The 57,671-nt window shown below is 37.2% G+C and carries 57 protein-coding genes, 8 tRNA genes and 1 rRNA gene (1 of these 66 running past the window's edge); 15 read left to right on the forward strand and 51 right to left on the reverse strand.

Annotation, left to right across the window (positions count from 1 at the left end; translation table 11 throughout):
* The 21 genes from ACVWXS_RS01335 to acpS form a co-directional block, all read right to left on the reverse strand.
* Positions 1-94: ribosomal RNA gene (locus tag ACVWXS_RS01335) — 16S ribosomal RNA — on the reverse strand; the annotation flags it as partial.
* A gap of 214 nt (positions 95-308) precedes the next feature.
* A tRNA-Gly gene (locus ACVWXS_RS01340) sits at positions 309-382 on the reverse strand.
* A gap of 21 nt (positions 383-403) precedes the next feature.
* A tRNA-Arg gene (locus tag ACVWXS_RS01345) sits at positions 404-480 on the reverse strand.
* Positions 481-499: 19 nt separating this feature from the next.
* Positions 500-585, reverse strand: a tRNA-Leu gene (locus ACVWXS_RS01350).
* Positions 586-654: 69 nt separating this feature from the next.
* Positions 655-727: transfer RNA gene (locus tag ACVWXS_RS01355), tRNA-Lys, on the reverse strand.
* 15 nt (positions 728-742) lie between these two features.
* Positions 743-817: transfer RNA gene (locus tag ACVWXS_RS01360), tRNA-Gln, on the reverse strand.
* A 5-nt stretch (positions 818-822) separates the two neighbouring features.
* Positions 823-898: transfer RNA gene (locus ACVWXS_RS01365), tRNA-Asp, on the reverse strand.
* Between the two features lie 35 nt (positions 899-933).
* Positions 934-1,005 (reverse strand) — tRNA-Glu (locus ACVWXS_RS01370).
* A 1-nt stretch (position 1,006) separates the two neighbouring features.
* Positions 1,007-1,083 (reverse strand) — tRNA-Asn (locus tag ACVWXS_RS01375).
* 91 nt (positions 1,084-1,174) lie between these two features.
* A complete protein-coding gene (locus tag ACVWXS_RS01380; protein WP_368637624.1) occupies positions 1,175-1,636 on the reverse strand; it encodes a SprT family protein in 462 nt (153 codons plus the stop codon).
* Between the two features lie 65 nt (positions 1,637-1,701).
* On the reverse strand, positions 1,702-3,876 hold the full coding sequence (locus tag ACVWXS_RS01385) for a Tex family protein (RefSeq protein ID WP_456955512.1): 2,175 nt from the start codon (positions 3,874-3,876) through the stop codon (positions 1,702-1,704).
* 388 nt (positions 3,877-4,264) lie between these two features.
* Positions 4,265-5,050, reverse strand: a complete 786-nt coding sequence (gene sigB / locus ACVWXS_RS01390) for an RNA polymerase sigma factor SigB (RefSeq protein ID WP_368637622.1) — start codon at positions 5,048-5,050, stop codon at positions 4,265-4,267.
* Positions 5,028-5,498, reverse strand: a complete 471-nt coding sequence (rsbW, locus tag ACVWXS_RS01395) for an anti-sigma B factor RsbW (protein WP_368637621.1) — start codon at positions 5,496-5,498, stop codon at positions 5,028-5,030. Before rsbW ends, sigB begins: the two co-directional genes overlap by 23 nt.
* Positions 5,495-5,830 (reverse strand): STAS domain-containing protein, encoded by a 336-nt coding sequence (locus ACVWXS_RS01400; RefSeq protein ID WP_368637620.1) that lies wholly within the window; start codon positions 5,828-5,830, stop codon positions 5,495-5,497. Before ACVWXS_RS01400 ends, rsbW begins: the two co-directional genes overlap by 4 nt.
* A 73-nt stretch (positions 5,831-5,903) precedes the next feature.
* Positions 5,904-6,899, reverse strand: coding sequence for a PP2C family protein-serine/threonine phosphatase (locus tag ACVWXS_RS01405; protein ID WP_402987500.1), 996 nt, complete (start codon positions 6,897-6,899; stop codon positions 5,904-5,906).
* Positions 6,900-6,911: 12 nt separating this feature from the next.
* Positions 6,912-7,313 (reverse strand): anti-sigma regulatory factor, encoded by a 402-nt coding sequence (locus ACVWXS_RS01410; RefSeq protein WP_368637618.1) that lies wholly within the window; start codon positions 7,311-7,313, stop codon positions 6,912-6,914.
* A gap of 402 nt (positions 7,314-7,715) precedes the next feature.
* Entirely contained in the window at positions 7,716-8,066 is a 351-nt protein-coding gene (locus tag ACVWXS_RS01415; protein ID WP_008177055.1) for a type II toxin-antitoxin system PemK/MazF family toxin, read from the reverse strand.
* Between the two features lie 4 nt (positions 8,067-8,070).
* Entirely contained in the window at positions 8,071-8,358 is a 288-nt protein-coding gene (locus ACVWXS_RS01420; RefSeq protein WP_368637629.1) for a hypothetical protein, read from the reverse strand.
* 336 nt (positions 8,359-8,694) lie between these two features.
* Complete coding sequence (gene alr / locus ACVWXS_RS01425) at positions 8,695-9,816, reverse strand: alanine racemase (protein WP_368637617.1); 1,122 nt, start codon at positions 9,814-9,816, stop codon at positions 8,695-8,697.
* Between the two features lie 215 nt (positions 9,817-10,031).
* Positions 10,032-11,135 carry a LolA family protein gene (locus ACVWXS_RS01430; RefSeq protein WP_368637616.1) on the reverse strand — a complete coding sequence of 368 codons (1,104 nt, stop codon included), beginning with the start codon at positions 11,133-11,135 and terminating at the stop codon, positions 10,032-10,034.
* A 256-nt stretch (positions 11,136-11,391) separates the two neighbouring features.
* Positions 11,392-11,745 carry a holo-ACP synthase gene (gene acpS / locus ACVWXS_RS01435; RefSeq protein WP_068986755.1) on the reverse strand — a complete coding sequence of 118 codons (354 nt, stop codon included), beginning with the start codon at positions 11,743-11,745 and terminating at the stop codon, positions 11,392-11,394.
* Positions 11,746-11,809: 64 nt separating this feature from the next.
* Here acpS and ACVWXS_RS01440 point away from each other — a divergent pair, with 64 nt between their 5' ends.
* A complete protein-coding gene (locus ACVWXS_RS01440; protein WP_456955518.1) occupies positions 11,810-12,427 on the forward strand; it encodes a rhomboid family intramembrane serine protease in 618 nt (205 codons plus the stop codon).
* A 408-nt stretch (positions 12,428-12,835) separates the two neighbouring features.
* Here ACVWXS_RS01440 and ACVWXS_RS01445 read toward each other — a convergent pair whose 3' ends face one another.
* The 7 genes from ACVWXS_RS01445 to ACVWXS_RS01475 form a co-directional block, all read right to left on the reverse strand.
* The gene (locus ACVWXS_RS01445) at positions 12,836-14,308 is read right to left on the reverse strand and encodes a PH domain-containing protein (RefSeq protein ID WP_456955520.1); all 1,473 of its coding nucleotides are present in this window, start codon (positions 14,306-14,308) and stop codon (positions 12,836-12,838) included.
* Positions 14,301-14,780, reverse strand: a complete 480-nt coding sequence (locus tag ACVWXS_RS01450; protein WP_368637614.1) for a PH domain-containing protein — start codon at positions 14,778-14,780, stop codon at positions 14,301-14,303. The genes ACVWXS_RS01445 and ACVWXS_RS01450 overlap by 8 nt, the downstream gene beginning before the upstream one ends.
* Before the next feature lie 459 nt (positions 14,781-15,239).
* Positions 15,240-16,769 (reverse strand): DEAD/DEAH box helicase, encoded by a 1,530-nt coding sequence (locus ACVWXS_RS01455; protein WP_402987516.1) that lies wholly within the window; start codon positions 16,767-16,769, stop codon positions 15,240-15,242.
* 346 nt (positions 16,770-17,115) lie between these two features.
* A complete protein-coding gene (locus ACVWXS_RS01460) occupies positions 17,116-17,814 on the reverse strand; it encodes an alpha/beta hydrolase (protein ID WP_368637612.1) in 699 nt (232 codons plus the stop codon).
* A gap of 115 nt (positions 17,815-17,929) precedes the next feature.
* Positions 17,930-19,297: a UDP-N-acetylmuramoyl-tripeptide--D-alanyl-D-alanine ligase gene (locus ACVWXS_RS01465; RefSeq protein ID WP_456955523.1), complete on the reverse strand. Its 1,368-nt coding sequence runs from the start codon at positions 19,295-19,297 to the stop codon at positions 17,930-17,932.
* Positions 19,298-19,308: 11 nt separating this feature from the next.
* Positions 19,309-20,388, reverse strand: coding sequence for a D-alanine--D-alanine ligase (locus tag ACVWXS_RS01470; protein WP_374964979.1), 1,080 nt, complete (start codon positions 20,386-20,388; stop codon positions 19,309-19,311).
* A gap of 215 nt (positions 20,389-20,603) precedes the next feature.
* Positions 20,604-21,356, reverse strand: a complete 753-nt coding sequence (locus tag ACVWXS_RS01475; RefSeq protein WP_068986747.1) for a hypothetical protein — start codon at positions 21,354-21,356, stop codon at positions 20,604-20,606.
* A gap of 486 nt (positions 21,357-21,842) precedes the next feature.
* Here ACVWXS_RS01475 and ACVWXS_RS01480 point away from each other — a divergent pair, with 486 nt between their 5' ends.
* On the forward strand, positions 21,843-23,030 hold the full coding sequence (locus ACVWXS_RS01480; protein WP_068986746.1) for an FtsW/RodA/SpoVE family cell cycle protein: 1,188 nt from the start codon (positions 21,843-21,845) through the stop codon (positions 23,028-23,030).
* 81 nt (positions 23,031-23,111) lie between these two features.
* On the opposite strand, the gene ACVWXS_RS01485 is transcribed toward ACVWXS_RS01480, so the two are convergent.
* Positions 23,112-23,249, reverse strand: a complete 138-nt coding sequence (locus tag ACVWXS_RS01485; RefSeq protein WP_004232019.1) for an Lmo0850 family protein — start codon at positions 23,247-23,249, stop codon at positions 23,112-23,114.
* Positions 23,250-24,071: 822 nt separating this feature from the next.
* Between ACVWXS_RS01485 and ACVWXS_RS01490 the strand changes: the two genes are divergently transcribed.
* The 3 genes from ACVWXS_RS01490 to cls all read left to right on the forward strand — a co-directional run bounded on the left by ACVWXS_RS01490 (position 24,072) and on the right by cls (position 27,709).
* On the forward strand, positions 24,072-25,232 hold the full coding sequence (locus ACVWXS_RS01490; RefSeq protein ID WP_402987528.1) for an MFS transporter: 1,161 nt from the start codon (positions 24,072-24,074) through the stop codon (positions 25,230-25,232).
* A 97-nt stretch (positions 25,233-25,329) separates the two neighbouring features.
* Positions 25,330-26,121 carry a YwqG family protein gene (locus ACVWXS_RS01495; protein ID WP_456955526.1) on the forward strand — a complete coding sequence of 264 codons (792 nt, stop codon included), beginning with the start codon at positions 25,330-25,332 and terminating at the stop codon, positions 26,119-26,121.
* 130 nt (positions 26,122-26,251) lie between these two features.
* Complete coding sequence (cls, locus tag ACVWXS_RS01500; protein WP_456955528.1) at positions 26,252-27,709, forward strand: cardiolipin synthase; 1,458 nt, start codon at positions 26,252-26,254, stop codon at positions 27,707-27,709.
* A gap of 64 nt (positions 27,710-27,773) precedes the next feature.
* Here cls and ACVWXS_RS01505 read toward each other — a convergent pair whose 3' ends face one another.
* From ACVWXS_RS01505 to ACVWXS_RS01520, 4 genes are all read right to left on the reverse strand, one after another.
* Positions 27,774-28,547, reverse strand: coding sequence for a M15 family metallopeptidase (locus ACVWXS_RS01505; RefSeq protein ID WP_456955530.1), 774 nt, complete (start codon positions 28,545-28,547; stop codon positions 27,774-27,776).
* Between the two features lie 180 nt (positions 28,548-28,727).
* Positions 28,728-28,976, reverse strand: a complete 249-nt coding sequence (locus ACVWXS_RS01510; RefSeq protein ID WP_456955532.1) for a hypothetical protein — start codon at positions 28,974-28,976, stop codon at positions 28,728-28,730.
* Positions 28,977-29,031: 55 nt separating this feature from the next.
* Complete coding sequence (gene yidC / locus ACVWXS_RS01515; RefSeq protein WP_374964969.1) at positions 29,032-29,793, reverse strand: membrane protein insertase YidC; 762 nt, start codon at positions 29,791-29,793, stop codon at positions 29,032-29,034.
* A gap of 212 nt (positions 29,794-30,005) precedes the next feature.
* A complete protein-coding gene (locus ACVWXS_RS01520) occupies positions 30,006-30,800 on the reverse strand; it encodes a helix-turn-helix transcriptional regulator (RefSeq protein WP_068986739.1) in 795 nt (264 codons plus the stop codon).
* A 503-nt stretch (positions 30,801-31,303) separates the two neighbouring features.
* Here ACVWXS_RS01520 and ACVWXS_RS01525 point away from each other — a divergent pair.
* The 4 genes from ACVWXS_RS01525 (at position 31,304) to ACVWXS_RS01540 (ending at position 35,442) form a co-directional block, all read left to right on the forward strand.
* A complete protein-coding gene (locus ACVWXS_RS01525; RefSeq protein WP_053593997.1) occupies positions 31,304-31,954 on the forward strand; it encodes a LytTR family DNA-binding domain-containing protein in 651 nt (216 codons plus the stop codon).
* Between the two features lie 223 nt (positions 31,955-32,177).
* Positions 32,178-32,375, forward strand: coding sequence for a hypothetical protein (locus tag ACVWXS_RS01530; protein WP_456955535.1), 198 nt, complete (start codon positions 32,178-32,180; stop codon positions 32,373-32,375).
* Between the two features lie 255 nt (positions 32,376-32,630).
* Entirely contained in the window at positions 32,631-34,151 is a 1,521-nt protein-coding gene (locus ACVWXS_RS01535; protein ID WP_374964965.1) for a succinate CoA transferase, read from the forward strand.
* A 148-nt stretch (positions 34,152-34,299) separates the two neighbouring features.
* On the forward strand, positions 34,300-35,442 hold the full coding sequence (locus ACVWXS_RS01540; protein WP_423490905.1) for an MFS transporter: 1,143 nt from the start codon (positions 34,300-34,302) through the stop codon (positions 35,440-35,442).
* 17 nt (positions 35,443-35,459) lie between these two features.
* On the opposite strand, the gene ACVWXS_RS01545 is transcribed toward ACVWXS_RS01540, so the two are convergent.
* The 6 genes from ACVWXS_RS01545 to ACVWXS_RS01570 form a co-directional block, all read right to left on the reverse strand.
* A complete protein-coding gene (locus ACVWXS_RS01545) occupies positions 35,460-35,771 on the reverse strand; it encodes a hypothetical protein (RefSeq protein ID WP_368637602.1) in 312 nt (103 codons plus the stop codon).
* Between the two features lie 497 nt (positions 35,772-36,268).
* Complete coding sequence (locus ACVWXS_RS01550) at positions 36,269-36,550, reverse strand: GNAT family N-acetyltransferase (protein WP_368637601.1); 282 nt, start codon at positions 36,548-36,550, stop codon at positions 36,269-36,271.
* A gap of 167 nt (positions 36,551-36,717) precedes the next feature.
* The gene (locus ACVWXS_RS01555) at positions 36,718-37,632 is read right to left on the reverse strand and encodes a DUF1002 domain-containing protein (RefSeq protein ID WP_368637600.1); all 915 of its coding nucleotides are present in this window, start codon (positions 37,630-37,632) and stop codon (positions 36,718-36,720) included.
* A gap of 174 nt (positions 37,633-37,806) precedes the next feature.
* Positions 37,807-38,664, reverse strand: a complete 858-nt coding sequence (locus ACVWXS_RS01560; protein WP_456955538.1) for a CvfB family protein — start codon at positions 38,662-38,664, stop codon at positions 37,807-37,809.
* Positions 38,665-38,706: 42 nt separating this feature from the next.
* Positions 38,707-39,126 (reverse strand): transcriptional regulator MntR, encoded by a 420-nt coding sequence (gene mntR, locus ACVWXS_RS01565; RefSeq protein WP_068984888.1) that lies wholly within the window; start codon positions 39,124-39,126, stop codon positions 38,707-38,709.
* A gap of 150 nt (positions 39,127-39,276) precedes the next feature.
* Positions 39,277-39,435 carry a hypothetical protein gene (locus ACVWXS_RS01570; protein ID WP_456955541.1) on the reverse strand — a complete coding sequence of 53 codons (159 nt, stop codon included), beginning with the start codon at positions 39,433-39,435 and terminating at the stop codon, positions 39,277-39,279.
* 135 nt (positions 39,436-39,570) lie between these two features.
* On the opposite strand from ACVWXS_RS01570, the gene ACVWXS_RS01575 reads away from it, so the two are divergent.
* Positions 39,571-39,834, forward strand: coding sequence for a hypothetical protein (locus tag ACVWXS_RS01575; RefSeq protein ID WP_456955543.1), 264 nt, complete (start codon positions 39,571-39,573; stop codon positions 39,832-39,834).
* Positions 39,835-39,879: 45 nt separating this feature from the next.
* Here ACVWXS_RS01575 and ACVWXS_RS01580 read toward each other — a convergent pair whose 3' ends face one another.
* From ACVWXS_RS01580 to ACVWXS_RS01605, 6 genes are all read right to left on the reverse strand, one after another.
* Positions 39,880-40,179: a late competence development ComFB family protein gene (locus ACVWXS_RS01580; protein WP_402987872.1), complete on the reverse strand. Its 300-nt coding sequence runs from the start codon at positions 40,177-40,179 to the stop codon at positions 39,880-39,882.
* A 160-nt stretch (positions 40,180-40,339) separates the two neighbouring features.
* Positions 40,340-42,463, reverse strand: a complete 2,124-nt coding sequence (locus ACVWXS_RS01585) for a heavy metal translocating P-type ATPase (RefSeq protein WP_456955545.1) — start codon at positions 42,461-42,463, stop codon at positions 40,340-40,342.
* Positions 42,444-42,815 (reverse strand): ArsR/SmtB family transcription factor, encoded by a 372-nt coding sequence (locus ACVWXS_RS01590; RefSeq protein ID WP_374964954.1) that lies wholly within the window; start codon positions 42,813-42,815, stop codon positions 42,444-42,446. Before ACVWXS_RS01590 ends, ACVWXS_RS01585 begins: the two co-directional genes overlap by 20 nt.
* A gap of 179 nt (positions 42,816-42,994) precedes the next feature.
* On the reverse strand, positions 42,995-43,750 hold the full coding sequence (locus tag ACVWXS_RS01595) for an exodeoxyribonuclease III (protein ID WP_456955547.1): 756 nt from the start codon (positions 43,748-43,750) through the stop codon (positions 42,995-42,997).
* Between the two features lie 55 nt (positions 43,751-43,805).
* The gene (gene murB / locus ACVWXS_RS01600; protein ID WP_374964950.1) at positions 43,806-44,720 is read right to left on the reverse strand and encodes a UDP-N-acetylmuramate dehydrogenase; all 915 of its coding nucleotides are present in this window, start codon (positions 44,718-44,720) and stop codon (positions 43,806-43,808) included.
* A 220-nt stretch (positions 44,721-44,940) separates the two neighbouring features.
* Positions 44,941-45,246, reverse strand: coding sequence for a winged helix-turn-helix transcriptional regulator (locus ACVWXS_RS01605; RefSeq protein ID WP_068984894.1), 306 nt, complete (start codon positions 45,244-45,246; stop codon positions 44,941-44,943).
* Between the two features lie 204 nt (positions 45,247-45,450).
* Between ACVWXS_RS01605 and ACVWXS_RS01610 the strand changes: the two genes are divergently transcribed.
* Complete coding sequence (locus ACVWXS_RS01610) at positions 45,451-45,693, forward strand: DUF2500 family protein (protein WP_456955550.1); 243 nt, start codon at positions 45,451-45,453, stop codon at positions 45,691-45,693.
* On the opposite strand, the gene ACVWXS_RS01615 is transcribed toward ACVWXS_RS01610, so the two are convergent.
* The 3 genes from ACVWXS_RS01615 to ACVWXS_RS01625 form a co-directional block, all read right to left on the reverse strand.
* On the reverse strand, positions 45,682-48,042 hold the full coding sequence (locus ACVWXS_RS01615; protein WP_456955552.1) for a bifunctional 2',3'-cyclic-nucleotide 2'-phosphodiesterase/3'-nucleotidase: 2,361 nt from the start codon (positions 48,040-48,042) through the stop codon (positions 45,682-45,684). The genes ACVWXS_RS01610 and ACVWXS_RS01615 overlap by 12 nt on opposite strands.
* Positions 48,043-48,347: 305 nt before the next feature.
* Positions 48,348-48,971 carry an FMN-dependent NADH-azoreductase gene (locus tag ACVWXS_RS01620; protein WP_456955554.1) on the reverse strand — a complete coding sequence of 208 codons (624 nt, stop codon included), beginning with the start codon at positions 48,969-48,971 and terminating at the stop codon, positions 48,348-48,350.
* Positions 48,972-49,178: 207 nt separating this feature from the next.
* The gene (locus tag ACVWXS_RS01625; RefSeq protein ID WP_456955556.1) at positions 49,179-49,886 is read right to left on the reverse strand and encodes a DsbA family oxidoreductase; all 708 of its coding nucleotides are present in this window, start codon (positions 49,884-49,886) and stop codon (positions 49,179-49,181) included.
* Between the two features lie 126 nt (positions 49,887-50,012).
* Between ACVWXS_RS01625 and ACVWXS_RS01630 the strand changes: the two genes are divergently transcribed.
* Positions 50,013-51,392, forward strand: coding sequence for an FAD-dependent oxidoreductase (locus ACVWXS_RS01630; protein WP_456955558.1), 1,380 nt, complete (start codon positions 50,013-50,015; stop codon positions 51,390-51,392).
* Between the two features lie 38 nt (positions 51,393-51,430).
* Here ACVWXS_RS01630 and ACVWXS_RS01635 read toward each other — a convergent pair whose 3' ends face one another.
* A complete protein-coding gene (locus ACVWXS_RS01635) occupies positions 51,431-52,357 on the reverse strand; it encodes a manganese-dependent inorganic pyrophosphatase (protein WP_368637588.1) in 927 nt (308 codons plus the stop codon).
* Positions 52,358-52,886: 529 nt separating this feature from the next.
* On the opposite strand from ACVWXS_RS01635, the gene ACVWXS_RS01640 reads away from it, so the two are divergent.
* Positions 52,887-53,684, forward strand: coding sequence for a GNAT family N-acetyltransferase (locus ACVWXS_RS01640; protein WP_368637587.1), 798 nt, complete (start codon positions 52,887-52,889; stop codon positions 53,682-53,684).
* A 115-nt stretch (positions 53,685-53,799) separates the two neighbouring features.
* Here ACVWXS_RS01640 and ACVWXS_RS01645 read toward each other — a convergent pair whose 3' ends face one another.
* Together ACVWXS_RS01645 and ACVWXS_RS01650 are read right to left on the reverse strand one after the other, a co-directional pair.
* Positions 53,800-54,687 (reverse strand): MurR/RpiR family transcriptional regulator, encoded by an 888-nt coding sequence (locus tag ACVWXS_RS01645; RefSeq protein ID WP_456955561.1) that lies wholly within the window; start codon positions 54,685-54,687, stop codon positions 53,800-53,802.
* A gap of 366 nt (positions 54,688-55,053) precedes the next feature.
* Entirely contained in the window at positions 55,054-56,283 is a 1,230-nt protein-coding gene (locus tag ACVWXS_RS01650) for an MFS transporter (protein ID WP_423490918.1), read from the reverse strand.
* Positions 56,284-56,489: 206 nt separating this feature from the next.
* Here ACVWXS_RS01650 and thrC point away from each other — a divergent pair, with 206 nt between their 5' ends.
* Positions 56,490-57,542, forward strand: a complete 1,053-nt coding sequence (gene thrC, locus ACVWXS_RS01655) for a threonine synthase (protein WP_456955563.1) — start codon at positions 56,490-56,492, stop codon at positions 57,540-57,542.
* Positions 57,539-57,671, forward strand: the beginning of a protein-coding gene (gene thrB, locus ACVWXS_RS01660) for a homoserine kinase (RefSeq protein ID WP_456955565.1). The gene runs 776 nt beyond the window's last position; 133 of the gene's 909 nt are visible here — the first part of the coding sequence; its start codon is at positions 57,539-57,541; the stop codon falls past the right edge of the window. Before thrC ends, thrB begins: the two co-directional genes overlap by 4 nt.

The raw sequence follows: 57,671 nt of genomic DNA on the forward strand, positions 1-57,671 counted from the left end.
TCAAAGGAGCAAGCTCCTTCTCTGTTCGCTCGACTTGCATGTATTAGGCACGCCGCCAGCGTTCGTCCTGAGCCAGGATCAAACTCTCCATAAAAAGAAATTTGATTAGCTCAAATTGTTTTGCTGGCATCATGTTTGATGTCCAAAATTTTGTTTCGTTCACTAACTCAAGGTTAGCTACTAAAAACTTTATTGATTACGTTTTGCTTGTTCAGTTTTCAAGGTTCATGTTGTTATCTCTTATCGACAACTTCTTATATCTTACGACATAAAGATTTGATTGTCAACAAGTTTTTAAAAAGTTTTTTTGGAGCGGGTGATGAGAATCGAACTCACGACATCAGCTTGGAAGGCTGAGGTTTTACCATTAAACTACACCCGCAAGAAATAATATTTATTTAAATGGCGCGCCCGACAGGAGTCGAACCCATAACCTTCTGATCCGTAGTCAGACGCTCTATCCAATTGAGCTACGGGCGCATGTATTGATAAATCGACTTGGTGCGGCCGAGAGGACTTGAACCTCCACGGGGTTGCCCCCACTAGGCCCTCAACCTAGCGCGTCTGCCATTCCGCCACGACCGCATTCAATTAGCGACTTTTTTTCATTATATTATAATAATCGTAAAAGTCAACCTTTCTTCTTAAAAGAGATGAGCCATGAAGGACTCGAACCTTCGACCCTCTGATTAAAAGTCAGATGCTCTACCAACTGAGCTAATGGCTCAAACTAAGAAATGAATGGCTGGGGTACTAGGATTCGAACCTAGGCATGACGGAATCAAAATCCGTTGCCTTACCGCTTGGCTATACCCCAATAAGTGGCGGTCCCGACCGGGATCGAACCGGCGATCTCCTGCGTGACAGGCAGGCATGTTAACCGCTACACCACGGGACCAATGTTTCTATATTTTTATAAATAAAACTATAAAATGACCCCTACGGGATTCGAACCCGTGTTACCGCCGTGAAAGGGCGGTGTCTTAACCACTTGACCAAGGGGCCATGGCTCCGAAGGCAGGACTCGAACCTGCGACAACCTGATTAACAGTCAGGTGCTACTACCAACTGAGCTACTTCGGAATAATCCATATGTTTTGTCGTCGTTATCTTGTCGACTTTTACTATTATAGGGATATATCAAGTAAACGTCAACCCTTTTTATTAAGTTTTTTTATTCCACTAGTTTTAAGCGACCTAAACACTTACTACAGCAGTATTTCTCTACATTCATTCTAATTTTCCTTACATATATTTGTTGGCATTTTACACATGTATATGTAAGGAGACGACGTTGCTTTTTCCGAGAAGTTTTTGGTGTTTGCAATGCTGAGCAAAATCGAGGTGCCCCTACTTTTTTTAATAGCTCTCGAAAATCTTTGTCTCGATGCTGATATCCCTTACCTTCTAAATGTAAATGATAATGACATAATTCGTGGCGAACTATACCCTCCACTTCGTTAATACCATATAGTTCATACGCTTTTGGATTAATTTCTATATTGTGTGATTGTAAAAGATAACGTCCACCCGTTGAACGTAATCTTGGATTAAAATATGCTTGATGCATAAATGGCTTCTGGAAACTTTCTAATGATATTCTACTGATAAGACTTTGTAGTTCCTCATTGTTCATAGCTAGTTCACCTCTAACAACAAGAATACCACACTGCGTAGTATAGACAGTGTGGTATTAATTTATTACACTTCGATCGTTTGAATTTTAGGAGGAAGCATCGTTAAAGCGATACGCCCTTTATTGACATCTATTTGTTCTACCCAAACCGTTACAATATCTCCTAGTGCAACAACTTCTAATGGATGTTTAATACGTCTTTTTTGCAATTTAGAAATATGCACAAGCCCGTCCTGCTTCACTCCAATATCTACAAATGCTCCGAAATCAACTACGTTTCTCACTGTACCTTGCAATTCCATCCCAACTTGTAAATCTTCCATTTTTAATACATCCGTTTTCAGTAGTGGTTGAGGGAATGCATCACGTGGATCGCGACTAGGTTTCATTAATGTATCTACAATATCTTGAATTGTGACTGCTCCAATACCTAAAATCTCGCTTAAATTTTGTACACCTAGGGATGCAATAGATTCCTCCGCCTTCTGCGTCCCAATCTCTTTTTTATCAATTTGCGCTACCTCTAAAATCCGCTCTGCTACACTATAGCTTTCAGGGTGAATACCCGTCGCGTCGAATGCATTTTTTGCTTCTGGAACACGTAAAAAACCAATTGCTTGTTCATACGTTTTGGCACCAAGTCGTGGAATTTTCTTTAGTTGAGCACGTGTCGTAAATTGTCCATTTTCTTCTCGTACCTTCACAATATTCTCCGCAACCGTTTTCGATAATCCGGAAACGTATTGTAGTAGTGAAGCTGAAGCTGTATTAACATCAACGCCAACTTGGTTAACCGCTGTTTCTACTATAAATGTTAAGGACTCCGTCAATTTCTTTTGAGAGACATCATGTTGATACTGACCTACTCCAACTGCTTTTGGCTCAATTTTCACTAACTCCGACAACGGATCTTGCAGGCGACGTGCAATAGAAACTGCACTACGTTGCTCTACTTGTAAATCCGGAAATTCTGTACGTGCAATTTCAGAGGCTGAATAAACAGATGCTCCCGCTTCATTGACAATAACATAGGCTACATCAGTTTCAAGCTCATTCAATACATCTGCAATAAATTGTTCTGTTTCGCGTGAGGCAGTACCATTACCGATAGCAATTATAGTAATTGGATATTTTGTCAAAATTCCTTTCACAATTGCTTTTGATTTTGCTACATTCGGTTTTGGAGGATGTGGATAAACGGCTGTAACCTCTAACATTTTCCCTGTTTCATCTACAACAGCTAATTTACAGCCTGTACGGTAGGCTGGATCAACACCCAATACATACTTCCCTTTCATCGGAGGCTGTAATAAAAGATTGCGTAAATTCTCAGAGAAAATATGGATAGCCTGCGCTTCTGCCTTCTCTGTAAGTTCATTTCGTAACTCTCTTTCAATAGAAGGCTGAATTAGACGCTTATACGAATCCTCAATTGCTAGCTTCACTTCAGCAATTGCTGGAGAGGAACCTGTAGCAGGAATCCATTCCTTCCACATAATCATCAATACTCGATCTACTGGTACATGAATTGCCACCTTTAATATTTCTTCTTTCTCACCACGATTAACAGCTAATATACGGTGTGGAACGATGCGATTTACAGGCTCTTCGTATTCGTAATACATTTCGAAAACGTTTTTTTCGTCTGCCTCTGCTTTTTTCACACTTGTTACGAGTACTCCATCTTTCCAGGAATACGAACGAATTTTTTCACGGATTGCTGCGTCATCAGCAAAACGCTCTGCTAAAATATCTCGTGCCCCAGCTAATGCATCCTCTACATTAGCAACTTTCTCTTCATCTACGAAAGCCATCGCTAATTGTTCTAATGCATCACTACGATACTCTAATAGAAGATCTGCAAGTGGTTCTAACCCTTTTTCTTTCGCTATTGTCGCCTTTGTTCGGCGTTTTTGTTTATAAGGTCTATATAAATCCTCTACACGCTGTAAAACAGTTGCTACTCGAATAGCTTGTTCTAATTCAGGAGTTAGTTTATTTTGTTCCTGGATTAATCGTATAACCTCTTCTTTACGTTGCTCAAGCTGCTGTATGTAGTGATAGCGATCCTCTACAGCTTTAATCTGTACCTCATCAAGGGACCCAGTAGCTTCTTTTCGATAACGTGCAATGAATGGCACGGTATTTCCTTCTTCTAATAATTTTATAACAGCCTCGACTTGACCTGGCTTGATAGCTACATCTTTTGCAATGAGCTGTAACATTTGCTTTTGTTCCACATCATCACTACCTTTTTTATTTTCATTTTACCATTACACTTTACTAAAAATGCAAAAAAATAGTCTACTCTGAAAGTAGAGCAAACTATTTTAACAGGTGTGTTGAATAACCATCTTTATCCTCCCTAATTAATTAGAAGGCTCTGGGTTCCGCTACGGACTACTCGCTTTCCTGCAGGAAGCTCTGCTCTACGACGAAAGCGAAGCGACAGAGCACTCGGGTAGCCCGTAGCTACAATCAGTTAAAAATGGAAATATATTAGCGAAATCACAACAAAAAAATCCATTTATCGCTCAATAAAAAACTATTATTTCTATTCTAATAAGTAAGAAGCGTTTATTACTTTAGGATATTTAACTTAATAGCACTCAACGCCTCATCAAAAATTTAGAGCGAAACGCCATCACTTGCTAGGATAGCCTCCTGTAATTTCTTTATTGCCTTCCTTTGTATTCTAGATACATGCATTTGAGAAATTCCTAATCGTTCTCCAACTTCTGTTTGAGTAAGTTGCTCTAAATATGTAAGCTGAATTATTTGTTTTTCTCTCTCACTTAAAACACTTATTGCATCAGAAATCACCATTCTTTTGTTAGTCATTTCATAGCCGTCATCTTCTTCACCCATAATATCAAATAACGTTACTGGGCTTCCGTCAGAATCTGATTCTATTGAATGATCCATAGAAAGAGCATGGTAACTACGGCTCATCTCCATAGCTTCTAATACTTCTTCCTCCTGCACCTCTAATTGATCCGCGATTTCCTTAATAGATGGAGAACGCTGCAACTCAATTGTCAACGTTTCCACTGTTGTTTTAATTCGCGGTCCTAATTCTTTTATTCGTCTTGGTACGTGAACATCCCATGTTTTATCGCGTAAAAAGCGCTTGATTTCTCCCACAATCGTTGGCACAGCAAATGCCTCAAAACTTCGACCAACATTAAGGTCAAAACGTTTTATTGCACCTAGCAACCCCAGCATACCTACTTGAGCAATATCATCACTATAAAATTTACTATTCGAATATTTGCGTGCAATCGACTCAACTAAATATTGATAATGAATCACTAAATTTGTTTGCGCTTCATCATCTTCTGTTGACTGGTACAATGCAATCCATTTCAATACATCTTCCCTGGATGAAGATTTATGTAACGATTCTTTCGACATTTTTTTCCACCTGCTCTCTAGCGACATACTTTGTCATGAAAACAGTTACGCCACCATCGTTATTTATCATCACCTCATCCATCAAAGTTTCCATTAAATACAGTCCTAAACCACCTTCACGTAGTCCCGCAATACTCTCTTCAGGGTGATACGGACCAATTTTCGACTTTATCTCCTCAAAATTAAAACTATTGCCATAATCTGCAATCATCATTTCTATTTTATTTTCATACAAAGCGCAACCAATAACGATTTCGCCTTCTTCATCATCCTTATAGGCATGATGTACAACGTTCGTTACTGCTTCACTTGCTGCAATTTTTAAGTCCTCGATATCATCATAATTAAATCCAATACGACTAGCTAAACCAGAAACTGTTAATCGAATCACGCTGACAAATTGCGGTTTTGCAGGAACCCTTATCTCAATATAATCAAATTCCTTCATTTTCGTAGTTCCACCTTTTTATCAGTCTCAATATCCATTAAGTCGCTTAAACCAGTAATTTCAAATAATCTTTGTAGTCTATTCGATAAACCAACAAGTTTAACTTTACCCTTTTCACGTAATGCTCTTTTATAAAAGGCGACAAATATCCCCAGACCTGTACTATCCATATAATTCACTTTTGATAAATTCAGCTCTATTTCTAATCCTTCCGTAATCTTCACTGCTTCTAATTCCTCTCTTAGCCTTGAAGCAGTAAAAGTATCTATTTCACCCTCAACAAATCCGTATAATTTATTATCCAGTTCTTTAAAATGTATCGCCATATCCATTACAACACACCTCCACCATATTTGTGAGACTATTCTTCTTTTCCCTTAATTACAAAAAAATAAACTTAAACATCTAATTTTTTATAATGACTACCGTAAAATCATCTGATAGTTTAAAATCCTGTATTTTTTCAATTTGCTTATAAAGCAGATTACATAGTTGCTGCGCTGATACATGCTTATTCTCCACTATCAATGATGTAATGATCTCACGTGAATTTAAATCATCCCTCGATCTGAACTCAGTAACACCATCTGTCATCATTATTACGATGTCTTTATCTTCTAAAAAAATTTCATTATACGAATATTTTGATTCAGACAACACACCTAATAATAGCCCTTTCGCTTCTAGAGAGAAAAATTCACCCTGTTTAGCGCTATAATGCAGCGCTGGCTCATGACCTGCAGAAGCATATGAAAAAATACTGTTTTGTATATCCAAGCAACCGTAAAACATGGAGACAAACATACTGTCATCTACACCTTTTTCAATTACTCGATTGATGACTTCTAATACATACGAAGGATCTTTATAAGCGTATTCTAACGTTTCAAGACCATACTTCACCATAGACATGCACAATGCAGCTGGAACACCTTTACCAACTACGTCAGTCACAGCTACACTTAAATAATCCTCTCGATCATGCAAAAAATGCACATAGTCTCCATTCATCTTACGGAACGGAATCGATATCATTCCTATATCAATACTCGATAGTTGTGGTACGACTGTTTTAAGTAATGTTTTTTGAATGTCTGTAGCAATTTTCATTTCCATTTCATACTCTGCTTGTATTTGTAGCAGGCTTTGATGCTCTCTATGCGCCATTCCGTAATGCACCATTACTTCGATAAGAAAATCATATGCGGGCTGATCTTCCCCCACTCTATCCGGAAAGATCTTTCCAACTGCATTTTTATGAATATTTACAACATCCTCAGGCGAAATATTCTTTTGAATTAATTGACGAGTGAAATTTTGAGCAATATACAAATTCTTTTCGGTTTGATCGGACATGTAATCCGACAAAATCTTCTCATATTGAGATTCTAATTGTTTCAATATTTTCACATCCTAACGCAACCGTTTTTCAGCCCTTATCGTCGTACCTTCTCCGACAACCGATTGTATAACCATACTGTCCATCAATCTATTAACGCCCGGTAAGCCTGCACCGAGCCCTCCTGAAGTGGAGTAGCCATCCCCCATCACTTTCCGAACATCTTTTATTCCTGGACCTTGATCAGTTGCAATAACAACTATTTTCTTCTCAACGTCCGTCTCAACTTTTTCAACTTCAATGACACCTACCCTTGCATATAAATATATATTTCGAGCTAACTCACTAATAGCTGTGGTGATTCGAGCCTGATCAACAATGCCAAATCCAAGTGCCTTTGCTTCGTCACGCCCCAGTTGTCTTGCTGCAACTATATCCCACTCAGTAATAATTTCAACCGAAGACTTAAATGTCACTGTTGCTCCCCCAATTCCTTTCGGAGTTTTACTCTTACACTTTCATTCGACCTGCTTGATTATTTTTTATTTCAGGCTCTTTACCAAAAAATGTACTTGAATAACACATTCCACTCTACGCTTTATGAGGGCGTACCTCCCTCGCTCCATGTGTTTTTATATCAGCTTACTTTTTAATCAAGAACAGGTTTTAGTATTAATCCATAAAATTCTATGTATTTTTCCTTAAACCTCTCGGAAAATTTTTCAAAAATCTATTCTAGATATAAATCTTTACTTCATCTTTAATCTATTAATACCATTTTTGAAAAGTAAATTCAATTTATGGTAAAGAACTATTTAAGCAACAAAAAAAGCATCGAGATGAAAAATCATCCCGATACCTCTATACACATATGTATATCAAAATTTAACAAGTCCTAAACTAATCATCAATGCACCATCAACTTTCTCCATCACAGCATGATCAAGTTGCGTAATACGATCAGTCAATCTTGACTTATCAATCGTTCGCACTTGCTCAAGCAGAATAACCGAATCACGTTCAAAACCATACTTTTCAGCATTGATTTCAACGTGCGTCGGTAACTTTGCTTTTTGAATCTGTGCAGTAATAGCTGCGATGATGACAGTCGGACTAAATCGATTGCCAATATCATTTTGAATAATTAGCACCGGTCTAGTGCCCCCTTGCTCGGACCCAACTACCGGCGATAAATCTGCAAAAAAAACGTCACCACGTTTTACATTCAAAGTGTCATCCCCCGCTAACGAGACGCTCCACTGTATGTTGTGCTTCATATTCTGCATGCAAGCATTCACTTGCAATCTTCAGATTAATATGAGACATTTCAACATATCCTTTCATCATAGCTTCCCGTATTTGATTTGGTTGCTCCTGCATTAAAACTACGCGCGACAAAGTACGCGCCAAAGATTCACTTTCAATTACTTCCTTTGTTTGTAGAAATAGTCTGTCTTGAACAGCAATTGTAGCTTCTCTTAACCTTTTCTCGTACACAGCAAGCACCTCCAACGGAACCATCCACTTTTTCATTACTACCCATTCTACCATTGAAAGATATTGTTGAAAAGACACGAAATGACACAATATCTTACAATTTAAAGTCCAAGTTGTAATAATATGTTGGTTGTCGAAGGTATATGCCGATACATTCACCTTGCAATAGATCACCAATTGTGAATTGCTCAGCTTTTTAGTATTAACATTTTCTCCAGTAGTAGTTCATTTACCAAGTTTTTTAAATAGCATTTGTATAGTATTCATTTGTCCAAAGTAAACGTTGACTTTACTTAAGACCACCTATACAAAATTCTTTTCCTCTACGGAGAAGAAACTTCTTCTCAGCTGAGGCTAAAGTCAAATGTATAATCTAGGAACTCTTGCTGTAATAATGCATGGTACTTCATAATTAATGGTTTCAAGCTTCCTTGCCCATTCATTCATTGAAATAACATCCTGCCCTTGACGACCAATGAGTGTTACTTTCTCACCTATAGCATATGCTTTTGGCAAGGCAACCATACATTGGTCCATACAAATTCGTCCAACAATCGGCATTCTTTGTCCATCAATTAATACTTCTTGTCCACCTAGTTTACGAATTACTCCATCAGCATAACCTACTGGTATTGTTCCTATCCACATATCAGAAGGGGCTACAAATGCAGCTCCGTAGCCAACTGATTCACCTGCTTGTAAATGTTTCACATGTACTAGCTCACTCTCGAGTGAAAACGCCGGCTGTAACGGAAATGGTAAAACACCTTCCACATAAGGAGATGGTGATAATCCATACATTGAAATACCATATCTAACAGCGTCAAATTGTAAATGCGCATTTTTCACTAAGGATGTAGCCGTGTTTGATGCATGAACAAGTCTAGGCTTTTCAGGCAATACAGTTACACATTTCTCAAAAAAATGTGCCTGGCTATCGAAGTATGATGTATCCTCTTCATCTGCTGTCGCAAAGTGTGTAAATATCCCATCAACTTCAGCATTCACCGTATTTTGTATTGTTCGATAAAGATCCAATAATTCATGCTCGGAACGAACACCAATTCTACCCATTCCGCTATCTACTTTTATATGTAGTCGTAAAGGATTTTCTTCATTAGCTATGAGCGGAGCAGCTTGTTGTACCCATTCATTTGCAAATGCCGTAAGAATTATGCGCTGCTTTGCAGCATATGGTACAAACGAAACAGGTGAGGCACCCAATATAAGTATGTCTGGTTCTTCAAAATGTGCTCGAATATGTAATGCTTCGTCAGGTGTTGCAACAGCAAGCATTGTTGCGCCGGCCTCAAGTGCCGCTTTTGCAACTGCTACATCTCCATGACCGTATGCATTTGCCTTTACTACAGCAATAATTTGAACATTAGGTTGAAGTAGCTTTTTTAAATTTTTTACGTTTTGTTGGATTGCGTGTAAGTCTACAATTGCTTTGGTTGGTCTAAAATACTGCTGTATCTTCATTAGAATACCCTCTTTATTTTTTATTAAAACATTATGTATTGCTTTAATTTCTTTTTATCTATTGTACCCAAGTTATTCTATATTAGACTTTTTTTCTACATAACCTCTATCGTATAATATATGGCTTAACACTTTCTAAACAGTTACTATTCATCAAAACTACACTATTTACTTAGCAAGCTACAGCTTCCTGCAGAAAGCTGTAGCTTGAAGCATTACTTCATACTACTCATCGTCATAGAAGCTGCAACTTCCACCATTTCTTCACGAGTCAATTTACTCGACGCTACAAAGAATGCGACGCCATCTTTTTCCCAGCTAATAGATGTATCTGTAATAGCCCCAATCGTAAAGCCTAAATCAACTGGATCGCCAGGAGTTGATACCGGTAACATAGCATTTCCTTTCATAGCTGGTTGTTGCATTACCGTGAATGCCTTTTCACCTTCGAATGTTAAGATGACACGTTCCATTCCACCATCTTGAATAACTTGCTCATCCACCATTTTCGCCCAATTCACAACAGGGTAATGTGTTTGGAACTCTTTATATTCGACTTCAGCACCTACTGCTTCTTTTCCTTCTTTTTCATCTTTGCCTTCGTTGTTGTCTGTGCTCTCTTTGTTCTCTTTGCTGTCTTTGCTATCTTTTGCTGGTGGTGCAGCTTGTTCACCTTTTGTTTCATCTGTTTCCGTAAATTGCTCAACCGCATACTCTTTAGCTGCGTGTTGGACACCTAATTTTATATTTTTAAATGTGATACGAATTTGCTCTTCTTTTACATCATTCATAATTACTACTGAAGTTGGTAGCATTGTTTTCTTATCAACCGTTATAACTTGATGAGGCATACTATTTTTATAGCTATTTCTAGTAGCCGCTTCAAATATATATGCTTTGTCTTCCTCTTTCATGACTAAATTTTTATCTTCAGCTAAATCTTCTGCTAGTGCCCCTATTAAATAAGCCTGACTATTTTTCTTTGGCCAATCACTTTGGAATTTATACATTTTGTTTAAAGTAGGTGTGACTACAAAAACTCCATCTGCGTTTCGCACAATCATTTGTGAAACATCTTTCCCACTTTCTACTACTTCTACTCGATAGAAATCAGGTTTCGTATGCCAAACTGTTACATCATATTTTCTCGGCTCCCCACCAGATTTAATCTCCATCGTAGCGTTCAACTCATAACCATTTGTCTCTGCCCATTTTCCATTTACTTTCTTCAACACTTTTTCCTGTGAGGTTGCACCACATGCCGATAAAAGTATTATCGTACAAAGTAAGACGAGCCATTTAACTATACGGTTGCCCACGCTTTCACCCTTTCTTCTTTCAAATCCACTACGACAATATATGAACCGTATTTGTCAGTTATGTCTTTTGAAGAAAAGGCAATATATTTATCAGAAATTTATTTACTTTTCAATTGCTCATCATCATAACGTGTGGTTGATTTCCGTTCAGACTGGGCGTTTTCCTGTAGGCGGCCAAATGCCACCCACAACTTTTGGTGTTTTGGTGATGAGCCTTTTTTATGTTTTATATGGCGAAAGCTGTGTTTATCATTATTTATTGTAATAATATTACTTGTGCCGCTGCGTATTCCTTAGTATGGGTAATACTAACAAAACCATTTACTAGTTCTCCTTTAAAATATAAAACTGGGTTACCAGCTTCCCCTCTTAAAATTTCAATATCATGAAGCTTACATTCTTCACCGATACCTGTTCCTAATGCTTTTGAAAATGCTTCTTTTGCAGCAAATCGTCCAGCTAAAAATTCTATTCTACGAGTTTCTGAATGTGTATCAAACAAAACTTTTTCCTTTTCAGATAAAATGCGGTCTTTAAATTTATTTGTTCTCATCATTGCTTTAACAATACGGTCGATCTCTACAATGTCGAGACCAATTCCTTTAATCATATGAACTTCTCCTTTTCCTATTTCCCGAAAGCCATGTATAATAATTGTAAATCGAGGTGGAGCCATGTTTAGCAGAACAGAAAACTTTAAACAATATACAAAGTATTATCCCATTGTTTCGACGTTAATAGCGATTAATTTTATTATTTATGTATTAACTCTTTTACCTGGTGTAGGAAAACTCATAGAGATTTACGGAGTCCAAGTGAACGCCTTTATACAACAAGGTGAATGGTGGCGTGTTATTTCCGCAATGTTTTTACATGTTGACTTTTCGCATGTTTTCTTTAATATGTTTTCACTGTTTTTATTCGGACCGGAGCTTGAAAAAATCGCTGGTAAGGCTCGCTTTATTACGATTTATTTATTATCTGGTATTGTAGGAAACATAGCAACCTATCTATTTAGTGATAGTAGTTATGCAAGTCTCGGCGCAAGCGGTGCTATATTCGGAATATTCGGTGCTTTCGGGGCGCTTGTCTTCTATACACGCCGCACAATGCCAATGCTTCGTAAACTTATTTTACCAATTATTATTATCAGTGTTATTATGACTTTTTTACAGCAAAATGATGTCTATGCTCACTTAGGTGGTTTAGTAGCAGGATTCCTTCTCGGACTCATATACTTACATCCAAATAGAATTTTAAGCTGGCGCAAACAAAAGATGGCAGGTAAATAACAATCTTGAAGAGGAGTTTTCTTACGGTGATAAGCTATCACTGGAGAATACTCCTCTTCTGCTTTATGCTAGAGCGTCATCCTCATCTTCTTCAATTTCATATTTTCCTTCGCTTTCTTTATTATTGTTCCACTCAGTTTACGAATCACTTTGAGTCCTCTACCATGACCTACAAAGAGTAGCCATTCTCGCAATGTCTCCCTCGAACAATCAGTCAATGCAAATAATCTATCTACATCACTTAAATCCAGCAATTCTAAATGCGCTTTTTTGGATGAGCCATATTCAAATAAAATTCCGCATATTCTGTTTATTTCACTACTCTATTATATACAGTATTTACCTAAATTTACAGATAAAAAAAGCTAATCCTCACTATAAATTGTAAGGGTTAGCCAGATAGTAAATTTAATGTTCATACCAAGATAATATTGATTCAGCATCTTGCTGCTCTAAGCTCGGCACATTCCCTGTCATACCAGTCATTCCTGACATTACCGTTGCTTTTATAGACATAACATTTTTTCTTCTTTGGAAATACGTTTGCGTACTTTCAATAGATTGTATACGTTTTTTCTCCATGAAAATTGTTATGCGACTGAACACACGATATTGCATAGTTAATTGCTTTCTATCGATCTTATAACCAGCAGTTTTATGTTGCCAAATACCAAGTAATATCGTTATTGGAATTAACAGCAATGAAAGCAACCCATACGGATATAAGAAATAACTACATGCTCCAATTATAGGTATGAGCCAAATAAAATCAATTCGGTAAAAAAATGAACGAGCTCGCTTTGGCGTACGGATAAATTCTGGACGCCAATTCATCTCTGGAAAAAGCTGTTCTAACGTTTGCAGACAATCCCTTTTCTGAATAAGCGGGAATAGCGTAATTTTTTTATCTTTCCCATCTTCACCGTTTCCTCCGGCACTCTCAACAACTACAGTTGCAAAGCCAAACCATTGTCGCAATGGATTCTCTACAATTCGAATGGCCTGAATTCGATTTAAAGGCAATGTAATTCGCTTTTTCTCAAGCAGCCCTTTTGTAATAATAAGCTTTTCGTCTTCAATTCGGACTGTATAATCATAATAATTGATCAGCGTAATGACCACCGACACACCCCATGCCACAATGAGGATAAGCATCACTATTAGCGCAACTAAAAATACACCAATTTTCACGAAGTCAGCTAGCTCGTGAAAGACCGTTTCATATGGGATTATATCTGAAAACTGAGAGACGGCTGCTGCAAGTCCCGACAACACGACCCCAATACCACCTGAAGTTGTTGCCAATACAAGTAAATCACGTATAGACATACGATAAATCGTCGGAATCAATACTTCCTCTTCTATTGGAAGTGATCGCTCATCAGCTGTTTGTTCAATTACTTGGTTTTTTGCACGGTGCATTTCCAACTCTATGACATCTGCTGCTGCCTTTCGTATTGCCGTTAACTCTACCTCAGGTTTCCCATCCTTACTTCCTGCAGTTTCAACCTGCACCTTTACTAAGCCTAATAAGCGATGTAAAATACCCTCATTGTAATTTAAACTTTGAATACGTTCAAACGGGATGTAACGTTTCTTTTTAACAAACAAGCCGTATTTTACACGTAACTCTCCATCTTCAAACCAATAGACAAATGTACGCCATTTAACAATACCACTAACAAGCGAAAGTAAAGCAGCTACTCCCCATACACCGAACAATAAAACCGTTTGAAAAAAATGTTCACTATGAAAATTAAAAGAAAAATTAAAACCATTCGTTACAATAATAATGGCAACAGGTATAATCATACTTTTTAATGCTTTCGCACTTGTAATAATAGCCGATACTGGGTGTAAACGATTTATTTCCTTAGACATCATCTTCCGCCACCCTTGCTAATTCCGAAATACGGGCACGAAGCCCATCAGCCTCTTCCATGACAAGTGCTGGGATTGTATGTACAGTTGCCGCTGTCGATATTGAAATATTACCCAAACCATATCTTTTTAATATCGGCCCTTGTGTCGTATCAACATGTTGTACGCGCACCATCGGAATGAGTGTACGTTTAACAACAAATAAACCATGTTGCACCTCAATCTCATTTTCACGCACCTCATAGCGCCATCGTTCCCATCTGATCTTCGGAAATAGATAAGCAGATAGGACAGCACTTAGTATGACTACAGCAACTGCAATGAAATAAATAAATGATGGCCATTCAAAATAATAGGTACCGTAGCATACTAACACGGCTATGATTAATAGCAGTAACGTTTGCAATACTCCATATAAACGCCACACTGTTAACCCTTTTCGAGAAATTTTATGAATTGGTTCTGCTCTCAAAGTTGTTCCCTCTCTTTCTATAACTTTGTATACGAAATTAATAATCGTTTTGTTTCAAAAATATGCAAAAAATGGTTCATAATTATACCGTGTGGTTAATTTCCGTTCCGACTGGGCGCTTTCCCGAGGGCGTCCGATGAGCCGCTTCGCTCCAGGGTCCCATCCACTCCAATCAACTTTTATACAGGGCCTAAATCTAAATAAATGTCATCCCAACTTTTGGTGATGAGCTAAAAAAATGGTTTTAAAGCAAACGTTGGGATGGGGCACAATTCGTAGCATCCTCAACTGTTTTGCTAGGCTTCTCCTTTCTCTATTTCCCAAAGATCTTATCAAGTACAGAAACCTCTCGTTTTTTATCTGTCGGTGTAGATTATTCCTCCACATTTTATGTATACCACAATAAAAAACCTTACAGCACTTTGACTGTAAGGTTTAATCATTTTGATGAAGATAAAGTTAGTCTTCGTGACGACGTGGTGCGCGTGAACGACCTTGTCCACCTTCACGGCGACCTCCGTCACGACGTCCGCCTTCTCGACGATTTCCATTTCCACTTCCACCACGACGATCTCCGCCACGTCCGCCTTCTCGACGTCCATTAAAGCTACGGTTACCACCGCGTCCGCGATCTCCTCCGCCACGGTTACCAGAACGCTCACGACGCATTGGTAATGGTCGTTCTTCAGTAATTGTTACTGGCGAGTCATCTGGCTCTTTTGTTAATGAACGAAGTGCAGCAGCTACAACATCGATTGCATCATGGTTTTCAAGTAATTCTGTCGCAAGTATACGATAATCACCTAAATCATTGTTCGCAATAAGACCTTCTAGTGTCTCCATAGATAGGCGTTGTTGACCCACTAAAGCTTCGTCCGATGTTGGTGGTCGAAGTGGTGTCATACGTTTTTTCGTTGTTTCTTCTACAATACGTAGGTAACCCATTTCGCGTGGTGTTACAAATGTTACTGCAAGACCTGATTTACCTGCACGACCTGTACGACCAATACGGTGAACATAAGACTCAGGATCTTGAGGAATATCAAAGTTATAAACATGTGTTACACCAGAAATATCAAGCCCACGAGCAGCTACATCTGTTGCCACAAGAATATCAATTTTATTTTCCTTAAATTGACGTAACACAGAAATACGTTTCGCTTGGCTTAAATCACCATGGATTCCTTCAGCAAGGTAACCACGAATTGATAACGCTTGTGCAAGCTCATCCACGCGACGTTTTGTACGTCCAAAGATGATAGCAAGTTCTGGTTGGTGGACGTTTAATAAACGAGATAAAATGTCGAATTTTTCACGCTCAGCAGACTTCACAAAATATTGATCGATGTTATCAACTGTTAATTCTTTTGCTTTAATTTTTACGATTTCTGGATCATGCATAAATGTTTCAGCAATTTTGCGAATTGCTGGTGGCATTGTTGCTGAGAACAATAATGTTTGACGTTCAGAAGGCACATTTTCTAAGATTGAATTAATATCATCGATAAAGCCCATGTTTAACATTTCATCAGCTTCATCAAGTACCAATGTTTGAACATCTTCTAATTTTAAAGTGCGACGATTAATATGGTCAATTATACGACCAGGTGTACCTACGATAATTTGAGGTTTATTTTTCAGTGCACGGATTTGACGGCCGATTTCTTGACCACCGTAAACTGATAACAATTTCACACGTTTATCATAACCAATTTTATAAAGCTCTTCTGAAACTTGAATCGCTAATTCACGAGTTGGAGCAATTACCAATGCTTGGATATTAGGGTTTTTTGGATCGATTTTTTCAATAAGTGGAATCCCGAAAGCGGCAGTTTTACCAGTACCTGTTTGCGCTTGGCCTAATACATCGCGACCTTCAATGGCAAAACGAATAGTACCTTCTTGGATTGGTGTTGCTTCTTCAAATCCCATACGCTTTACTGAGCGTAATGTAGATTCGCTAATATTTAATTCTGAAAAATTTGTCAAACTTCTCAATCTCCTTTTTCTGCTTTTAAGTTGACAAATGGTTACATTTTCAGATGAAGTTGTCGGCAAATTCGAGCCTGTGTTGTGGAACGTTTCCGTTACTTAAAAATTTTCTCTACATGATGTCACATAGAGCTCTCTTATATGAAAAGGAAAGCCCGGTCTTTACCGAGCGGTTCGATTCTGTCGTAATTTTTCACTTTAGAATAAAACCGTTGTGTTCAAAAAAAAGTACTCTTCAACCAAAGTATGAAGAGTCTTCGCACAAAATGTATCCATTGCTTACACTAGTCTAACATGGCTTTAAACCGTATGCAACGATAACGCATGAGTCGTAATAATCTGACTACTTTGCGGAGCCCTTTAAAAACAATAAAACCTGCGGAAACCATTCAGAGCAACCTTCATCATAACATATATGATGCTTCCCTTTATCAGAAAAATACAAAGTTTTATCGTTCGAGGTTAATGTATTATATAGAAATTGAGCAGTATGATAGGGCACTATACCATCTAATTTTCCCTGTACAATATACACCGGAATTTGGATATCTTTGTAATATGGCTCCACCATCCGGACAAGCCTCATGAATTCTATTGTTGACGCTAAAGGTACATTGTTAAACTTATGACGGTAGCGCAAAAACAGCTCATTATTAGACAGATTACGATTGTATGCCTCTGTAGCAAGCATTTTAAAATCCTTGACCAGTTGCTTAGGACTCACATATTTGGCAGCAGCACTTAATAACACGAGCTTTTTCACTTTATAACGCTTGGCTAAGTACAACGCTATAATGCCTCCCATTGAAAACCCAACCACTATTACTTCATCTACCTTTTTGGCAAGAGCACGAAAAGCCAACTCGGCGTCCATCAGCCAATGCTTAGCGGTGAATCCACGCATATGCAACTCCTCCCCGTGCCCTGATAAAGTAGGTTGTTCAATTAGCCAATTTGTATTCGCACGTAAATAGGTAGTAAAAGGTTCTACTTCATAAGGTCCTCCGGAAAATCCATGTATACATAACACACCTACTGACAATTGCTTTCACCTCTAAATATAAACTTAAGATAATATGAAGAAATCGGTGAGAGCGTGTCCCACCGATTTCTTATAATCAGAGAGGGTCTTCATCCCCTCTGATAAAAGTTTCATCTTATTCAGTAAATGCATGTAAAATCGTTTCTAATTTCATACCGCGAGAGCCTTTTAGTAAGATGATGGACTCCTCGTTAGCTTGCTGTATTTTTTCGATAATTGGCGTATAATCATCCTCTACATATAACAAATGATCCGCATCAAAACGTTCTTTTAATACTTCATTTAAATAAGTCATGCGTGGACCAAATAAGCATACATAAGAGATTTCTTCAGCATGGATATCCTCCGATAAGTCTTTATGGAAGCTCTTTTCGTTTGGTCCAAGTTCAAGCATGTCACCTAACACAAGCCATTTTTCTGGGCGAATCGTTGTCGACGCTATAAATTGAATAGCTGCTTTGACAGAAGTTGGAGCGGCATTATATGCATCATTAATAAACAATGCACCATTTGTTCCCTGTACTTGTTGCATGCGCATGTCTGTAAGGGCCACTTGTTTTAAGGATGCACGAATTTGATCATCATTTAAACCTAGCTTTTGAGAAATTAACATAGCAACTAACGTATTTTTCACTTGATGCTTCCCGAGAACTGAAATAAAGAAATCTCCTTCAATCACACCATGTGTAGTGAAGCTACTACCATCAGCAGTAGCCTCAATATTGTCAGCATACAATAGATTACCGTGCTCTAAGCCAAATGCCATTGCATTTAACTGTTGCTCTTGCGCAACAAGCTCCTGAAGCAATGGTTCATCACCATCATAAAATAGCACTCCATCTGATTGCATCCCTTGAATGATTTCAAATTTTGCTTTAGCAATTCCCGCACGTGAGCCTAAATCTTGCATATGAGCCTCGCCAATATTAGTAATCACTGTCATATGTGGACGAGCAAGTTTCGTTAAAAATTCAATTTCACCAAATCCACTCATACCCATTTCAAGCACGGCAACATCCGTATCTTCATCTAGCTGTAAAACCGTAATCGGCAAGCCTAATTGATTATTAAAATTCCCAATTGTCTTCTGTACTTTAAAGAATGGTGCAAGCGTTCCTGCTAAAATATCTTTCGTGGATGTCTTACCATTTGAACCAGTAATCCCAATAAATTTAGCCTTGTGCTCATTACGATAGGCACTTGCCATTTGCTGTAACGCAAGCTCTGAGTCGTCTACAAAAAGCAATGGTACACCTTGTGGTGGATTTGGTTCATCTTTCTGCCAAAGAGAAGCTCCTGCCCCTTTTTCAAAAGCTTGCAGAACAAATTTATGTCCATTGACCTTCTCCCCACGAAATGGTACGAAAAGATCCCCTTGTTGAATTGTTCGTGTATCAATAGAAATTCCTGATACAACTGTATCGCCAAAAGCTGGTACTTCATCATTTAACCATGCAGCTAACTGCTTCAATGTTTTTTTCAAAATAATCCCACTCAGTCTTTTTTATAGTGAAGCTGTTGTTTTTCTTCAAAACGCTCAATTGCTAAATTAATCAGACGATTAATAAGCTCTGGATAGCTTACATTTGTATGTTGCCAAAGAAGCGGATACATACTAACAGGTGTAAAACCTGGCATTGTATTCACTTCATTAATAAAAATGCTATTATCTGCCGTCACAAAAAAGTCCGCACGCACTAAACCGCTTCCATCAATAGCTTTAAACGCACGCTTTGCTAGCTCCTGTAAACTTGATACTCCATTCTCAGGAAGCTCTGCAGGAATAATCAGAGCTGTTGAGCCATCTTTATATTTCGAATCATAATCATAAAACTCAGTTACTGGTTTAATTTCACCGGGTACAGAAACTTCCGGGAAGTCATTCCCTAGCACAGCTAGTTCAATTTCTCGAGCTACAATACCTTGCTCAACTACAATTTTACGATCATACTGTAAGGCTATTTCGATAGCCTTCACTAATTCATCGCGATTTGTTGCCTTACTAATTCCGACACTCGATCCCAAGTTTGCAGGTTTCACAAACATCGGCCAATCCAATTTTTCTTCACAGCGAGCAATGATCGCTCCCTGTTCATTAGCCCAGTCGCTACGAATAAAGTACGTATACGGCACTTGTGGTAAACCAGCAATTTCAAATAATTGCTTCATAATTACTTTATCCATGCCAGCTGATGATGCTAACACACCATTTCCTACATACGGCAAATTTAGAACCTCTAGTAAACCTTGAACTGTTCCGTCTTCCCCATTTGTACCATGAAGCAATGGGAAAATTACATCAAATTGTATAGCTTTACCATTATTATCGATTAAAAAATCTGTTATATTATTTTCCAAAACAGTTGCATCATTACCAAATTGTAATTCTTCAATTGTACTTGCTGGTTTTGTTAGACGCTCACCACGGCGCCATTCCCCTTCAAGTGTAATGAAAATCGGATATACTTCATACTCCTCGAAATTCAAAGCTCCAGTGACTGCACGTGCCGTCGACAATGACACCTCATGCTCTGCTGACTTTCCGCCGTATAATAGACCGATTCTTTTTTTCATTTTTGTGCCCTCCACATACTTCTTGAGTACTATTAGTTTATCATGAAACGTCTTGACTAATGACATAAAAATCTCACCGTAATTTTGACGGTGAGATTTGAGTGTATATTCATTCTACGTACAAAATGAGAATGAACGAATCAATTATGCCTCGGCATAATTGCGTCCGAACTTTAACTTCTTTCAGCAGGTTTTTGGACACCTGCTGAAAGAAGTTAAATAATATAAATCAATTCATCGTGCTCATTTTTCAAAATTGTATTTAAATCATCCCACACTTCATCAGGGAAGGTATATTCTGACAGGTTACGAATTTCGATACCGTAAGCTACTTTAGGCTTTTCGATTCGATATAATGATAACAGCGCCCCATCTTTAGCAAAAGAACGATAAGCACGCAAAAATTCAGGTGAAATAGAAGGAATACTTGATTTTACTTTCCGACGCCAAAAACCAGTGCTACGTTCCTTCTCACGAATTAAACTGTTAAAAACATTGGCAACAAGTAAATCAGAATCACTTAAATGACGAAAATAAATTTTAGTCATCTTCTCTAAGTCTGAAGAATAGTAGACAAATCGATTTTGTAATTTGTTAAAAAACGGTGAAGTAATCGATTCCTTTTTATGACTTATGTAAAGCAATTCTCCTTGTTCCATCGGTGTTAGTTGGTCTAGCCTCTTCTCATCCATGAAGTCTACCCAACACAATTCTTTTGATTCAGCAGCTTTTTTTACAAATCGATGTACTTCCTCATCTGGTATATAATCAAACTGTGTATGCATATTAAAGGAACCATCTTCATAGGAATGTTTTAACAACAGTAAGTGATGCAGTGGTTCAAGCGCAGCCACAAATTGCGAGAATTTAAGCCCGCTAAAAATGACAAATTTATCGACATCATTCATATGAACATAAATATGATACATAAAATCTTCAGCTGACTTCAATTTTTTAGCCACAACCATCACCCCATTCTTCACTACATTATAAGACTAAATTTGATTTTTTTGAAACATTTTCTGCTAATTGTCGTCACAACAATATACACAGGCGTAAAAGTGTTTTTTGCGTTATAATATGAATGTTAAACATGTGAAAGCACATATGTTGTTAACTACTCTAAATGAGCAAATTTAAAAGAATAAAATTCTATTCATTTTTTACAAATATCTAAGTGAATTTCAAGCCCTTTGAAAGCAAGCACCGAGCTTCTCGTTGGCACGCTAACTTTGGAATTGATATTTGCCTCATATCTACGGCAGATGCCCACATATAGAGATGGGAGACTTCTGTAACTGACGTTGCACTTTCGGTACAAAATTATCTGTACCTGTCGCTACGCTTTCGGTACAAAATTATCTGCTGAAAGAAGTTAAACTAAAAATTGAATCGGAAATAATTTACATTAAATTTACTTGTGCAGAAATACTATTTTAATATAGGTGGCTTGTATGGAAAATAAACGAAATTTTGCGAGTCGTTTTGACTGGACGCTCGCTTTTATACTTCTTACCTTCTTAGTCATAAGTTTGTTAGCCATTGCATCGGCGCAAACATCAGGTCAATATGGCACAAACTTTGTCCCTAAACAATTACAATGGTACGTCATCGGCGCGGTTATTATTAGTATTGTTATGTTTTTCGAGCCTGACCAATATAAAAAGATGTCATGGTATATGTACGGTTTTGGCATCGCCTTATTAGTACTACTTATCTTCATGCCAGAAGGAACAGGACAAATCGGTGAAAGAATTAATGGTGCTAAAAGCTGGTATCATACACCACTTGGAAATATACAGCCTTCTGAGTTTATGAAAACCTTTTACATTTTAGCACTTGCTCGACTTATTAGTAAGCACCACGAAGTCCATCCTTTTAAATCAATAAAAACGGACTTTTTATTGCTAGGTAAAATGGCTCTCACACTGGCAGTACCTTTAGCTCTTATTTTGGAGCAACCTGACCTTGGTTCAGCACTTGTATTCTTTGCCATTACGGCTGCTCTCATTATTGTAGCAGGGGTATCATGGAAAATCATTTTACCGATTTTTGTAGGTGGAGCTGCAGTAGGTGGTACTTTTTTATGGATGGCACTCTATATGCAGGATTTTTTAGAACAAGCATTCGGCTTGAAACCGTATCAGTTTGCTCGAATCTATTCTTGGTTAGATCCCTATTCATATTCTTCTAGTGAGGGATACCATTTAATTACTTCCCTAAATGCCATTGGTTCAGGTGAGATTTTCGGGAAGGGTTTCAAAGGTCGTGAAGTTTACGTTGCCGAAGGTCATACAGATTTTATTTTCACAGTTATTGGAGAAGAATGGGGTTTTGTTGGTGCTAGTTTCGTTATTTGTATGTTCTTTTTATTAATCTATCATTTAACAAAAACTACACTATTATTAAAAGATCCATTCTCAACATATGTATGTGCTGGTATTATCGCAATGATTACATTCCATGTATTCGAGAACATCGGCATGACTATCCAATTACTACCTATCACAGGTATTCCTCTACCGTTTATCAGTTATGGAGGAAGTTCATTAATGGGGAACGCACTTGCCATAGGGCTTGTTTTTAGCATGCGCTACCACTATCGTACCTACATGTTTACCACTCACGATGATGATGATTAAATAGTCCCTAAAGTAGAATGATAGATATAGAAAATGGGTAGTCTCTGTAATTGAGACTACCCATTTTCATTTGTAAACGAGTTAAGCTTGAACTTGCGGAGTTTGTGTTGGTGGTGTTAGCACTTTTAAAAGTTCAAGTCGAGACTTTGTTACAGTGGCTGTTACACCCAATTTCGATAAATTCGAAACAATCTTTTTCAAATCTACTTCTTTTGTCATACATTCCACCTCAATCTTTCCTCGATTTTATAAACGTTTTATTTCCAAAAAAGTTTCATTTTTGCATGTGTATGATGTCTGACAAGTTTATTCATTCCTTATCATACCATTTAACTCAGCTTTAAAATTTTTCATTTTTGTTACAATGTAAAATTTTTCTTTTCACTATTTACCATAAATATCAAAAATCAAACCTACACATACCGATATATCTTCTAGTAATATACCCCAGAAATAAGTTAATACACTATGCGACAATCGATACAAAAAATTAAAAATAGGTGAATTGATTTTGAATTCGTTAGCCTCAATATAGTTCCAGTATTAACAGTCTGCATTTTTTTATACATTATACTTTCAATTATGCTTCGTTGTAATTGCGTCCGGAGGTTTTAGGCCAACAGATGTTTTTTGTGCGAAAGCGCAGTGCTAACGTAGCGTCAGCAACACGACGTTGGTCACTCAGGCGTTTTCACAGGATGTGAAGCTCTTAGCCTGAGTTCCTCTAATTTCAGCGGTTGTTTGGATACCTATAGCTGCGGGAGACATCTGTACCTGTCACTACGCCTTCGGTACAAAAGACATTTGTAACTGCCGTTTCACTTACGTTACATAAAACACTTGTAACTGCCGTTTCACTTACGTTACATAAAACACTTGTAACTGCCGTTTCACTTACGTTACATAAAACACTTGCTGAAAGAAGTTAAATGTAAGCCATTATTAAGCATTAAAAGTGTTTTATTCTCCGTCTCCTTGTAATAACAAGAACAAGAGAGGTAGAATATACATACTAAAATATCGTATGAAAGTAGGGTCTGTATGAAAAAAGCCATTTTATTATTAATGTCTGTTCAATTCCTCGTCTATCTAGGATTTGGAATTATTATTCCTGTCTTACCAGAGGTTATTGTTCAACAAAACTGGGATGATATACACGTTGGTGGTTTACTAACCGTGTACTCACTTGCAAGTTTCTTCACTGCACCACTTTGGGGCATGCTATCCGATAAGGTAGGACGGAAGCAACTAATTTTAATGGGCTTAGTTGGTTTTAGTCTAAGCTTTGTTATTTTCTCATTATTTATAGATAATCTAGCCATTTTATATGTCTCACGTGTTGTGGGTGGTTTATTCTCGGGTGCACTGTATACAGCTGTAACAGGCTTTATAGGTGATATGTCGAGTGAGGAGGATCGCAATAAATACATGGGTCTCATGGGCATGTCCATCGGGCTTGGTTTTATTTTCGGTCCAGCAATTGGTGGTATGCTCGGACACTATAGCCTGCAACTGCCATTTATCGCTTCAGCAATACTAATAGCACTATTATTTATTTATGCAAGTTTCGTCTTAAAAGAACCTGAAAAACGAAAAGATACAAATAAACGTGCAATTGTGCCAAAAGGTGCTGGCACAATGCTGCAATACCGTGTACGTTACTTATTTATGTTCTCATTTTTAGTTACTTTTATGCTGGCTGGAGTAGAAGCTACATTCCAGTTGTTCCAAATTGAAAAAATTCAAATTACACCACTACAAATTGGTTATTTATTTATGTTTAGCGGCTTTGTAGATGCAGCTATTCAAGGTGGCGTTGTGAGACGCATTAAAAACGGAAGCGAAACAAATTGGTTAATAGGTGCACAAATTTTGACAGCTACCGGTATGCTTTTATTCACATTAACAGCTAACTTATTTACAGCAGGCCTTGCCCTTTGCGTTTTTACAGCGGGTAATGCACTTGCTAGAACATGTGTCGTTTCTCTTTCATCAAAAGAGTCTGGTGGCCAATACGGAACTGCTGCAGGCCTTTCTTATTCTATGGATAATTTAGGGCGCATCCTTGGTCCACTATTTTTCACATGGTTATTTACAGTTCAAGCTAATATCGGTTACTATACTTCGGCAGCAATAGCCATTGTTTCGATAAGTTTAATTTTTATTTATAAAGCTTCAAAAAAATCTTTACGACTTGAATAATTTGTGGATAAAAAGCCGTTACTTAATAGTAATTTAAAGTATATAGTACACTTCAAGGAATATTTAACTTCTTAAAGCGGAATATCGGAGGGCCTGTATGAACAAAACAACAAATCTTTTACTCCCCAAAGAGCTAGAATCGTTTCGTTTTGAAATTGAAGATACACTTCTTTCAGCGATGATTATCACACCATACAAACGTTCAACAACGTTAACGGAAAGTAAATTTGCTGGGAAACCTTATTTACCCTATTACCAGGCATATCCGAAAGATATTACAGGTGAGCCTATGCGGCTATTAGCTCAAATTAACTTTGCAGAAATGCCACCATTAAAGGATTTCCCATCTCAAGGGATTCTGCAATTTTTTATTTCATCCAATATTTTCGTGAACGCTGATCATTATCATGAGGATATTTTCCAGCAATTTTACAAAATACGTTTTTACCCTACCATAAATTCCGAAGCCGAAGTTCCAAGACAGGAGTTTTTAGCACAAGCAGCAGATGATTGGTTCCCTATACATCAGGAGTTAGCTTTACAATTTCGACCAATTCAAGAACCTGTTTCTGCTTTAGATTATCGTGCGATACACTATTTACCAAACTTAATTCCTTCACAAGAAGACGTTGATTTACAGGAGGTTTATCTACAACATTTTTTAGGAGCAGGAGCTAAAATTGGTGGCTATGCCTATTTTTTAGAGGAAGATATTCGCCACCAATCGCAACTCCTTCAACGATATGATGTGCTATTGCTCCAAATCGATTCTCATGACGAAATCGGTATTATGTGGGCAGATAGTGGAGTTGGGAAATTTTTCATCAATCGTAATAAGCTACTTCAAAAAGATTTCTCTGATATTTTATTTCAATGGGAGCATTACTAAAAGGATTACCTCGCTTTAGTTTTCGAGGTAATCCTTTTCAATGCTTATTACAAATTTCATATCTTCTTTCCATCTGTAAAGTAAGTTATACTAAATATATTGCAAAAATATAGTTAAGGCAGGTGTAGGAATGAGTATTTTTACAGATGTTGGATATACAATACCTTTAATTATGTTTATAAATATTTTAGCAGCAATGGTCATAATTTTTTTAGAACGTAAAGATGCTACTTCTACATGGGCATGGATTCTAGTATTATTTTTCATTCCAGTAGGTGGATTTGCTTTATACTTACTGCTCGGACGAAAACTACGAAAAAAGCATTTGTTCCGTTGGGAAGGACGCAAGGATATTGGGATTGATAACCTCATTAGCTATCAGACAGAAGCGATTCGAAATGATACATTCGAGTTTCGTATCGAAAATGCGGAAAACTATAAAGAAATGATTTATATGCATCTTAAAACAAATAATGCGGTGTTAACACAAGACAACCACATTGAGATTTTTGGTGATGGTGCTGATAAATTTGAGCAACTTCTTAAAGATATCGAAGCAGCGAAAGATCATATTCACATTCAATATTATATTTTCCGTCTAGATGATTTAGGTACACGCATTGTTGATAAACTTACTAAGAAAGCAAAGCAAGGGGTAAAGGTTCGGCTTTTGTATGATGAAATGGGCTCACGTAATGTTAAAAAACGCCATTTCAAGGAATTACTTAATGCAGGTGGTGAAGTTGAAGTATTTTTCCCATCCATTTTGCCACTACTTAATCCTCGTTTAAATTTTAGAAATCACCGAAAAATCGTTGTGATTGATGGCCGTATTGGTTATATCGGTGGCTTTAATGTTGGAGATGAGTATCTTGGGCTACAGAAGAAGTTTGGTTATTGGAGAGATACACATTTACGTATTGAGGGTAGTGCCGTACATCCATTACAAACACGCTTTTTACTTGATTGGAATCAAGCATCCGATCAACAGAAAATGGGTTACTCAGATCGTTACTTCCCTGCTATTCCCCAAAAAGGCGATGTGGGCTTACAAATCGTTTCAAGTGGACCCGATTCTGACTGGGAACAAATTAAAATTGGTTATTTAAAGCTTATTAATATGGCGAAAAAATACATTTATATCCAAACGCCATATTTTATACCTGATGTTAGTTTTTTAGATGCTATTAAAATTGCGACGCTATCAGGCATTGATGTAAGAATCATGATTCCAAATAAGCCTGATCATATGTTTGTTTATTGGGCTACCTACTCATACGTTGGACAATTATTGAATGCAGGAGCAAAAGTTTATATTTATGAAAAGGGCTTTATCCATGCTAAAGCCATTATTATTGACGATGAAGCATCTACAGTCGGAACTGCAAACCTTGATGTGCGAAGTTTCAGCTTAAACTTCGAAGTTAATGCCTTTATTTATGACTCAAAGATTTCACATCAGCTTGCCGAGCTGTTTGAGAAGGATATTTTCGACTGTACTGAATTAACTTTGGAAATGTACCAAAATCGTTCTTCACTCATTAAATTTAAAGAATCAGTTTCACGTTTACTAACACCTATTTTGTAGAACATAGAACATAGAAAAAGGAAGAGAGCTAGCTCATTAATGATGAACTGCTCTCTTCCCTTTTTTATTTCACACCTAAATACTCTTCTAACGTTATATTTTGTTTTTTAATTTCTTTTGCCTTGTCACTGCCAACATAACGGTAATGCCATGACTCATACATATATCCAGTAATGTCCTCTTTATCTTTTGGGAATCGTAAAATAAAGCCGAAATCCTGAGCATGTGTCATTAGCCATTGTCCCGCTGGTGTTTCGCCGAATTCCTCAGTCAACCATAAATCTTCTTTACCACGCTCCCCAATATCAAAGGCCAAGCCAGTTTGATGTTCTGAGTAACCTGGTCGTGCACTATAACGATCAGCGGCAGCCTGTCCATCACGATTAACATAGTTATTATATAACTTTGTTTGATAATCAAAAGATCGATAGCCACTAAATGCTACTAAATCAAACCCTTGTTGTTTTGCATCAGCCAACATTTGATCTAGAGCTTGTCGTGCCTCAGGATTCTCTCCTGGCGCAAAGGTAGATGGTAGTGGGTATATCTTATTGGCTAGTAAGATACCATTAATATATGTCGGTTCAGTGGGTAACGTTTGATTTGGTAAATAGCCATTCTCATCCGGCTGTTGCTCAGGTTTCACAGGGTTTTCGGTTGTTTTTTTCGGTTCTTCCATTGTAGGCGAGTCTTTTTCAGCTTGTTCTGTTGTAAGTTTTTGCTCATCTGATGCATTACTTTTTTGGTTATTTTTATAGTTATAAACTACAAAAATAGATACAATTAGTGCCACTGAAATCAAAGCCCCAAGGATAAGTGGTAGACGTTTGTTTTTCACTATTTTGACCCCTTTTATAGTTATCAAGTACTACAGTTGAGTTCTTTATTTGTTAAAAAGAAAAAGAACAAGCCCTACAGTAAGTACTGATTACAGTTATACTTTATTGGTATAGTTTCATTTTAGCACTGTTCACAATTTAAGGTGTACGTTTTCACCGTAGATTTTAAAATTAGTCGGTTAGTCTGTGATAATAGTAATAAACACTGCTATAGAAGCAACCGTGAAAAAGATTGCCATGTATTTCATCCATTTTGCCTCTTTTATATAACCTTGCTCTTTAAAACTTTTGGCTCTAAAACCATTCGATAGGGCAAACATAATCGTCATAGCAAATACTGCAAAATTAAAGTTACCCATAATCATAAATACAATAGCTGCAATACTAAAAAACGCGACTAGAATAGATGATAGCCACTTTTTATTCATCTTGCTGTCCTCCTAAAAAAATCGAGGCTACGCAGGCGCCTCGACATAAATTAATTTATGATTTTACTTTTTCCGGATGCTCCGAATAGAATTTTCGACCGATATATGTTTGAAGTATCAATAATGCACCGCCGACAGACCAGTAAAGTGGTAGAGCTGCCATAGATGTCATTGAGATAAAGACAATCATAATTGGTGAAATATAAATAAACATTTTCATTTGCGCTTTTTGTTGCTCTGGCACTGTCCATAATGACACACGTGCTTGGACTAAATATACAATACCCGCGATAATTGTCATAGCGATATCAGGTGAACCTAAGCTAAACCATAAAAACTCATGTGATTTCACATCTGTAGAATATAAAATAGAGAAATAAAGACCCATGATAATAGGCATTTGAATTAACATTGGTAAACAACCCATATTGAGTGGATTGATGCCATGTTTTTGATATAATGCCATCATTTCTTGTTGATACTGCGTTTGTTCTTCTTTAGTCTTTGCTTCCTTCATTTTTTTCTGAACAGCTTCCATTTCAGGCTTAAACGCATCCATCTTCGATTTCATCAATTGTTGCTGACGATAATTTTTTAACATAATCGGCATTAAAATTAAACGAATAAGGACCGTAATTGCGATGATCGCTAAACCATAGTTGCCTGAAAAAATAGTGTTACCGAAAAATTCCAGTAAAAATTCCATAGGTTTTACAAAAAGACCATAGAAAAAACCTTCTTTGTCTTGCACAGCTTGACAGCCACTAAGAACAAAAACGACAAGTCCAAGCATTGAAAATAGCTTCAATTTTTTCATTTTTCCACCTACTATTATTTATCAACTAAAGTGAAGTATACATTATATGATCTATCTTTATCAAATAGCAAGTGCTACTAATTATTGTTACCGCCCTACGTTTTCAGCATAAAAAAGATGCGAGAGCTTTAGCATTGCTAATACGTCCGCATCCTATTTATTCATCATATGTCCCCTCTTTTCAGAGGATCTTTGAACACCCGCTGAAATAGCTAAATGTTTTGAAGCTCAGACTCTGTCATCTCAAAACGATAAAATTCATGATGTAGCTCATCTCGGAAATGTTTGGGTGTTACCCCAGTATACTTTTTAAAGATGCGGGTAAAATAGCTTTGGTTACAGAAATGGAATTGGTCTGAAATAGAAGTAATACTTTTATTTGTGTGCCTTAGATAGTATTGAGATTCCTCTACTCGACGAACATTTAAATATTCAACTAGTGTAATACCAACATGTTCTCTAAAAATACGTGATAAGTGACTAGTACTTATATGAAAATTATTTGCGATGCTTTCCACTGTTAAGTCATTTTCCAATTCATCATTTATATACATTATCACTTTATTAACGGTCTGATGACGAAAAGTCGGTTGCTTGCGATCTGCAATAAAATAGACAAAGAAATCTATTAAATCATCAGCGAATTGTAAAAATTCCGCGTCTTTCATCTGATTTTCGATCATATCATTACAAGCAACGTTAAAAGCAAACGCTTTCTTCGAAGGTACTTGGTTGTCTAGCAATTTACGAGCAACAATTGACGACAAAACAGAAAAATAGCTTCGAACAATTTTAATGACTTGTTTGCCAAAACGTATTGAAAGAATATCAATTAACTCATGCAAAGATTTCTTAGCCTTTGCAGATTCTAAATGGTAAATTTCAAATATTAATTTCGACTCAATATTAAAAAATTCTTCAACACCGATGTATTGGTTAATACTATCGATTTCTTGGAAGTATCTTTTTGATATCGTTTCTGACATAGAATGTTGATGTAGTTGCATAATCTTCCCCATCTTTCCTCAGATTGCTCGAATCACTTTTACAAATTTTGACACTGTTCTACTTATTTCAAATAAGAAAATAGTTTTCCTTATTGATAATATAAACTGAGTCCTATTTCACAATTATATATGGCATATAACTTAAAAATAACCCAACTAAACCATCAGTTTACAAAAAAAATAGACTATACAGTGAATTTTACCATATTCTGCGATTTTCTTTCAACCACATTTTGTCTTTCTCTCTAGTGCTAATTTATCATATATATATAGTAGAAACCTCGTAAACTTATGTTGCACAATTAGATTTTACCATATACATATCAAAATAAATTAGTAATTATTTAAATTTTGTTACAAATTATGTAAGGTTATAACACCTATATATTTCATCAATCGACATTTCTCTTTTTTATTCCGAAATCTTCTCTATATAATTTATACGAATATGTAGTAAAATAGATGATAATACTATTTTTAAAAGTTTAGACGAGGTGTTAATAGTGGATCCAAAACAGATAGAAGAAATTATGGAGATTATTAAGGAGTTCTTCCCTGAGAATACTTCCATCGCAATTTCCGATACAAACGAATACTTGTATTACCAACCGAGCAAGAAAGTTGATTTAAAAATCAAGCCAGGCGATCCAATTAAAGAAGGTTCAGCAGCTCACAAAGCATTAAGCTATGGGCAAAAGATAAGCTCTTATATTGAACCTGATGTATTTGGCATTGCATATTACGGCATGAGTATTCCTTTAATGGAGGAAGGCGAAACTAAGGGTGCTATTACTGCTATCTTCCCACAAAAGCCATCAGCATTTTTAACGAACTACATTACAATTAAAATTGATGATTGCTGGTACCCAATCAAGCATGATCAAGTCATTTATCTAGAAACACAGCTCCGAAAAACATTTGTTAAAACAATGAGTCGTGAAGGGTATCACCGCTTAAACCTAAGTGATCTTGAGCTATTTTTAGCACCTGACTCATTTATACGTTGTCACCGCTCATATATTGTTAATATTGACTACATTGACGAAATTCAACCAGATTCACATTCAACGTTTTTATTAATCATGAAAGATGGTACTCGTATTCCTGTTAGCCAACGCTACGCAAGTTACTTCCGTCGTTCTTTAGGTTTCTAATCTTTTATAAGTACAGCGAGCATTTTCTTATTGAAATTGTCCGCTGTACTTTTTTGCTTACTGAAACAAGCTTATAAGTGCTCATTACTTAAAGTTGTGGATGACAATTTTAAAAATATACACTCTGTATATTAGTTGATTGGAGTGGAGACTGGGCGACTCCTTGGGGATTAGCGGTAGAGGAACGTAGGCTAAGAGCATCACGTCCTGTGGTAACGCCTTCGTGACCAACATCCTTTTGCCCCAAGCGGCTCATCGGACGCCCCCAGGAAGCTCTGCTCTGTGCGAAAGCGAAGCGTCAGCAACAATGTTTTATCTGTGCGAAAGCGAAGCGTCAGCAACAATGTTTTATCTGCGCGAAAGCGAAGCGTCAGCGACAAAGTGCCCAGTCGGAACAGAAATTAACCACACATTTTGGTGATGAGCCAAGAAATTCTCAAAAAAATAATACAGCTCTACATTAAAACGTTTTCTCTGTCGAAAATTCATTTTTATGCTCATTTTTCCTATTTTTACTCATTTTAATGCTATTTCTAAAGTTTTTGTGACAATTTGGTGATAGTATTATTCAAATGGTTGGAGTCATACTACAATCGAATATACAGAAAATTCTTACAGAACTTTTTCTAGTTTTGTAACCGGTTTCCATCAATACTTTTTAGGGGAGGATTTTTTAATGGATGCAAATGTTCAAAAACGCCTAGGCTTAAAAGAACTTGAAAGTAAAATTGTTACTGCTGAAGAAGCTGCAGCGCTTATCTCTAACGGTGATGTAGTTGGTATGAGTGGATTCACTCGTGCGGGGGACGCGAAAGTTGTTCCTATGGCTTTAGTAGAGCGCGCTAAAAACGAAAAATTCAAAATTGATGTATATACAGGAGCTTCTTTAGGACCTGAAGTTGATAACTACTTAGCTGATGCTGGTGTTATCCGCAAACGTGGACCATTCCAAGGAGATGCAACGATCCGTAATTTAATTAACACTGGGGATGTCCTTTATGTAGACGCTCATCTTTCACATAACGCTGAATTAGTTCGCCAAGGAATTATTGGACCAATTAAATATTTAATCCTTGAAGCTGTTGCTATTACAGAAGATGGATTTATTATCCCAACAAACTCAGTAGGTAACTCACCTATCTTCGCAGAATATGCTGAGAATATTATTGTCGAATTAAATATCTCTCACCCAGAAGCGTTAATAGGTATCCACGATATCTATGTACCAGGTGAGCAAGGTCAACGTGAAGCAATCCCAATGACTGATGCTATGCAACGCATTGGTGACATCGGTATCAAAGTAGATCCAGCTAAAATTAAAGCGATTGTTATTTCTGAAGAGCCAGATGCTCCTTCATTAATCGTACCGCCAGATGAAGAAACACAAACAATGGCAAACATTTTATTAGACTTCTTCAGCGATGAAATTAAAGCTGGTCGCTTAACAAAACAATTAATGCCATTACAATCTGGTGTAGGTTCTGTTGCAAACGCTGTACTTGACGGCTTCGCAAATTCAGAATTTGAAGATTTAGTTGTTGCTTCTGAAGTACTTCAAGATGCTGTATTCAACTTAATTGATGCTGGTAAAGTTAAATTCGCAGCAGCTACTTCAATTACACTGACTGAAGAATTACAGAAAAAAGTATACGGCAACCTAGAGAAATACGCTGATAAAATTTGCTTACGTCCACAAGAAATTTCTAACCACCCAGAGCTTATCCGTCGTTTGGGTCTAATCTCAATCAACACTGCTCTTGAATTAGATATCTATGGCAACGTAAACTCAACACACGTATCTGGTACTCGTATGATGAACGGTATCGGTGGTTCAGGTGACTTTGCACGTAACGCACGTCTAGGTATTTTCGTTACTAAATCATACGCAAAAGGCGGCGCTATCTCTTCAATCGTGCCAATGGTTTCTCACGTAGACCACACTGAACATGATGTTGATGTAATCGTAACTGAGCAAGGTATTGCTGACTTACGTGGTCTTGCACCACAAGAGCGTGTACCTTTAATTATCGAAAACTGTGCACACCCAGATTACAAAGAACAACTTTGGGATTACTATAACCGTGCTCTAGAAGCAACTGGCGGCCATCAAACACCTCATATTTTAGAGGAAGCACTTTCTTGGCACGTAAATCTTGCTAAAAACAAAACAATGAAAAAAGAAGTTGCTAAAGCTTAATAACCTAAAGAACGCCTACTAAGTCAAATCTTATTAGGCGTTCTTTTTTGTCGAAAATGGTATAATAAAGTGATAGTTTTATATTTGGCTTTCTTAGTAGTCAAATATTTACATGTCACCAAATACGTAATTTTCTGTCGGAGGAACTATGAAGAAATTTATATATTTAATTATATTCTTTTCATTTTTTGACCTATTTACCCAACTTCCTGTCATGAGTACATATGCTGAATCCTTAGGAGCATCAGCCTTCTTAACTGGTCTAGCAGTAGGCATGTATTCTCTGTCCAATACAATCGGTAATATTATTTCTGGCTTTTTAACAGATCGTAAAGGTCCCTTTGTTATTTTAATCCTAGGACTATTAACGACAGGGCTATCATTATCACTATATAATTTAGTAGACGATCCCATTGTTCTATTAATAGTCCGTTTTGTACATGGATTAGTTGCTGGTCTAACCATCCCTGCTGCATTCACATTTTTAGCAAATGCAACTGAGCAAGAAAAACGAGGTAAGGGTAGTGCTATTTCCGGAGCGTTCGTCGGCATTGCTGCCATAATCGGTCCTGCATTTAGTGGTATTTTAGCAAGTCGTACTAGTGTACCATTTGTCTTTAATATAACAGCAAGCTTTATGATTTTGTTAGGTATTCTTGCCTTTTTCTTACTAAAATCCAATCAAATAAAAAAACAACAATCTGAACCAAGTACAAACATTCCTATAAGTGTATTTTTTAAAAATACACTTACATTAAAGGCATTCTTAGGAGCATTTTTTTTAATGTTTTCTCAAGGCGTCATCGCCTATCTACTTCCTCTAAAAGTGCAATCTTTAGGCTTCGATTCACGTTTAAGCGGGACATTGATGAGTACATTTGGAATTATTGCTGTACTTGTATTTATTTTGCCTACTAATCGTATTTTCGATAAGGTTGCTCCAATAAAAACTTTAGCACTTGGTATTGCTTTAATGGGAGTAAGTCAATTATTAATTAGTCAGGCAGATTCAAGTACGTTACTTTATATTGCAATGGCTTGCTACGGTATCGGGTTTGGCTTCTTATTCCCGTCAGTAAATTCACTTTTAATCGACTCAACTACTGCTGAGATTCGCGGAAAAGCCTATGGTTATTTTTATGCATTCTTCTCACTAGGAGTTGTCTTAGGTTCCTCCTTGCTCGGATGGCTCTCACTAGGAATTGTCAGTGGCTTTATATTTACTGGCGTTGTCTTGTTAGTATTTGCAGCCATTATTATAATCACACACAAAAAACCTTCTCACGTTTAAATGAGAAGGTTTTTTATTTATTTCTTTTTTTCATGAATTTCTTCATGATAATAATGAATACTTGTATGTCCTCCACCTTCAGCAACCATTTCGTTTGAAGCTATTTTCGTTGGGGATGTTCCAGCTTCTGTCGCGACTTCAGTAGTTATACGTTCTGAAATGTTTTTGTGCATCTCCATATTCGTTGTATTCAGATAAGATCCCAATTTAGATTTTGCACCATTGAACATACTTAATGCTTTATCCCGGTTTTCTTTTTTACTTAAATAAGATGCTGCTAATCCAGCTAACCCTGCAATCACAACACCAGTTCCTTTACGTTTTGCCATTATAAATCCCTCCCAAAATAGTGGCTCGTATTATATCTTTTCCTTATTTTTATTAGACTAAACATAATTTTTATTTATGTTAAAGCATATATAAGGTGAGAATCCTCTATCCCTTTCGTTTCTGTCAGATCGTTATGGTGAGGAGTCTAATTTTGTAATTATTTTTGATTATAAAGGACGAATAAAGGTAATTAATGTATTAATACTTGCAACAGGAGAGTGGTTATTACGAAAGATCTAGATTTAGTATATGATTGGGTAGATTTGGCTTCATTAATAGGTGGAGCGAGTGTCTTAACTGCACTAATTTATAGTATCCTTTTACTGTAAGGGGCATCGTGGATATTTTGCCATAGGAAATCAATTATGCATTCATCTCACTACCTATAGAGGTGGACGACTTCTGTACCTGCCGCTACGCTTTCGGTACAAAAAACATTTGCTAAAAAAGTTAAAAGGCAATCTGCATACTTAACAATTGCAGATTGCCTTATTTTTTATCGTTTTACATCATCATAAGCATTAGATTTTTCAAATGCTGCAACTACATAGGAACAAACAGCTTCCATTTTATAGCCATTTCCACGGGCGTATGCCGCTGCATAATCTAATAATTTTTTGGCCACACCTTGTCCACGGAGCTTATCTGATACATATGTGTGATCCATTACCATTACTTGCCCCTTTTGTTGCCACGTAATTTCTGCTAACCTTTCCCCTTCTTGCTCATAGACAAAAGCAAGTTTATTTTCTGCTAGCTGCTGTAATTGAAATTCCATTTCTCACCACTCCTTTTTTTCATAGTAACATAGCCTTTTACATTTTTACAAAGATAGTGGGTGGCACTAAAAAATCCAATCCCTTGAACAAAGATGATAAAAATAAAAGAATCTGCTCACTTTCCTCTAGCAATCAGGAGGAAGTGTTGCAGACTCTTTTCTATGAATTAATTAAACCATGAAGAAATTGTATCCTTTAAATTAGCAAAGAAATTTTTCACACTTGCCCAAAATCCTTCATCTTCCATAAGTGCGCCAAATTTCTCTTTTATTGTATTGCTAATATCATCTAACTGTTCAGACCATTTACTAAAATCAATGTCTAGCTTACTAATTTTGTCCATCAAATCAACTAACAATTGACGGTCCTGTTCACTTAAATTAATTTCAAGCTTGTTTAATTGCTCTTGCACAATCTGTTCAACATCTTCTCGAGTTGCTGGCTTTGATTCTGCAATTTGTTTTTTGATTTCCGTTAGTAATTGTGCAACCTTGGCATCGTCCACTCCTGCTGATTGTGCAAGAGTAGTTGCTACAGATAGTTCTTCATTGGCAACATCTGTACGATCAATATCAAGCTTTTCACCTGTTGTTACTTCATAGGCTTTGTAAATTCCCACAAGTGCTGAATGACCTGTTACTGCTTTTGGTGCAGCCACCTGTACTGTTGCATCTTCAATACCTGCTGTTAGCATTGCGTTTGCATACATTTCAGACGTAACTTGTGTAATATTTGATGGTGTAACAATCTCGATAACTAAACCTTCTCCTGCATTCTTGCGCGTAATTTTAGCAGAGGAATACATACGAGAGCTCGAATTACTATCTTTAATATATTTAACTAAGTCTTGACCTGATACTGTTATTTCTTCAATTTCAGGCTCTTCATCCACTTTTAATGATTTTTTAACAGACTCTTTTTCAGCCTCAGATAAGTTTGCCCCATATACGACGATCGGTACGCCTAGTTTTTCATCAATTGCTTTTGGTGGCGTATTATCAGCTGCAAAACTTGTTGCTGGTGCCATCACGCCAAATACTAACATAGTCGCTGTTAGTATTTTCATCCACGTTTTTTTCAAATTGTGTGACCCCTTTCGTTAGAAAACACATTTGGTCTGTATAATGTACGCCATTATACAGTAATTAGTACGAAAAAAAGACGAGAAGGTTTCAATGTTGTCTCTCGTCATTTCTTTTATTCTGGCAGTATCCCCACTCTTTAGCATCTCACTAATTTCGTGGTTTCTTATGCCCTAAATTTCTTCAGTCCAACCGTTTTGCTGTTTCACTTTACCAGCTTTCAGCAGTGTTCCTAATGCACGTTTAAATGCAGCCTTACTCATATGGAACATTTCTTGAATTTCTTCAGGAGAGGATTTATCGCCAAAAGGCATTTTGCCCCCAACCTCTTGTAAATAGTTTAAAATTCGCTGAGCATCGTCAGAAATACGCTCATGCTTACGTGGTAAAAGTGAACCATTCATTGAACCATCATCTTTTACATCAATAATACGAACAACTACGTCTTGTCCAAGACGAGGTTCTGCATTACGCTCTGATTCATGGACAAAAATGCGGTACGGAGCTTCTACGCCCAATAAAAATGAGCCTACTGGTAATAAACGATACGGGCGTGCCTTAATGTTTTTATTGTGCATGTCTTCAAATGCACCTTCATATAATTCCGAGATTTTTTCTTCAGTTGCTAAACGTCCAAATAAATCACCATTGCGATCTGTACGTAATGTCATAAATACATGGTCGCCTGGTGCTGGCCAAAGCTCTGTTATTGCAGGTAAATCTTCCGCTTTCACTAGCACCTCACGTGAAGTACCGATATCTACAAAAGCCCCTTCACGCTCGGCTACTCTTAGGACACGAGCCCAACCGTATTCACCTTGTACGAAAGTGGGGATAGCTGTCGTAGCCGCTAAATCACCACGACGATCCGCAAATAAAAATACTTCAAGGCGATCACCTACTGCAAGTGGCTCTGTTACCTCTGAAGCATTTAAAGGTAGTTCGTCAACTCCATTTGTTAAGATCCATTTCGATGCTTGTTGCTCTAATACAGTTAACGTAACAACTTCACCTGATTTTAATTCGTTCATATTGTCTTCCTTTCCTTCACACCATCATTTTCGCAAAAAACTTTATAGATTATGTTGTATCTTAGTTGCCTCTAGTTTTTTCGCGATGTCCGGATTTTCTTCCATTACCTGTACAAGATCCGCAATTCGGTCGATTGAATTCCAACTTAAATGATGTTCGATTCCTTCTACATCATCGTAAATACGCTCTTCATCTACACCAATGATTCGCAAAAATTGCTCTAGAAGCTCATGGCGCTGTACAAGACGTTTTCCAAGCTTTTCTCCTTTGGGCGTCAATGTAAGTCCACGGTATTTTTCATAAACTAAATAACCATCTTTATCTAATTTTTGAACCATTTTTGTAACAGAAGAAGGAAGAACAGATAATGCTTCAGCAATGTCAGACACACGGGCATACCCTTTATTAGCGATTAATAAATATATTTGTTCGATATGGTCCTCCATACTAGGTGTTGGCATATCCTATTCCCTCTCTTTCCTTTTCTTACTCTCTAGTTTACTACAAGCTTGGCTTAAAAGTTAACTGAAAATACATATGCCAGAAAAACACTACATGTGCACCCTAAAAAGAACCGACTTCATATGTTGGCCCTTATACAGCTGAAAAATTTATGTAAATAAAATTGAGGTATCTTTAAATAAAGTATTGTCTTCAGCAAACCGAGTGGTTGATTTCCGTTCCGACTGGGCGCTTTCCTGGGGGCGTCCGATGAGCCGCTTCACTCGCGTTGCTCGCTCCAGGGTCTCATCTGTGACGCTAATCCTCAAGGAGTCGCCCAGTCTCCACTACAATCAACCACTTCACTTAGAATGTATCTTCTAGCATGACATTCTAATTTATAACGATAAAACGAAACTTCAGCAACAAATGTTTTAAGTGCGAAAGTGTAGCAGCAACATCAGATGTACAAACTCGTCAGTGTTATAAGTCTATTCAGTTCAAATATAATGAGTAGCCAAGCGTTCACTTTTGAAATGCATAAAATTTATAATATATTGTTGATTGGAGTGGAAGGCTACTCGACTCCCGTGGGAAAGCGAGACAGGCGAGACCCTGCACGGAGCGCAGCGGAGGAAGCGGAGGAAGCGGCTCGACGCTCGCCCACAGGAAAGCGAGTAGCCTGGAACGGAAATCACCCTCATTTAATGCATCACATCATTCACTAAGATTTCCTTGACCATTTTGTTTTTCAAAAACATGAAGAGCCAACTTCATATAGAAGTTGGCTCCGCCTTATGTCGAGGATGCTTATTTACCACATGTAATGCATGAATAATCTCTTTATTAATTCGTTCGATATTTTCAGGAGTATTCATCACTTTAAACGCTTCATCTCGGGATTCCAAAGATGTAACATACTTACTAGGCAATGCATTCAGTGTAAGTGCTACTGCATCAAGTTCACAGATTTCACATTTACAAAATGTTTGATATTCCGGTCCTCGTAGTAGAAAGCTTACTAAACCACGCACAATTTCCTCTGTAACATTTACTAAAATAGGATCTGACATATTCAAACCATCGCCTCGTTTATATTTAATTGTTACATTATTCCTGAAACCATAATAGCGGTAACAAGGGTTTTTTTCAAGAATCACTAGTAGTATAAAAACGACTAGCTCCTTAGCGAGATTAATGACCTACATTTGTCACCGAATTACATCTTATTTACTACTTCTTAGTTTTGATTAATCGTAACGAATTAAAAACAACTAGTAATGTAGCGCCCATATCTGCAAAGATTGCAATCCATAATGTTAACCATCCTGGGATAACGAGTAACAGGGCCACTAATTTTAAGACTAGGGCAAATATAATGTTCTCTTTAATGATGCGTAATGTTTTTCTACTTAAATCAATTGTATATGGAAGTTTCGATAAATCATCACCCATTAATGCGATATCCGCTGTTTCTAGTGCTGCATCAGTGCCAGCACCTCCCATTGCAATGCCAACATTGGCTGAAGCAAGTGCGGGTGCATCATTGACACCATCTCCTACCATCGCCACTGCGCCAAACTGTGCACGTAAATCTTTAATGGCCATTAATTTTTCTGCTGGTAATAAACTTGCCCTCACATCTGTCATATTTAAAGAAGTTGCAATTGCCTGTGCTGTTGGTTCTGCATCGCCTGTCAGCATAACTTTATGCTTTATCTTTAGACCATTTAACTTATCCAAGACATCTTTACTCTCTTGACGTAATTGATCAGCAATTCCAATCATCCCAATATACTGATCATTACTAACAGCTGCTACAACTGTTTTACCCTGTTTTTGAAGTTTTTTAACCTGTTCTTTTACCATCTCATCAACAGTCGTTAAAGTAGCAATCCATTTTAAGCTTCCTACATAAATTATTTGACCATTAACCGTTGCATAAGCACCCATGCCTGTTACGGATTGAAAGTCTGTCGGTATAAGCTCTGTTAAATTTTTATCATGCAATGCCTGCAAAATAGCTTTAGCTAATGGATGTTGCGATTGTTTTTCAACTGCTGCTACCAGCTGTAAAACATATTCCTCAGACATCCCTTTCGCTGTAAAAATATCCGTTACAGCAGGTTTACCTTTTGTCAGTGTACCCGTCTTATCAAATGCTATTGCTTCAATATGACCGAGCTGCTCTAAATGAATACCTCCTTTAATAAGGACGCCTTGTCTAGCGGCATTCCCGATTGCCGTAACGATAGCAACTGGTGTAGAAACAACAAGTGCACATGGACAACCTACAACAAGGACTGCTAATCCTTGATAAATCCAATGTTGCCAATCACCTATAAATAAAGGTGGTATAACGGCCACAAGTAAGGCAATAATCATAATTGCCGGTGTGTAGTATTTCGCAAAGCGATCAACGAACTGCTGTGAAGGTGCTTTTTCTGCCTGTGCCTCTTCAACAAGATGAATAATTTTTGCAATTGTTGTGTCCTCTACTCGCTTTGTCACACGTACCTCTAAAGCACCTTCTTCATTTAAAGTACCTGCAAATACTTCATCATCGACCGTTTTATTAACAGCAATAGATTCGCCTGTAATCGCTGCCTGATTCACTGCTGACAATCCACTCACTACAATTCCGTCCATAGCAATCTTCTGACCAGGTTTAACGATTAAAATATCGCCAATCTCAATCTCTTCCGTTGGTAGCTCCATCTCATGGAAATGTTCGCCATGCGCTCGCTTTATTGTTGCTGTTGGTGGCGCTATATCCATTAACTGACGAATCGATTGACGCGCCTTATCCATTGAATACGCTTCAAGCGCTTCACTTACAGCGAATAAAAAGACAACAACGGCCGCTTCTTCCCATTCTCCTATAACGGCTGCACCGATTACTGCAATGGTCATCAGCGTCTTCATATCAAATTCAAAGCGTGCTAGATTGCGGAAACCTGTTTTAAAAATGCCAATTCCCCCAACTAGAATCGCGATAATAAACATCCCAATAGTTAGCGGCTCAGTTTCACTACGCATTGCTCCAAATACATATCCAAGGATTACGAATAGCAAGGAGATTCCAGCTAAAATATTTTCTGTTTTTCGATAAAAAGGCGTTGTTTTTTCAATTGTTCTTACTGTCGATTGGGACACTTTTATGCCGTCGAAAGCACCTGCCTCTTCAAGTTGATCAACGCCAATATCACCAATAACTGTTATTTTTGAAGCACCGAAATTAACTTGTGCATCCTGTACCGCAGGAATAGCTTTCACGTTTTTTTCGAACTTTGCTGCACAGCTGGCACAGGATAAGTTTTGTAGCCTGTATTCTTGTTTAGTTGGCGTCGCTCCCATTTGCAATCCCCTCTTTCACATGTTCGTAGGCAACCGTTACAATTTGATACACATGCTCATCAGCTAAAGAGTAATACATCTGCTTTCCTTTACGATACGATTTTGCTAAGTTATTATCTTTCAAATAACGTAAATGATGCGATGCTGTTGCTACTGACGAGCCAATAATGGAGGCAACATCACAAACGCATAATTCATCCTCGACCGTTAAGGCATATGCAATTTTGAGTCTTGTTTCATCAGATAATGCTTTTAAAAACTTTGCTACTCCTGATAGATCTGGCATTTGCTGTTGTACCTTTTTGACCGCTTCTTCGTTAACATGCGTCACTTCACATACTTCTTTTGGCATTTCCTCACCTCATTCAAATGTTCGTTTGATTGTTTTCAATATAGCATAATATTCCATCATATTCAAATGAGTATTTGAATGTAAATGATGTTTATCTTTATTACTCCAATTAATTTTAAATTCACATCACATAAGCAAAAAAATCAGTGCACAAAATGTACACCGATTTTTAATAGACACTAGTTATTAAGCTGTAATTCGATTGGACAATGGTCACTGCCCATAATATGTGAATGAATACTTGCCACATCCATTTTGTCTTTTAACCTCTCAGAAACAATAAAGTAATCAATACGCCACCCAATATTACGCTCGCGCACTTTATTCATATAGGACCACCATGTATAGTGATCACTTGTATCTGGATGCATATAGCGGAATGAATCCACAAAACCACTTGCCAATAGCTCAGTCATTTTTGCACGTTCTTCATATGTAAAACCTGAATTACCAACATTCGACTTTGCATTTTTTAAATCAATTTCCATATGTGCAACATTTAAATCGCCACAGTATACTATAGGTTTCTTGGCATCTAGCTCTTTTAAATATAGCGCTAACCGATCCTCCCACTCTAAACGAAGAGGTAGTCTAGCTAAATCACGCTGTGAATTTGGGGTATAAACATTCACTAAGTAAAAATCTTCATACTCTAACGTAATAATTCTCCCCTCTTCTTGTGATTCATCCTCACCAACGCCATAACGTACTGCAAGTGGCGCATGCTTTGTAAAAATAGCTGTACCTGAATAACCTTTCTTCTGTGCATAATTCCAATATTGCTCATATCCCTCAAGCGAAATCTCCACTTGTCCAGCCTGACACTTCGTTTCTTGAATACAGAAAAAATCTGCATCTACGTGATTGAAAAAATCTAAAAACCCTTTACCCAAGCAAGCTCGAATTCCATTGACATTCCAAGATATAAATTTCATTTACTGTTTCACTCCTCAAAAAACACCCTCCGCCATTAGCGAAGAGCGTAGAGTTTTATAAGTCATCACCAACGATTTTTACTTCTGTTTCTAAATCGATGCCAAATTTTTCTTTAACTACTCGTTGTACCATGTCGATTGTTGCAATATAGTCAGTAGCCGTTGCATTACCTTTATTAACAATAAAGCCTGCATGCTTCGTTGATACCTCTGCATCACCTACGCCTTTACCTTGCAAGCCACTATCTTGAATAAGCTTGCCTGCAAAGTGACCTGGCGGGCGCTTAAAAACACTCCCTGCAGATGGGTATTCTAACGGCTGCTTAGATTCTCGCTGAAACGTTAAATCAGCAATTTTTGCATCAATTTCTTCCTGCACACCTTTAGCTAATTGAAATTCGGATGATAATACATAGTACCCTTTTTTAGCAATGATACTTTGACGATAACCAAGTTCAAGCTCTTCTTTCGATAATATTAAAATGTCACCTTCTCTTGTTAGCACTTTTGATGAAATAATAATATCCTTAATTTCGCCACCATATGCACCTGCGTTCATTGCCATAGCTCCACCTATTGAACCAGGGATACCACATGCGAATTCAAAGCCTGTTAAAGATGCTGTTGCTGCAAGCTTTGATACATCTTTTATAAGCGCACCGCTTTGCGCGTAGACATGGTCACCATTAATATGAATTTCATCTAAAAGCGAAAATGTAACAACGATTCCTCGAAGACCGCCATCACGAACGATCATATTAGATCCATTACCTAACATTAGTAATGGTATATTATTCATGTTAGCATAACGAATAACCGTTGCTGCTTCATCCTCTGTTTCAACGAGAACGAAAACATCCGCTTTACCACCTAATTTTGTCATAGTATATTGCTGTAATGATTCATCTAACTTAATATTGGCCGGATTAACGCTCTGTGCTAAATCCGCCACCCATTGTTCTTTTGTCATGAAGCTAATTCCTTTCTAACGTCCTTCTTACTCCTACACTAGTATGGATATAGAACCCTAATTTGACAAGTGAAATGAAGGGTATTTTTTATCTCGACTTAACAGACAGCGAGACTACCTGTGCAGAGATGATGAATATTATAAAGAAAATTCGTGGTCATTCCTAGTGACATAAATAGCCGATTGTTCACCCAACCATCAAAATTCCAATAGACCTACACTAAAGCCAGCTCGTTGCCCATGATTCAATATTACGGATTGCCCCTTCTAACGCCCGACCTTTATCTGTTAAAGAATATTCTACACGCACTGGTACCTCTGAATACACTCTGCGTTCAACAAGCCCTTCTTTTTCTAGCTCTTTTAAACGTTCAGATAATAAACGACCACTTACAGGTAATGCAGATTCAATCTCATTAAAGCGCTGTGGTCCATCTAATAATTGATATAAAATTAGCCCTGTCCAGCGTTTTCCGATTAAATCCATTGCTTTAGCTAAACGAGGACATAAATTTGTCTCATTCATTATTTTCACCTCTTATGTACTCTATTGTAACGATTAATTTAAGAAAAGTAAATTTGAAGTAACTTATTTACTTATCGTAATTTATTTATTATTTTATATTTAATTACTAAAAATAATTCACTAGTTTTATTGATGGAAAACTATGTACCTCTATGCTCAAATAAAGCAAGACATAGAAATTAACCATGGCCGACCACTTCACGGATGATCATGAAATCTAATGACTACATACTACTTATAGATGCACTTTCCTTTAAAATTATGACCACTTTATTAAGTCGCGATCGTCTAGAATTAAAAATGAGTGGTCGTGATTATGGACAACTTGCAAATGGAGATTTTGCCTTATTAACATTTCAAGGAACCAGGTATCAGACCTTTGAACGACATAAAAAGGAGAGCAGCGATTCATTCGCACTCTCCTTTTCATTTTCATTATTTAATTAAATATTTACCAAAGCCGCCTTCTGTATCTTCTAAATATTCGATATTGCTGCCTGCAGGAATGACTTTTTGTGCATCCTTAGCAGAGTGGTAAATAACTTTTGTATTTGCTGGGAATGGTGCAAATGACCAGTTATTATCCGCAGCAGGATTAATTGTTTTGTTTACCATAATGTAGTCAATAACAGCTTGGCGATTTTCGTACGCATAATTTGTTACGTTAGAGCCATCTGCATTTTTGAATGTAGCACCATAAGAACCACCAACACGGTAGTTGTTTGTAATAATGATGAATTCTTGATTTAGATCTATTGGTTTACCGTTATATTGTACGTTTTTAATACGGTTTGCTTTTTCGTCTACTAAGTCACCACGACGATCATATTTAGGCGGTGAAGTTACATCAATTTGATATGTTAAACCATCTAATACATCAAAATTGTAAGAACGTGCTTCTGGGTCAATAATATTTTGTTCTTCCGTTTTATTCGGATCGATTGTAGCAAATATACCAGCAGCCATTTCTAACCATTCAATTGCTTGTGCTCCTGTTACTTTAATCGTTGCAACAGTATTGTCAAAATGATAGATGTCTGCCATATTTTTAATCGCAAGCGGACCTACAGGAATGTTTGTATAATCTGCAGGGTTGTTACGTGAGCCTGCTTTGAAAGGTGCACCAGCTGAAAGAAGTGGTGTGTTTTCATCAGCAGTACCTTTTAATTCTTTTTCAACAAACCATTTTTGAGCCTGTGTCACAATTTGAATTGAAGAATCGTCTTGAACCATTGAGAAGTAACTATGGATTGGTGCTGTTGTCTCACCAACAGGTTGACGAATATACTTTAACGTTCCTTCATGCGCTTCTTTAACTGCATCTAAAACTGCTTTAGATGGTTGTAAGCCTTCTTGTTTAATAGAACGTATAGAACCTTGTCCATCCACTACAGCCCATTTAGAACCTTGTTGTTCTAGCTTTAAGTCAATGACTCCAAGATAGCTACCATAGCTTCCTGCCATTACAGTAGGTACACCGTTAATTGTACCTTTTTCTTGGTCAACATTTTTAAGGTTTTTATAGTCCCCTGGGAACGTTAAATGAGAGTGACCTGTAATTAAAGCATCGACACCCTCAATCTCAGAGATCTGGTATCCAACATTTTCGGCACCTTTTACATAAGTGTCCTCACCAATACCTGAGTGTGAAAGAACCACGATTACGTCTGCTCCAGCCTTTTGCATTTCTGGTACAACTTCTTTTACCGCTTCAACTGGTTCTTGCATTTCTACCTTACCTGCTAAATGGATCGCATCCCATTCAACAATTTTCGTAGGTACGATACCTGTAACACCAACTTTAAGTGTGTGCTTTTTACCCGTATTATCTACAACCTCTTTATCAAGAATGACATAAGGTGAAAACATACGTTTTTTTGTTTTAGCATCGTAAGTGTTAGCATTTACGACTGGATATTTTGCATCATTTAATACTTCATCTAAAAACTCTAAGCCATAGTTAAACTCGTGATTCCCTAAAGTTCCACCATCATATTTCAGTACATTAAGTGCTGCTATAGCTGGATGAACCTCCCCTGGCTTTATAGGGTTTTCTAGCGCTTTATAAGATCCTAATGGCGTTCCTTGAATTAAATCGCCATTATCAAATAATAATGTATTCGGGTTCTCAGTACGAGCTTGTTCAATTAATGTAGCAGTGTTTGCTAAACCTACAGTAGCTGATTCAGCATCTAAGAAATAATTGTAATTTACAAGGTTTGTATGAATATCTGTTGTACCTAAAATTTGAAGATCCACTGTAGTTGCAGATGTAGGTAATTTGTATTCAGCTACAAAACGTTCAACAATGCTTTGCATTTGCTCAGTTGTTACATAGTCACGAGGACGAATTGTGTTATCCTCAAAGCCTTGTAATATGTTTGCTGAAACAGCATTTGCTAAATCTTGCTTATGTGTGCTAGCAACTTGATCTGCATCTTTAAACTGATCTAATACAGAAATTGGAGCGTTTTCACTGACTAATCCACGAGCAGAAATAACAAATGCTTGTTGACGTGTCAATTTATCGTTTGGACCAAACAATGTCGCAGTTTTACCTTTAATAAGTTTCAGTTCTACTGCTTTTTCTACATACGGGGCTAAATCCTTAGGGACATCAGTGAAGGCAAGATTAGAACCATCACCTAGCTCGACATTTAAGCTTTCCACTAATTCTTTCACGTAATCTCCACGTGTCACATCGTTTGATGCAGCATTTGCGGAAAGTCCAAATGGCAACACCGTGAATAGAATAAGTAACATCGCAAAGAATTTAGTTATTATTTTCTTATTCATGTAACAGCCTCCTATAAATCTAATATTTTCCTACGATTTCTATTATATTATACTAATCTGTATTTTTACTGAATAAATAGTCCTAATTGTATGTAATTTTAGAAGAATAGCTAAACACTTTACCTAAAAATGATCGATTAATATTATGACATAATCATTTGTTATAATCTGATGTTATTAAATGTAAATCAATAAAAAGTGCATAGTACCAATATGTCAGACCTCCTTACCACTACCGTACCTCTATGAAATAAGTAAAAAAAGTCCTCTCAAATTAGAGAGAACTTTAATCAATAAATAATTTATTATACATTTACAGTTTGTAAAGATTGAGCTACTTTTTTTACTGCCTCTAGGCCATTTGCAATAATCTCTTGAGCTTTATCTGATGACGCGTTATGACCTTCAATGATAACCTCTTCGATAATTTCCATACCGAACATGCCAACAACGTTTTTGATATAGTTAACTGACATTTCCATTGGTTGTGCTTCAGGTGCAGAATAGTAACCACCACGAGCATTTAAAATAACAACTTTTTTGTCACCCATTAAGCCTTCTAATTGACCGTTTTCATTATATTTAAATGTATAACCAGCTTGGAATACATAGTCAACGAAAGTTTGTAATTTCGCTGGGATTGTTAAGTTCCAAAGTGGGAAAGCAAATACAACAACATCAGCAGCAGTTAAAGCATCCATAGCTTTTTGTTTTGCTGCTAAAAGACGTGATTCAATGTCAGTTAACGCTTCACCGTTTTGAACTTTACCAAAAGCATTGAAAAGATCTTGACCGAAATAAGGCATGTCTTCTGCGAATACGTCAAAAGTCGTTACATTTACACCTTGTACATTTTCCATAAATGTGTCATACATTTTTGTTGAAATACCGTCTGGACGGTTGTTAGCTTTTACTACTAATACGTTCATTATATAAATTCTCCCTTATAAATCCACAGTTTAATATATCTCGAATTCAAGATATATTAGTATCTTAAAAAATTCTCTATTAAAAGTCAACGCTAGTAGACTCAGACTTTAGACTGAAATGTTGGAAGTGATCGGGTTCACCACTAATCTGATCAGCTTCCTTGCAAAAGTGATCGGTCCTATTTTTTTTACTTTTCTCCGACAGAATTAAAATTTACAGCTATCATCTGTACAAACTCCACCATCTTCAGACCCTGCGACCTTTAATCCAGATTGTAAGCCTTCTTCCTCTGCTACTTTACGCAAAGTTTCTTCAAAAACTTCTTGAGGTTGTGCTCCTGAAATACCGTACTTACGATTTAACACAAAGAACGGTACGCCTCGTACACCAAGATGTAGCCCCTCTTGTATATCATTCTCTACCTCTGTTTTAAAATCATCGCTAGAAAGTACCTTTGTCACTTCTTCACGATTCAAACCTACTTGCTCAGCAATATCGATTAATACGTCATTCTGCCCGATACGCTTTGCTTCGATAAAATAATTGTGTAACAGTGCTTCTACCAGCGCTGTCACATCCCCTTGCTGTTCCGCCCATTTTACTAAACGATGTGCTTTTAATGTATTTTCTTCCATTAGCTTATCGAAATTATAGTCCAGGCCAACCTCTTTCGCACGAGCAGCAACACCTTGCGCCATTTCCTTCGCTTTTTCTAGCGTCATCCCGTACTTATTCGCTAAATATTCATACGTAGACATATTTGTATCTTCAGGCGTTGTTGGGTCAAGTTGATAACTTTTATAAACGAGCTCCACCTGTCCTGTAAAACCAGTATCCTGAATAGCCTGCTCTAATTGTTTTTTACCAATATAACAAAATGGGCATACATAATCTGACCAGATTTCAATTTTCATTACGAGTCACGCTCCTTTTGCTACATTGTAGCGGCAATCCTGACATTAAGGCAATTTTTCTGCTTCATTGCATAAATTTTCAAATCAATCTACATACTGAACTTAAAAACAATGTGAGGTTTATGTATGACACAATCTCTTTGGCTAGCAACAACTGATCCCGTCTCCCTAACATCTCTTCCTGCATCAACGACTTGTGATGTATGTATAATCGGTGGAGGCTTGACGGGACTATACACAGCCTATGTCTTAGCAAAATCCGGTGTAGATGTAGTCTTGCTTGAGGCAAATTCCCACATCAGTCATGGTACGACCGGTAACTCAACGGGAAAATTAACTGCCCAACATAGCTTAGTTTATGGCAATCTAATAGAAAAACTTTCTGTAGATGAGGCACGGCTCTATTATCAGCTCAATCAACTGGCTGTTGAAAAAGCTTTACAGTTGCTCCCTAAGAAGAGTATTCAACAAGTAGATTCATTGCTTTATTGCCAAACTAAAGAAGGCTATGCCCAATTATTAAAAGAATGGAATGCCTATAAAGTATTAAATATTACGGCGAAAATCACTTCTGATACAGAGCTTCCCTTTCCGATAACAAAAGCGCTAAGTATGTCCCAGCAAGCTCAAATAAATCCTGTAGAGGTTTGTAACTTCCTTGCAAAAGAAGCGCAATCGTTGGGAGCAAAAATTTATACAAATACCCGTGTTCAGCAATTAAACATACCACAAAATAACTTACAAACCGCAAGTGATATGTCGGTTCAATATAACAAGATTGTTTTGTGCACACACTATCCCATCGAAGCCTTTAAAGGGCTACAGCTTTTTAAACTATCTAACAGTCGCTCCTATATGGTTGCTGCTAAAATTACCGATACCCTGCAAGGACAATATTTATGCGTAGATACTCCTACTCGCTCTATTCGGACGGCTACCATTAACGATGAGCATTATTTAGTATTAGGTGGAGCTAATCATATTGCAGGTGAAACAACTAATACGGAGCCCTATTATGAGGCTATTCAAAATGAAATGAAGGGGCATTTCGATCAGGATCCAATCTATCGATGGTCAGCGCAAGACATTGAAACGCCTGATATGGTACCTTATGTCGGCAGGATTACGCAGTCCTTACCTCATGTGTTCATTGCAACTGGCTATCGAAAATGGGGAATTTCTAATTCTTTTGTAGCTGGAGATTTACTATCCTCTCTAATAACTGGGGCAAGGAATGAGGATGGGGCAATGGCTCTTTATTCACCAGCACGTACGAAATTTGGGGCTCAGTTCATGCAAATGCTAAAGGTAGGTGGCTTCGTAGCAAAGGAGTTTGTATCTGGTTATATTAGACATGGCAATGCACCAACTTGCACGCATTTAGGCTGTAAAACAAAATGGAATGAAGCCGATGAAACTTGGGATTGCCCTTGTCACGGCTCCCGTTTTAATGCCAAAGGTGAAGTACTTGAAGGCCCTGCTGTGCAGCCATTAAAGCTAGATTAAAAAAAGAGGTTGCCTTTTTTAGGACAACCTCTTTTCCATTATTTCAATGCGTCAGTTAAAACTGGAACGATTTGTTTTTTACGAGATACAACACCTGGTAAAATTACTCGATTATTTACAAGCTCAGCACCAAATCCTTTTGCTGCAGCCTCTGCTACTTGTCCAATTGCAACAGCTGTTGAGTCATTGTTTAAAATATCTGTTACAACGAAGAAGAATAGGTCTAAGCCATTTTCAGCTACATTTTTGTTTAACAAAATTTCTAATTCCTCTTGGCGGCCAAGCACATCGTTAATATCGACTGCGTTTACCTGAGCTACTACAGATTTATATTCTCCGAATTGGAATTCTTTTGCATCTAAAGATAAAAGATCTTCTAATGATTTATCTGAAAGGTCAGCACCTGCTTTAAGCATTGCTAATCCGTATTCGGCAACATCAACATCTGCAATTTTAGCTAGTTCCTCACCAGCTTTTACATCTTGTTCTGTGCAAGTTGGAGATTTGAATAATAATGTATCAGAAACGATGGCAGAAAGCATTAAACCAGCGATATTTGCAGGGATTTCTACGCCATTTTCCTTGAAAATTTTGTTTAAAATCGTTGCAGTACAGCCTACAGGTTCTGCACGGTAATATAGTGGATCAGCCGTTTGGAAGTTAGCAATACGGTGATGATCGATTACTTCTGTAATTTGTACTTCTTCAATGCCATCAGCTGATTGCTGGAATTCATTGTGGTCTACAAGAATTACTTTTTCTGCTTCACCAACTACCGAAGAAATTAATCGCGGTGCCTCAAAGCCAAATTTGTCTAATGCAAATTTTGTTTCATTATTCACTTCTCCAAGACGTACAGCTTCCGCATCTACTCCGATTTGTTGCTTTAAATATGCATATACGATAGCAGACGTAATTGTGTCTGTATCTGGATTTTTATGTCCGAAAACTAAAACTTTACTCATTAAATTTATTCCTCCTAAATGGCAATAACATTTGCATTTTATTTTATCATACCTTATGAGCTAACATGATATAAAGTGAAAGTTTGTCTGAATAGGTTCTCCTACATCTTCATGTATTTAACGTTTTAACAAATTGTCATTCTCAAATTTCGATAACTAGATAAAAATTGGCTCATTACCATAACGTGTGGTTGATTTCCGTTCCTCTATCGCTAATCCTCAAGGAGTCGCCTAGTCGGAACGAAGATCAACTAATATACAGGGCATATATTTTTAAAAATGGTATTCACAACTTTTGATGATGAGCCAGAAAATTACCTCAAATGACTATTTCTTGATCATCATTAAATTTATTATATTTATCTACTTTTTCCATCCCATTTTTAACATTTGATAATAACAATATATAGTTCATTAAAAATATTTACTATAAATAGATATATAGTTGCGTTTTCATATTTAAGAAACCATAATTTTATGCTATCATCAGGTATCTATATTTTAGGGTATACAGGAAATGGGGATTACGATGACAAAGAAGATGGAAAAAAAGTATATTCCTTTAGCAAATTATTTTGATGTAGCATTACAACAAGAAATTACTTTATCTTTTAGCGAACTAGAAAATATTATGGGACAAGCCTTACCAAATGCAGCATACTTAAATAGAAGCTGGTGGAAGAAAACCAAACCCCCTCTCTCTCACTATTTGTCATGGACAAATGCAGGCTACTATGTAATTGATGTAAAGCTCGGCACTAGCGTAACTTTCTCGCGTACACAAATGAAGACTACAAGCAATATAAAAAATGAAGATAACCAATCTGCATACATAATTCGCGCATTGGAAGCATCAGACGCTAGATCATTTATTCATTTGCAAGAAGAAATTTTCCAACAAACTGACTTCATGTATAACATGCAAAATGAATTAGATCTTACCGTTCAACAGCTTCGTAAGGATTTAGTCTATTGGAAACAGCTGAAAAACCGTACGATTTTACTCTGTATATTAAATGGTATTTTTGCTGGCTATGCCGTCATCCATGGATATAAACACTCTAAAGTTAAGCATGTTGCAGCAGTCCACTTAGCTGTTAAAGAAGAGTATCAGCAACAAGGGCTCGGTTCAGCTCTTATGAAGGCAGTTGAAAGCTGGTCTAAACAGCGACATATTTCGCGCTTAGAATTAACTGTTATGGAGCATAATGATCGTGCTTTAAATTTGTTTAAAAAAATAGGGTTTCAGCAAGAAGGTATTCGACTAAATGCTATTAAACTAAATGATGCCTTTATTAACGAATATAGCTTAAGTAAAATTTTATAAACTTCTTTTTCAAGGATGTCTAAAAATTATTTGGACATCTTTTTTATGTGTAGCCCTGTAATATCAAAAAAACGCATAGATAAGTATCGTACATTTTCTACGCGTTGATATAAATTTAGAAAACTTGCTTTTCTCTTGCTGCATCTAAGAATAATAAATTATTTTCTACTTGCTCATACGATTGCTGATATTTCTCATATTGCACCTTATCCTGACTAACCATTTCCTCAATTAACGCATGTAAAAACGAAAACAAAACTGGAATAACGTCCAATGCAGATTGCTTTTTCATGCCAAGTGTAAATAACGCACTTGCATATTCCCGAAAAGACGACAACGCCGAACAGGTAATGGCAATAATTCTTGCCTTTTTCTTCTTTGCAATTTCTACAATCGTTTGAATATCGTTAGAATGCTTGTCCCATGAAAAAACTATTAACGTCGTACGCTCCCCCATACTGTTAATTTGCTGTACAATATCATCAGATTCTGAGCGAAGCTGTTTCACATTTGGACGTAAAGTTGTCAGTGTGGACGATAACCAATTTGCTATGGACGCGGCTTGACGAGTACCTAAAATGTAAACATTATCTGCCTCATGCATCCATTTCGAGCTTTTTTGAAGCATATGATCGTTTATCAAATGAATCGTATCTTGAATATTTTGAATATCACGTTGCATTACCTTACCAAAACTCGAAGTATTCCCCTTACTTGAAGAATATGTAGGTTGAAGACTCAGCTCATCATTTTGAGTCATTAAGTAGCTTCTAATTTCATCTTGAAGCTCTACATAGCCCGATAAATCCATCGCATAACAAAAACGAATAACTGTCGATTCACTAACATTCGCCTGTCTACCAACCTCAGCTGCTCCGTTCCCAATTACAGCTGAAGGGTTATTCATAACAAATTGTGCAACTTTACGCTGTCCCTTCGACAACCTAACAAATCTTCTTTTTATTTCTTCATTAATACTCATTTCTAACAACCTTTCTTTCAATGAAATTTCAAGAATGGAGATTGTTTCCTACTGACGCTAAATTATGATTAAAAATACAGTATCACGATTACAATTTGAATACAATGACTTTTCAGAAAAATCTTCAACGCTTTAACTCGCTAATATAACAGTTCGCAAAAAACGACATTGCATCAATGTTATTCATAGTATCTTTATCAACATAATCTAACAGCTATAATTTTGTATGGATTTGTAATTCTAACAGATACATAAAATCATTTGTATAAAAATTTATAATATCTTATTTTTATGTATAAAGCAGATTAATTACGCTTTATTTTATCGGCATCATAAACATATAAAAATGTCTTGGACGATAGTTAATCCAAGACATTTTCCATTTTATTATTCTAATTCGATTTGCTTCGTCTCTTTCCCCAAAAACAGTACACCGACAACTCCGATAAGGATAGATCCACAGAAAATCGCAAAGATAAAGCCAATATCATAGCCAGCCGTTAATAAAGAACCTACTAACAGAGGTCCAAAAATACCACCAATGCGCCCCACAGCTGCTGCCATTCCTGCACCTGTACCACGAATAATGGCAGGATACTGCTCTGGTGTGTAAGCATAAAGTGCACCCCATGCCCCTAAGTTAAAGAACGATAAAAACATTCCTGATCCTAATAGTACTGCTATTGTTTCAGCATTACCAAAAATGAAAGCACTTACAGCTGTACCCATTAAATAGGAAACAAGTACAAACTTCCGTCCAAATTTTTCTATAAACCATGCTGCTGTAAAATAACCAGGTAGCTGCGCAAACGTCATAATAAGAACATATTTAAAGCTCGTAATCATATCAAAGCCCTTACCAACCATTACACTTGGTAGCCATAAAAACATACCGTAATACGAAAATACAACCGTAAACCATAACACCCATAACATAAGTGTCGAGCGTGCATATTTTTTAGACCAAACATCTCGAATATTTTGTCCAACGCTTCTTTTTTTAGACTCCGCCTTCACTGTAAATTGTGGTGAATCTGGTAAGTGCCAGCGAAGATAAATTGCATATAATGCCGGAATTGCCGTTAACAATAAAGCAACTCGCCATCCCCATGTAGGAATAACGAAATACGAGATTAGTGCAGCGATTAACCAACCGACTGCCCAAAAGCTTTCCAGTAAAACAACCACTCGCCCACGCTCTTTTGCTTCTACACTCTCAGAAACTAGCGTTGATGCGACTGGTAATTCTCCTCCTAGCCCCATGCCTACCAAAAAACGTAGTGCCATAAAAGCTGCTAATGTAGTTGTAAATGCAGACAAGCCACTTGCAATAGAGAATAATACTAGCGTCCACATAAAAATTTGTTTACGTCCCACTTTATCAGCAAACACTCCGAAAACCAACGCTCCTACAGCCATCCCAATTGAGTTAATGCTACCTATCCAGCCAGATTGATTTGGTGTTAATCCCCATTCGGCTGCTAATGCTGCAATAACGAATGATAATATTCCTACATCCATTGCATCGAAAAGCCAGCCTACACCTGCTACTCCCAAAAGTTTATTGCGAGAAATAGATTGTTGAGACTTATTCGCTGTTACTGTATTTGTTGTCATTTTAACCACCTGTCTTTACACTTGACTTTACATTATTAAGTTTACTATACAGTTGTTTCAAGAAAGTGACAAGTAAAATTCAAATTACCGAATTGTTTCGACAATTTATGAAATGCTATTGAAAACATAGGGCGATTTGCGTTAAAATGTCTTTTATACAAAAACAACTGTTCTTTCTATAAGAACAAAAGGAGATCGTAAACGTTATGTGGAAAGGCCTTATTGAAGAATATAAACAATTTTTACCCGTAACAGAAAACACACCTGCCCTAACTTTAAACGAAGGTAATACACCTCTTATACATTTAGTAAATTTATCTAAAAAGCTTGGCATTGAACTCTATGGAAAAATCGAAGGTGCAAATCCAACAGGCTCATTTAAAGATCGTGGTATGGTATTTGCCGTTGCAAAAGCTATCGAGGACGGTAGTAAGTGCGTTATTTGTGCCTCTACTGGTAACACATCTGCAGCAGCAGCAGCTTATGCAACACGTGCTGGAATTCAGTCTATAGTTGTTATCCCTAAAGGAAAAGTAGCCCTAGGTAAGCTAGCTCAGGCGACAATGTATGGTGCAAAAATTATTGCAATCGATGGTAACTTTGATGATGCATTGAATATTGTTCGCCAAGTGAGTGAAACAACTCCTGTGGCACTTGTAAACTCTGTAAATCCATACCGTATAGAAGGTCAAAAAACAGCATCATTTGAAATTGTAGATGCTTTAGGAGCGGCTCCAGATTATCTATGCATCCCTGTCGGTAACGCAGGTAATATAACGGCATACTGGAAAGGCTTTAAAGAATATGACGCTGCAAAAGGCTCTGGTCTACCAAAGATGTTTGGCTTTGAAGCTGAAGGTGCAGCTGCGATTGTAAAAGGTGAACCAATTGCAAATCCGGAAACAGTGGCAACAGCGATTCGTATCGGTAATCCTGCAAGTTGGAAATTTGCCGAGGCTGCCCGTGATGAATCAGGTGGAATTATTGATTCGGTTACAGACGAAGAAATTTTAGCTGCTTATAAATTAATTGCTGGCACTGAAGGAATATTCGTTGAGCCTGGTTCGGCGGCTTCATTAGCAGGTGTTATTAAATCGGTTGAAAATGGCAAAATTGCAAAGGGCTCTAAAGTTGTTACAATATTCACTGGTAATGGCTTGAAAGACCCTGATACTGCAATGAACGTCTCAACTGTAGATGTTGTCTCACTTAAAAACGATGAAGAAGAAATTCGAAAATATATTGAGGGCGTACTATGAGTAACATGTGGCAAATCTCAGTTCCTGGGAGCACAGCCAATCTAGGACCTGGCTTTGATTCAATAGGACTCGGCTTGTCTCTTTACTTAAAACTAACTGTGTCTTTACAAGATAAATGGGAAATTATCC

The organism is Lysinibacillus sp. TE18511, assembly GCF_054062295.1.

Excerpts from the sequence above, each read along its gene's own strand:
- ACVWXS_RS01380 (WP_368637624.1), bottom strand. The coding sequence starts at position 1,636 with ATGAACAATGAGGAACTACAAAGTCTTATCAGTAGAATATCATTAGAA.
- sigB (WP_368637622.1), bottom strand. The coding sequence starts at position 5,050 with ATGTCGAAAGAATCGTTACATAAATCTTCATCCAGGGAAGATGTATTG.
- rsbW (WP_368637621.1), bottom strand. The coding sequence starts at position 5,498 with ATGAAGGAATTTGATTATATTGAGATAAGGGTTCCTGCAAAACCGCAA.
- ACVWXS_RS01400 (WP_368637620.1), bottom strand. The coding sequence starts at position 5,830 with ATGGATATGGCGATACATTTTAAAGAACTGGATAATAAATTATACGGA.
- ACVWXS_RS01420 (WP_368637629.1), bottom strand. The coding sequence starts at position 8,358 with ATGGTTCCGTTGGAGGTGCTTGCTGTGTACGAGAAAAGGTTAAGAGAA.
- alr (WP_368637617.1), bottom strand. The coding sequence starts at position 9,816 with ATGAAGATACAGCAGTATTTTAGACCAACCAAAGCAATTGTAGACTTA.
- acpS (WP_068986755.1), bottom strand. The coding sequence starts at position 11,745 with ATGATTAAAGGAATTGGTCTCGACATTGTAGAGATCGACCGTATTGTT.
- ACVWXS_RS01440 (WP_456955518.1), top strand. The coding sequence starts at position 11,810 with ATGTTTAGCAGAACAGAAAACTTTAAACAATATACAAAGTATTATCCC.
- ACVWXS_RS01445 (WP_456955520.1), bottom strand. The coding sequence starts at position 14,308 with ATGTCTAAGGAAATAAATCGTTTACACCCAGTATCGGCTATTATTACA.
- ACVWXS_RS01470 (WP_374964979.1), bottom strand. The coding sequence starts at position 20,388 with ATGAAAAAAAGAATCGGTCTATTATACGGCGGAAAGTCAGCAGAGCAT.
- ACVWXS_RS01475 (WP_068986747.1), bottom strand. The coding sequence starts at position 21,356 with ATGGTTGTGGCTAAAAAATTGAAGTCAGCTGAAGATTTTATGTATCAT.
- ACVWXS_RS01480 (WP_068986746.1), top strand. The coding sequence starts at position 21,843 with ATGGAAAATAAACGAAATTTTGCGAGTCGTTTTGACTGGACGCTCGCT.
- ACVWXS_RS01485 (WP_004232019.1), bottom strand. The coding sequence starts at position 23,249 with ATGACAAAAGAAGTAGATTTGAAAAAGATTGTTTCGAATTTATCGAAA.
- ACVWXS_RS01490 (WP_402987528.1), top strand. The coding sequence starts at position 24,072 with ATGAAAAAAGCCATTTTATTATTAATGTCTGTTCAATTCCTCGTCTAT.
- ACVWXS_RS01495 (WP_456955526.1), top strand. The coding sequence starts at position 25,330 with ATGAACAAAACAACAAATCTTTTACTCCCCAAAGAGCTAGAATCGTTT.
- cls (WP_456955528.1), top strand. The coding sequence starts at position 26,252 with ATGAGTATTTTTACAGATGTTGGATATACAATACCTTTAATTATGTTT.
- ACVWXS_RS01510 (WP_456955532.1), bottom strand. The coding sequence starts at position 28,976 with ATGAATAAAAAGTGGCTATCATCTATTCTAGTCGCGTTTTTTAGTATT.
- yidC (WP_374964969.1), bottom strand. The coding sequence starts at position 29,793 with ATGAAAAAATTGAAGCTATTTTCAATGCTTGGACTTGTCGTTTTTGTT.
- ACVWXS_RS01520 (WP_068986739.1), bottom strand. The coding sequence starts at position 30,800 with ATGCAACTACATCAACATTCTATGTCAGAAACGATATCAAAAAGATAC.
- ACVWXS_RS01535 (WP_374964965.1), top strand. The coding sequence starts at position 32,631 with ATGGATGCAAATGTTCAAAAACGCCTAGGCTTAAAAGAACTTGAAAGT.
- ACVWXS_RS01540 (WP_423490905.1), top strand. The coding sequence starts at position 34,300 with ATGAAGAAATTTATATATTTAATTATATTCTTTTCATTTTTTGACCTA.
- ACVWXS_RS01545 (WP_368637602.1), bottom strand. The coding sequence starts at position 35,771 with ATGGCAAAACGTAAAGGAACTGGTGTTGTGATTGCAGGGTTAGCTGGA.
- ACVWXS_RS01550 (WP_368637601.1), bottom strand. The coding sequence starts at position 36,550 with ATGGAATTTCAATTACAGCAGCTAGCAGAAAATAAACTTGCTTTTGTC.
- ACVWXS_RS01560 (WP_456955538.1), bottom strand. The coding sequence starts at position 38,664 with ATGAACGAATTAAAATCAGGTGAAGTTGTTACGTTAACTGTATTAGAG.
- mntR (WP_068984888.1), bottom strand. The coding sequence starts at position 39,126 with ATGCCAACACCTAGTATGGAGGACCATATCGAACAAATATATTTATTA.
- ACVWXS_RS01575 (WP_456955543.1), top strand. The coding sequence starts at position 39,571 with ATGTACAAACTCGTCAGTGTTATAAGTCTATTCAGTTCAAATATAATG.
- ACVWXS_RS01580 (WP_402987872.1), bottom strand. The coding sequence starts at position 40,179 with ATGTCAGATCCTATTTTAGTAAATGTTACAGAGGAAATTGTGCGTGGT.
- ACVWXS_RS01585 (WP_456955545.1), bottom strand. The coding sequence starts at position 42,463 with ATGGGAGCGACGCCAACTAAACAAGAATACAGGCTACAAAACTTATCC.
- ACVWXS_RS01590 (WP_374964954.1), bottom strand. The coding sequence starts at position 42,815 with ATGCCAAAAGAAGTATGTGAAGTGACGCATGTTAACGAAGAAGCGGTC.
- ACVWXS_RS01595 (WP_456955547.1), bottom strand. The coding sequence starts at position 43,750 with ATGAAATTTATATCTTGGAATGTCAATGGAATTCGAGCTTGCTTGGGT.
- murB (WP_374964950.1), bottom strand. The coding sequence starts at position 44,720 with ATGACAAAAGAACAATGGGTGGCGGATTTAGCACAGAGCGTTAATCCG.
- ACVWXS_RS01605 (WP_068984894.1), bottom strand. The coding sequence starts at position 45,246 with ATGAATGAGACAAATTTATGTCCTCGTTTAGCTAAAGCAATGGATTTA.
- ACVWXS_RS01610 (WP_456955550.1), top strand. The coding sequence starts at position 45,451 with ATGATCATGAAATCTAATGACTACATACTACTTATAGATGCACTTTCC.
- ACVWXS_RS01615 (WP_456955552.1), bottom strand. The coding sequence starts at position 48,042 with ATGAATAAGAAAATAATAACTAAATTCTTTGCGATGTTACTTATTCTA.
- ACVWXS_RS01620 (WP_456955554.1), bottom strand. The coding sequence starts at position 48,971 with ATGAACGTATTAGTAGTAAAAGCTAACAACCGTCCAGACGGTATTTCA.
- ACVWXS_RS01625 (WP_456955556.1), bottom strand. The coding sequence starts at position 49,886 with ATGAAAATTGAAATCTGGTCAGATTATGTATGCCCATTTTGTTATATT.
- ACVWXS_RS01630 (WP_456955558.1), top strand. The coding sequence starts at position 50,013 with ATGACACAATCTCTTTGGCTAGCAACAACTGATCCCGTCTCCCTAACA.
- ACVWXS_RS01635 (WP_368637588.1), bottom strand. The coding sequence starts at position 52,357 with ATGAGTAAAGTTTTAGTTTTCGGACATAAAAATCCAGATACAGACACA.
- ACVWXS_RS01640 (WP_368637587.1), top strand. The coding sequence starts at position 52,887 with ATGACAAAGAAGATGGAAAAAAAGTATATTCCTTTAGCAAATTATTTT.
- ACVWXS_RS01650 (WP_423490918.1), bottom strand. The coding sequence starts at position 56,283 with ATGACAACAAATACAGTAACAGCGAATAAGTCTCAACAATCTATTTCT.
- thrC (WP_456955563.1), top strand. The coding sequence starts at position 56,490 with ATGTGGAAAGGCCTTATTGAAGAATATAAACAATTTTTACCCGTAACA.